This is a genomic window from Brevibacterium sanguinis (assembly GCF_003315415.1).
Lineage (GTDB): Bacteria > Actinomycetota > Actinomycetes > Actinomycetales > Brevibacteriaceae > Brevibacterium > Brevibacterium celere_A.
The window spans coordinates 114142-156279 of the sequence record NZ_QNSB01000008.1 but is presented as its reverse complement, the minus strand read 5'-3'; the positions used below and the strand labels follow the sequence as shown (position 1 = coordinate 156279).

Here is a 42138-nt window from a genome sequence, read left to right as displayed (position 1 = left end):
GGGTGGCGGGGGCGGCGACGGGCGGGTTGCGGTCAATCCTAGGGACGGACGGCAGAGGCCGGGTGAGGCCAGGGTGGCGAACGGGTGAATCCTCGGTTCTGGCAGAATGAGGCGAAGTCCCCGGCACCGTCTTCCGCATTGGAGCAATGAGAATGAACTCCCTCGACGGCCTCATCGCCGCAGTCAACACCTGGCTCGGGTGGGTGCTCCTCGTCATCCTCATCGGCGTGGCGATCTACCTGAGCATCCGCACCGGGCTCGTCCAGCTGCGCCTGCTGCCGGAGATGTTCCGCGTCATCGGCGAGTCGGCGGGCAGGGACGAGGACGGCAACAAGTCGATCTCCTCGTTCCAGGCCTTCTGCATCTCCGCCGCGTCCCGGGTCGGCACCGGCAACATCGCCGGCATCGCCCTGGCGATCTCCATCGGCGGCCCCGGCGCTGTGTTCTGGATGTGGGTGATGGCGATCCTCGGCTCCGCGACCGCCTTCGTCGAGTCGACGCTCGGTCAGCTCTACAAGGTCAAGGACAAGGGCTCCTTCCGCGGCGGCCCCGCCTACTACATGAGCATCGGCCTGCGGAAGCCGTGGATGGGCACCCTCTTCGCGGTCATCATCGCCGTCACCTACGGCCTCGTCTTCAACTCGCTCCAGGCCAACTCGATCGTCGACGCCACGGCCACGAGCCTCGGCGTCGACACCAGCACGGACACGTGGCTGCCGATCGGGCTCGGCATCGGCCTCGCGCTCATCACCGGGCTGATCTTCCTCGGCGGCGTCCACCGGATCTCGAACATCTCCGCCGTCATCGTGCCGGTGATGGCGATCGCGTACCTCATCCTCGGCGGCGTCGTCGTCGTCCTCAACATCACCGAGGTGCCCGCGATGTTCGCGCTCATCGTCACCAATGCCCTCGGCTTCGACTCCGTCGTCGGCGGCGGGATCGGCATCGTCATCATGCAGGGGGTGCGCCGTGGCCTGTTCTCCAACGAAGCGGGCATGGGGTCGGTGCCGAATGCGGCCGCCACCTCCTCGGTCTCGCACCCGGCGAAGCAGGGCCTCGTACAGAGCCTCGGCGTCTACTTCGACACGCTCCTCGTGTGCTCGATCACCGCGTTCATCGTGCTCCTGTCCGATCCCGTCTACGACGAGGCCCAGGGCGCCTCGCTGACGCAGACCGCCCTGTCGTCGCAGCTGGGCGGTTGGGCCGTGCACTTCCTCACGATCGCGATCTTCCTCTTCGCATTCTCCTCGATCCTCGGCAATTATTACTACGGCGAGGCGAACATCGCCTACCTGTTCAAGACCAGGGCCCGCGGGGCCGTCATGGGCTACCGCGTCATCGTCATGATCGCGGTGTTCACCGGATCGGTCATCGCCCTGCCGCTCGCGTGGTCGGCCGCGGACATCTTCATGTCGATCATGGCCCTGACCAACCTCGTCGCCGTCTTCTTCCTCGCCCCCACCGCGATGCGGCTGCTGAAGAACTACACGAGCCAGCGGAAGATGGGACTCGAGCCGGTCTTCCACCGCAGCGACATGCCCGACATCGACGGGCTCGAGGCCTGGGACGGCACCGACGAGGTGACCCGGCGCGAGTTCTGGGAGGCGAAGAGGGGCGCCTGAGGAGCTGGAATGCGACTGTGGAGCCTCCACCCCGGCCTCCTCGACCGGCAGGGGCTGACCGCGGTGTGGCGCGAGGCGCTGCTCGCCCAAGCCGTGCTCGCCGAACGGACGAAGGGCTACCGCCGACACCCTCAGCTCGAGCGGTTCCGCGCCCAGCCCGACCCCCTCGCCGCCGTCGGCGCGTACCTGCGGGCCGTCGCGGAGGAAGCGAGTAACCGCGGCTACTCGTTCGATCGCTCCCGCATCGATGTGCCGGCCGGGATCAGCAGCGCCGAGGCTGGGGGTCGTGACGGTGCAGGTGCCGAGGTGAGGGATGGGCGAGGTTCAAGCGCCGAGGCCGAGGACGACCGAGGTGCGGACGTCACGGTCGGGAGTGGCCGGAACGCGGGCGCCGAGGCGAGGGACGGCCGAGGTGCGGGTGCCATGGTTCCGGATGGCCGAGGCTCGGACCTCGAGGTTCCGCTGATCCCGGTGACCGACGGGCAGGTCGCGTACGAATGGCGGCACCTGCTCGCCAAACTCCGCCGACGCAGCCCCGAGCGCCTCGCCGACCTCGACGCCGACTCGGCGCCGCCGACCCACCCGCTGTTCACCGTGGTGCCCGGGCCGATCGCATCCTGGGAGCGACCGGACTGAGCGTGCGGGTCAGAGGGAGTCGGCGACGCCTCGGGCCTCAGGTGCCGCGGGCGACGCCGATGAGCAGCAGGGTGAGCAGGAAGCCCGTGACCAGGTTGAGCCAGAGGAAGCGCCGCCACCCTCGGTTGGCCTCCTCACAGCGCTCGTCGGACAGTGACCAGAAGGGCAGAATGCTGAGGATGTAGGGAATCGCGAACAGCCCGGCAAGGGCTCCCGGCCAGTCTGCCGCCACGATGACGAGCCCGGCCAGGACGTAGAGCGCGACTGCCGTGCGCACCGTCCTCGCCGCGCCGAGCTCCGTCGCGATGGACGCGATGCCCGCCTCACGGTCCGCGACGATGTCCTGGACGGCGCCGAACGCCTGCGAGGCCATCCCCCAGAGGAAGAAACCGCCGAGGGAGGCGACGACGGTCGGCGTCGCCGAGGCGCCGGCCAGCGCGCATCCGAATGCGGCGGGTCCGACGAAGTGCGCCGCGGACGTCATCGAGTCGATGACCGGACGCTCCTTGAGCCGGATCCCGGGCGCCGAGTAGGCGACGACGGTGAACATCGTGACGATGAGGACCACCGCCGAGACCAGTGTGCCCGCGGCGAGCAGCACGAGGAGGAACGGTGCGGCCAGCAGCGCCGCGGCCCGCAGGGTGAGCCGGTGCCACCGGGAGGACAGGACGATGCCCTCGATCCCGCCCTTGCGCGGATTGCGCAGATCCGACTCGTAGTCGAACACGTCATTGATGCCGTACATGAGAAGGTTGTAGGGGAACAGGAAGAACATGGTTCCCACGCCGAGGTGAACGACCGACTCACCGCCCGACATCAGGTACGCGGCGGCGAACGGGTACGCGGTGTTGACCCAGCTGAGGGGCCGCGAGGATCCGACGAGCTGGCGGAGCGCCTCGGGGGCGAGCACCCCGCTCACCGTTCGCTCTCCCTGCGGGCCAGAGCGGCGACAGCAGGAAGCAGCAGTCCTGCCGCGACCGGCCACGCCAGATCCTCGATCGGGGCGAGTCCGATGCGCCAACCGCTGAGGCGAGCGGCGTCGTATCTGAACAGATCGGCGGCGATCATGAGGTTGTCGAACACCAGGGTGAGCGCCACGAGAATCCCGATCGTCATCGTCGTGGCCTTCCACCAAGAACGTCCGAGACGACGCTTCCAGGTGGCGAGGACGGCGAGGGCCACCGACGGTGCGAGAAAGAGACCGGCAAGTGCGAGATAGCTCATCGTCGCACCTGCCGGAGCGATCGTCGCGCCTTCCGAGGCGATCGTGGCGCCTCACGGGGCGATCGAGCCGCGATTCGGTGCACGAGGAGGGCGAGGTAGGAGAGGAAGGTGATGAAGACGATCTCCTCGAGCGGCAGCTCCGGGGCCAGCATGATCCCCGTCATCAGCGCACTCGAGCCGACGGCGTAGTGGCCGGCGGCGATCGCGGCCAGGTCCCAGGCGAGGAAGAAGACGACGCCGGTGACGAGGACGAGCACGGCGCGCCACCTCAGTCGAGGCAGCACGAGCCGGTACCGGAGATCGAGCACCACGAGGCAGGCGGAGGAGACGAGGAGTGCGACGAGGTAGAGCATGTGCGTCATCGGCGCTCCCCGACTGGAGTGCGGACATCGTCCGTGGCAGCGTCATCGTCGTCAGGAGGGACCGGGGATCCGACCCTCCCGGAACGCGGCGGCGACGACTGCGGTTCGGACGGCGGCGACGACTGCGGCTCCGGCAGCGGTGACATCCCAGTGTCACCGCGGAGTCGTTTGACGAGGATCTCGGCGCTGATCAGGCACATCGGCAGACCGATCCCGGGAATCGTGCTCGACCCGGCGTAGTGGAGACCCTCGACGCGCTTCGAGGTGTTGCCGGCTCGGAAGACGGCGCTCTGGGACAGCGTGTGCTCGGGCCCGAGGATCCCGCCGCGCCACGACCGCAGATCCTCGGCGAAGTCCGTGGGCCCGACGGTCCGGCGGGTCACGATCCTCTCGGCGAGGTCGGGAATCTCCGCCCACCGTGCGATCTGCTCGATCGCCCTGTCGGCGATGGCCTCGACCGCCGGCGCGCCCGTGCCGCCGACCCCACCACGACCCAGGGCCGGGTCGGCGGGCATCGGGATGAGAACGAAGAGGTTCTCCATGCCCTCCGGCGCCGCACCCGGGTCCGTCGCCGAGGTCCGGCAGACGTACACCGAGGCGGGATCGGGCACTGTCCCCGACCGGATGGCCGAGAAGTTGGCCGACCAGTCGCGGGTGAAGAGCAGGCTGTGGTGGGCCAGCTGGGGAAGGCCGCCGCGAACGCCGAGCATGACGAGCACTCCCCCAGGTCCGCTCGTCCTCCGGGCCCACCAGCTCTCCGGGTACGTCTGCAGCGCGGGTGGGAGCAGGCAGGTCTCGACATGGTGCAGGTCGGCTGCGGCGACGACGACATCAGCGGGCATGTCGTCCTCAGTCCCGTCGGCGCGGCGAACCCGCACGCCCGTCGCTCGGGCCTGCGGTCTGCGGCCCATCCTGTCCCGTCCGCGCCGAGGTGCCCGTCGTGCGCCCGGCTCCCTGTCCGCCGAGGCGGCTGCTCCCTCGAGGGGGTCGGTGAGCACCGCGGTCGCGGCGGTGTCGGTGTGGAAGCGGACTCCCGACTCGCGGGCGAGCCGGACGATGGCGTCGATGAGAGCACCGAATCCGCCCTGCGGGTAGAGGACTCCTCCCGTGAGATCGAGTGCGCTCATCAGGTGGTACATGCTCGGTGTGCGGTCGGGCGAGGACCCGAGGAAGACCGCCGGGTAGCCGAGGATCTGCCGGATCCGCCGGTCGGCGAAGCGTCGGGACACGAATCGTTCGAGCGACTGGAGCAGCAGGGGTCCGAGTCGATGGATCCGGCCGAGCAGCGGACGGGAGAGGAACGGTCGAAGCGAGGAGAACGAGGTGTAGAGGAAGTGCTCGATGGCCATGTCGAACGTGTGCGCGGCCGACTCGAGGTACCTCTCGAGAGCGCGTCCCGCTCCGGGCTCGAGCTCCTCGAACAGGGCGACGTTGGCCGCCCTGTCTGCCCTGATGTCGACCGCGTCGGCCGGCCGGGCTCCGCTCTCGCCCTCGAAGAACACCCGGTACGCGGGGTCGAGGCGCTGCAGGGACAGCTCTGCCTCGGCGGAGGTCCCGAGCAGTCGGAAGAAATGGTCGAAGACCTCGGGCATGAGATACCAGGACGGTCCGGTGTCGAAGCGGAACCCCTCCTGCTCGATGACTCCGGCCCGCCCGCCGAGCTCGCCCCTGGCTTCAACGAGGTCGACCGAGCAGCCCTCGCGCGCGAGGAGGGCGGCCGACGCCAGACCGGCGATCCCACCACCGATGACGACGACCGTCCTGCGGCTCGGCCGCGCCGTGTCCCGCACTTCGTCTGTCCAGTCCCCGTGAGCCTCGCCGCTCATGCCGTGCGTCCTTCCCGGGTCGACCGTGCCGCTCATGCCGTGCACCCTGCCATCGCCCGCAGCACGATGAGCGCCTTGCGCCCATCGGAGACCCGGATGCGCCTGCGCCGGATCTCCGCGGCCGGAGTCCGGCGCAGGCGCTGGGAGAGCGCGGCGAAGAGATCGTGGGCGACGGCGACGGCCCGTCGGCTGGTCGAGGGAAGGTCGGGGATCGCCTCGGCGGCGAAGGCGAGGTCGTGGTCGATGTCGTCGAGCAGCGCGTCGCGGTCCTCGTCGGTGAAGGTCGTGGGGTCGAGCCCGGGGAAATAGGTCCGGCCCAGGATGTCGACGTCGTCGCCGAGGTCTCGGAGGAAGTTGACCTTCTGGAGTCCGGCGCCGAGGCTGCGGGCGTTCGGCGCCAACCGATCGTAGGCGGCCGGTTCGTCGACCGTGAAGGCGCGCAGGCACATGAGCGCGACGACCTCTGCGGAGCCGAAGACATACTCCGACAGGCTCTCGGGATCGTGGGTGCTACGCGTGAGGTCGGCGCGCATGGAGGCGAAGAACGGAGTCACGAGCGAGTCGTCGATGCCGCAGCGCCGGGCGACGGCGGAGAAGGCGTGGACGACGAGGTTGGCGCTGCGGGAGCAGCGCAGGGCGCGCAGCGTCTCCGCCTCGAGGTCGTCGAGCTGAGCGGCGCGCAGCTCGGGGGTGAGGATCGGATCGGGGTCGTCGACGATCTCGTCGGCGATGCGGACCAGGGCGTAGATGCTGCGGACGTCCGTGCGCACCGGTTCGCCCAGGAGTCGGGTGGCCCATCCGAACGAGGTCGAGTACCCGCTGATCACTCTCGAGGCGCTTGCCGCCGCGACGCTGTCGTAGCGGCCGGCCGTGGTCATCGGAGCACCTTCTCGGAGCTCGCCCGAGCGGCAGCTGGGGCGCGCATGCCGAGGGCGGCGTTGTCGCGCAGCTCGTCGATGAGATCGCTGATGACCTCGAGGACGGGGTCCGGCAGCGCCGAGCGTTCCGCACCGGTGAGCGCGGCGTCGAGGTGGCGGTCGGCCAGAGTCTGCACGACGGCGCGCGCCCCGCACTCCTCGAGCAGGTCCCGCGCCCGTGCGGCCTCGTGGTCGCTGAGGTCCGAGAGTCCGATGAGGGCCTGCACCTCGGGCCAGACGGACGTCGGCCGAGCCGCTGCGATGAGACAGGTGATCTTGCCCTCCCTGAGGTCGCTCGTCGCGCTCTTACCCGTGCGGGTCTCGTCGCCGAAGACTCCGAGGAGGTCGTCGAGCAGCTGGAATCCGATGCCGACGAACCGGCCGACGTGCCCGAGTGCCGCGGTCACCTCGGCGGGCGCCTCGGCGAGGATCGCCCCGGCCTGCAGGGGCAGCTGGAACGAATAGGCGCCGGTCTTGAGTTCAGCCACGCGCAGGGCCTCGTCGATCGACGCGCTCTCCGCGGACAGCCCCGTCCGGACATCGGTGAGCTCGCCCGTGACGGTCGCGTGGACCGCCTCCTCGACGAGCTCGATGAGCTGGTCGACCACCTCGGCGCCGGCGCCGCATCGCGCGACGAGGGTCATCGCGGACAGCAGCGCGAGGTCACCCGCGAGGATTCCCGCCGCCGTCCCCTGATGCCGGGCCGCTGCCTCCTCCGCGCCTCGGGACCGGGCGTGCGCGGCGAAGGATCCGGAGACGTTGAGACGGCCTCGACGGGTGTCCTCACCGTCGATGACGTCGTCATGGATGACGAACGCGGTGTGCAGCAGCTCGAGCGCAGCTCCCGCGCGGAAGGCGCTCGGTCGCGCGTGTCCGTCGAGAGCGTCGTGCGCGGCGACGACCAGGCGCGGTCGGAATCTCTTGCCGCCGGCCGTCGCCGAGCACAGCGCCGTCCACAACCGGTCGTGATCGTCGCCGAGGCGGATGGAGCGTTCGAACCCGGAGCAGAACACGCGCTCAAGCTCCTCGTCGGCGCTCCGGGGCGTCGAGGTCACGACAGCGCCCCGATGGCGGTGCGCTCCCCGGTCGAGGCGGGCCCGTCCGTGGACTCCTCCGAGCATTCGTCGGTCCCGAGGGACGTCCGGATCCGGGCGAGCACTGCGGCGAGGTCGGGGACCTGGGCCGCCATCCACGGGCTGACCGTCCACGGGGCGAGGCGCACCACCTCGGCGATCTCACCGAACGGCACCCATCTCCAGTCGATCACCTCGGCGGCACGGGGACGGACGGTGCCGCGCAGGTTCGCCGAGTAGACCGGGCAGATCTCGTTCTCGACGACTCCGGAGGCATCGACGGCTCGGTAGCGGAACTCGGGCAGGACACATCGGATCTCGCTGACCGCGACACCGAGTTCGTGCTCCGCGTACCGGTCGATGGCCTCCTCGAAGGTCTCCCCGATCCGAGGATGGCCGCAGAACGAGTTGGTCCAGACGCCTGGCCAGGCGGTCTTGGCCAGGGACCGGCGGGTGACGAGCAGGTTCCCCGTGTCGTCGAGGACGTAGCAGGAGAAGGCCAGATGCAGCGGGGTCCGCGTCGTGTGGACGGTCGCCCGGGGCGCGGTGCCCACGGTCTCGCCGTCGTCGTCGACGAGGATCACGTGGTCCTCGGCAGTCATCCTCATCGCGATGTCCCATCTCCGGCTCGTCAATGTAATTAGCTAGGCTAACTATCTTTCAACCTAGTACCATTGATCCTCATGGTCAACCCTCCGCATCCCGACCCTCCGCCCGGCGGCTACTGGTACGAGGGCACGGAGGACGCGGTCGGCCTACTCGCCGCGGTCCGCCGATTCCGGCGCGCCGATCAGAGGATGCGGCGGAGGATGGAATCCGACATGGACGTCAATGCGACGGACGTCGAGGCGCTGCGGCACATCATCGCGAGCACCAGAGCGGGGATCCCCCTGACGGCGCGGGAGCTCGCGGCTCATCTCGGCATCTCGACGGCGTCGACGACGAAGCTGCTCGACCGACTGAGCGGATCGGGACACGTTGAGCGCACTCCCCACCCGTCCGATCGCCGCTCGGTGATCGTCACCGTCACCGAGCACACGCATCGCGAGGTCGCCGCGGAGCTGGGCGGAATGCACGAATCCATGCTCGAGATCGCACGGACAGTGCCGGTCGAATCGCGTCAGGCCGTCATCGACTTCCTCGACGCACTCGCAGACTGCGTCGACCCGCCCGACCCGGACGACGGGGACGCGGCAGGCTGAGCACGGAGCGGGTGGAGTCCGGGGACGGAGCCTCGGCAAGCCGAACCCGCCCGCGAAGACGAAGGGAGCCCGAGACGCCGTTGTCTCGGGCTCCCGGCTCACGCCGACGGGCTCTACTTCTTGACGGTCTTCGACTTCGCGCCCGTCGCCCAGCTCACCTGATCGAAGACGATCCGGTACGACTTCTTGCCCTTCGACTTGACCTTGTACGTCGCCTTGCCCTTCTTCGCCTTGATCGTCTTGACGGTCTTCCACTTCCCGTTCTTCTTGACCTGGAACTTCACCTTCGGGTTGTAGTTGACCCAGCCGTAGGACTCGGGGTCGTAGCGCTTCGTCTTGGCGCTGAGGGTGACCGACTTCCCGCTGCGCTTGGCCGAGAGTGAGGCCGTGGCCTTTCCGCGGACGTAGAAGTGGCCCTTCGTGTAGTCGGTGCGATCGACCATGTCCCACGACGACTCGCTGTAGGCGAAGACCTCGGACGGCCCGAGCCCGTACTTGCCGAGTCCGTCCAGCGACGGACAGATGAAGGCCCGAGTCTTCTTCGTGTCGCCACTGCTGGAGAAGTCGGCCGAGCCGACCCAGCCGCCTCTGCGAGTGACATCGGCATAGACGTCCCAGTTGTCGACGCCCGACTTCTTGTGTGACATGTGGACATCGACGTTGCGGCAGTTCGCGTCCGAGACGACGATGCTCTTCGCCGACAGCTTGGTGACATCGAACGAGGTCGCCGCGGCGTTCGCGGCGACCGCCGGACCGACGACGAGGGACAGGGAGGCGACGGCCGCGATGAGGGCGCGCTTGAGGAACGTCATGGATACTCCAGGAACTGAGAGGGATGGGGATGCCAGGCGTCGAAGTCCCAGGTGAGTAGTGTCGGCAGACAGAAGCTACGAAAAGGTAAGGTGTCGTTGACGTCACAGTACCACATCCGCAGTGAGTTTCCTCAGCTGCTCGACTGTTCTCCGACCAGGTGAGAGGGCTTCCGCGAAGATCGCTGCCATCGAAAGGGCTGCCGGCGGCAGGCGGGGAAGCCGGAGGATTGCAGCCAGAAGGTTTAGAGGCCGGAGGATTGCAGGCGAGAGGCCTGGGACTCCGTTGTCCCAGGCCTCTCGGTTCTTCAGCGCGCGGCGTCACCCCGCGACGCGCGGCGTCAGTTCCGCACGGCGTCCGCGGCGTCGTCCTCGACGACGAGCGGGTAGACCCCGTTCTCGTCGTGGACTTCGCGTCCGGTCACCGGCGGGTTGAACACGCACGCCATGCGCAGCTCGGTGTCGGCCACGACGGTGTGCTTCTCATGCCCGTCGAGCAGGTACATCGTCCCATCGGACAGGGGATGCGTCTCACCGGTCTCCTCGTTGATGAGAGTGCCCTGGCCCTGCACGCAGTACACGGCTTCGATGTGGTTCTGGTAGTGGAAGGTCGAGCGGGTTCCCGCGTAGATCACGGTGTCGTGGAAGGAGAACCCCACCCGCTCCCGGCCGAGCACCATGCGCCTGCTGCGCCAGGTCTCGGACTTCACGTCGCGGTCGGTGTCGTTGAGGTCGTCGCGGTTGACAACGTACATCCGTCGTCCTTTCGTCGAGGTCGGTTGGTCAGATCGTGCTCGGATCGCGCTCAGCAGGTCAATCGGTCAGACTGCGGCCAGGGCCGGCGCCGGGGCGAACGTGAGCACGGCGTCCTCGAGCACGTCCAGCCCCGCCTCGAGCACCTCGGCGGAGATCGTCAGGGGAGGCATGATCTTGACGACCTCGTCGCGCGGTCCGGAGGTCTCGACGAGCAGGCCGCGGGCGAACGCCTCGGCGGCGATCCTCCCGGCGACCTCCGGGTCGTCGAACTTGAGGCCCGCGAGGAGGCCCCGGCCGCGCACGCTCGCACCCTCGGCCTTCCCGGCGATGATGTGGAGGCGCTGGTGCAGGTGGGCGATCGTGTCGGCGAGGGCGTTCTGGAACGAGTTGTCGGCCCAGTAGGTCCTCATCGCGGCGGTCGCGGTGACGAACGCGGGGTTGTTGCCGCGGAATGTTCCGTTGTGCTCGCCCGGGGACCACACGTCGAGTTCGGGGCGGAACAGCGTGAGCGCCATCGGCAGTCCCGAGCCCGAGATCGACTTCGACAGGCACACGATGTCGGGAACGATCCCGGCGTCCTCGAAGCTGAAGAACGTCCCGGTGCGACCGCAGCCGGCCTGCACATCGTCGACGATGAGGAGGATCTCGTGGCGCGCGCAGAGCTCGGACAGCGAGCGCAGCCACTCGGCGCGGGCGGCCCGCACCCCGCCCTCGCCCTGCACGGTCTCGACGATGATCGCGGCCGGCTTGTCGACGCCGGATCCGGAGTCCTCGAGCACCTTCTCCAGCCACAGGAAGTCCGGGGTCTCCCCGTCGAAGTAGTCGTCGTAGGGGATCTTCGAGCTGTTGGTCAGCGGGATCCCCGCGCCCTGACGCTTCATCGAATTGCCCGTCACGGACAGCGACCCGAGGGTCATCCCGTGGAACGCGTTGGTGAACGACAGGATGTGCTGGCGGCCGGTGACCTTGCGTGCGAGCTTGAGCGCCGCCTCGACGGTGTTCGTCCCCGTCGGCCCGGGGAACATCACCGTGTAGTCGAGCCCGCGCGGCTCGAGGATGAGCTCCTCGAAGGTCTCGAGGAATTCGCGCTTCGCCGGGGTCTTCATGTCGAGGGAGTGGAGGACCGCGCCCGACCTGAGGTAGTCGATGAGCGGTTCCATGACCACCGGGTTGTTGTGGCCGTAGTTGAGTGCACCGGCGCCGGAGAAGAAGTCGATGAACTCCCTGCCGGTCTCGTCCCACTGCTTCGCTCCCTCGGCCCTCGAGAAGGTCGTCGGCCATGAGCGGGAGTAGCCGCGCACTGCGGATTCGCGGGTCTCGAAGATGTCGGGGGTGCCTGTCGTAGGGGTGTCTGTCGTGGGGGTATCGAGGTGGTCGGTCATCGCTGGAGTCCTTTCGACTGCTGAGACTGCGGGGCTGGGACGCTCTCCGACGCCGAGGCGGTCGTGCTGGTCACGGTGCCCGGTCGGGAGCATGGGGCCGCGGTTCAGAGCGGCCCGATCTCGTAGAGGTACTCGGTGTCGTGGCCGTCCGGGTAGAGGTCGGGGGTGAACAGGGGCCGGCGTTCGAGCCTCGCGCCGCGGTCGCGGGCGAAGGACTGGAAGAGCCGGTTGGAGGCGTCGTTGTCGGCGGTGATCGTCGTCTCGAGGCGGATGGCCCTGGTCCGGTCGGCGAGTTCGCCGAGCATCGTCGAGGCGAGCCCGCGGCCGCGGAAGTCCGCGGACACGGCGACCTGCCAGATCATCAGAGTGTCCGGGGATTCCGGACGGGTGTATCCCGTGACGAAGCCGGCGGGCCGGCGGTCGATCCAGGCGATCGCCGAGGTGTCCGCGAAGTCACGGCACCACAGGAGGTAGGAGTAGGAGGAGTTGAGATCGAGAACGGCGGAGTCCTTCGCCAGCCGCCACAGATGCTGTCCGTCCTCCAGCTCGGGAGTGCGAACGTCGATTTCCGTCTTCGGTTCAGCGAGTGCGTTTCTCACGGCATCCAACCTAACGAGCTGAGAACGGGTCGCAACCCGAGACCCGGCTTCTCAACCCTCGATCGCCCGTCGAACGGCCCCGCCGACCGTCCTCGGGCAGTCGGGGCTTCCCCGCATGAACTCTGGGAAGCCGAGGGGTTGCCCGGACCACACTCTGCGGCCGTGATCTTCGTTATCGTTTCGTTACATTTCGGCAGTCGTGGAATAAGAGTTCCAGACTGCGGAAGTATGCGAGAAGCTGTCTTTGCAACGCCTAGATCTGATGGATGGGCCCGTCCGTCGTCCGCAGTGGGAGGCCCGAGCCGCCCCACAGGCATTGGACCACCTCGGCGATGATCGACACTGCAGTCGCCTCGGGGGTGCGTGCTCCGATGTCGAGTCCGATCGGAGCGTGGAGGCGGGAGAGCTCGGCCTCGCCGATCCCCGCCTCTCGCAGCAGCTGCTCCCGCTGCTCGTTCGTCCGCCGGCTGCCCATCGCACCGATGAAGCCGACCTCGCACCTCAATGCCACCTCGAGCAGGGGCACATCGAACTTGAGGTCGTGGGTGAGCATCGCAATGACCGTCGTGGCAGTGATCCGTCCCGCAACGATCTCCGCCTCGAGGTATCGGTGCGGCCATTGGGTGACGACCTCGTCGGCGCTGGGGAAGCGTCGAGGGGTCGCGAAGATCGGACGCGCGTCGCACACGGTCACGCGGTAGCCGACGAACGAGGCGAGCTCGGCCAGGGCCCGCGCGTAGTCGATCGCGCCGAACACGATCATCCGCGGCCGAGGCGTCAGCGACACGACGAGGACTTCCTGATCGTCATGGAGGCGCTGCCCGTCGGTCCCGATCGTGAGGATGCCGGTGCGGCCGGCGGCCAGCCAGCCGCGGGCGTCGGCGGCGATCGCCTCGTCGAGCCGGGCCGAGCTCAGGGCTCCCTTGGCGGTCGCATCCGTGATCAGGAGGAGCCGGCCCAGCGGCTCTCCCGGTTGGACTGTCGCCGTTCCGGTCGCCACCGGCATCGCGAGTGCGAAGGGCTCGTCGGCGTCGAGCCGGGTCACCGCCTCGGTGAGCAGCCGGACCTCCTCGCTGCGGGGGAGGAAGCGGCGCAGCACGACGTCGAGGTGACCGCCGCAGGTGAGTCCGACCGCGAAGGCGTCGTCGTCGCTGACTCCGTAGTGTGCCGCGCGGGGCAGCCCGTCGTCGAGCACCTCCTGCGCCAACTCGTACACGGCCCCTTCGACGCAGCCGCCGGAGAGGCTGCCGAGCACCTCGCCACCGGAGCTGACCGCCATCATTGTGCCCGCCGGTCGCGGCGCCGACGACCAGGTCCTCGCGATGACGGCGAGGACGAACGGCTCGTCCCCCGTCAGCCACCGCCTCAGCCCCGCGGCGATGTCACGCATGGGGATAGTTCTCCTGACGACCGTGGTCTTCCTTGGGCGGACAGTCTGCAATTACGGTTACCGCGACTCGTCGTGATGACCGTCTCCTGTGCCCATGGAGATCGAGACCGGCCCGGATCGTGGTCGGCGAGTTGAACAGCCGCCTCATGAGTCCGTCCGTCTGACCATGGGGAGTGAGGTGATGTCCTCCGGGTAGTCGACGTCGGCTCCGCTGCCGAGGTCCCCGCATTCGACAGTCTCGACTCCCGGCCCGGACAGGAGTTCGCGAGCGCCCTGGTCACCTACGGCACATTCAGCGGCAGCGCGCCAGTGTCGACGACCAATCAGCACAGGGTGCCCGGGTTGCCCGTTCCATGTCGCACGAACCAGGGCGTCGTCGAACTCGTGGAAATGCTCTCGGGCATGGGTGATGACGCGCCGAACCGCGAATTCATTGACGCCGGGAAGGTCGACGAGCATCACGAGTGCGGCTTCGGGCTGGGGAGGAACAGTGCTCCTGCCTGGCGTACGGGACTCAGCAGCCGCCTCGATGCCGGTCAGAGAATTCAATCCTGCGCGCAGCGAACCGCCCATTCCCTCGCTCCAGTCCTCGGCTCGGACGGGCCGCACCGAGGCCGGCAGCAGTGCGGCAACTTCCTCGGCGGCGGCACCGACCACAACGACGATCGGGGCACAGCCAGCGGTGTGCAGCTGGTCGCTCACGCGCGCCGCGCGGGGTGTGCCGTCGGGGTCGCGCATCAGACCCTTGGGCGCTCCGAGCCGTCGTCCCCCACCGGCTGCCAGCAGAAGACCGGCGACAGGTGCCGTCCGACCGCTCATCGAGATCCCCCTCAGCGACTTCGACCAGGACGGCCAGTCTATTCCCGCCCGCCGGGCTCAGCCCCTCAGCACTCCACGACGTTGACGGCGAGGCCGCCGAGCGCGGTCTCCTTGTACTTCGAGCTCATGTCGGCCCCGGTCTGGCGCATCGTCTCGATCACCTCGTCGAGGCTGACGCGGTGCTGGCCGTCGCCCCACAGTGCCATCCTCGCCGCGTTGATCGCCTTGCCCGCGGCGATCGCATTGCGCTCGATGCACGGCACCTGGACGAGGCCGGCGATGGGATCGCAGGTCAGGCCCAGGTTGTGCTCCATCGCGATCTCGGCGGCGTTCTCGATCTGCTCCGGGGTGCCGCCCATCACCGCGGCCAGGCCTCCGGCGGCCATCGACGAGGCCGATCCGACCTCGCCCTGGCAGCCCACCTCGGCGCCGGAGATCGAGGCCCGCTCCTTGTAGAGGACGCCCACCGCCGCCGAGGTGAGCAGGAAGTCGATGATCGCCTCGTGCTTCGCCTGCTCTCCGCCGTCGACGACGGAGTCGACGTAGTTGAGCGCGTAGTGGAGGACGGCGGGGATGATGCCGGCCGCTCCGTTCGTCGGCGCGGTGACGACCCGTCCGCCCGAGGCGTTCTCCTCGTTGACGGCCATGGCGATGAGGTTGACCCACTCGAGGTAGTACTTCGGGTTGCGGTCGGGGTCCTCGGCCTTGAGGCGCAGGTACCAGTCGTGGGCGCGACGTCGCACCTTGAGGCCGCCCGGCAGGTAGCCCGAGCGGTCGAGTGAGCTCGAGGCGCACTCCTCCATGACGGAGTAGATGTGGAGGAGCCCGTCGCGGATCTCCTCCTCGTCGCGCATCGTCTTCTCGTTGGCGAGCATGAGCTCGGCGATCGACAGGTCGTTGTCCCGGCAGCGCTGCAGGAGCTCGGCGGCGGAGTGGAACGGGTAGGGCAGCTCCTCGGCGTGGGCCTGCAGCTGCGCCTCGACGACGGCGTCGGAGACCGCGAACGACACGTCCTCCCCCACGGTCGTCTCGGCGCCGGTCGACTCGTCACCCGCGGTCGACTCGGCGTCGGTCGACTCGTCACCTGCGGGCCCCGTCGCCTGCGCGGTCGCAGGGCCGCCCGCGGTCGCCTCGGCGGCCCTCTCCTTCTCCTGGAACTCGGTCTCCGAGGTGACGAAGCCGCCGCCCACGGAGTAGTAGGTCTCTTCGGCCAGGACCTCACCATCAGCGCCGAAGGCGGTCAGGGTCATGGCGTTGGTGTGCCGGGGCAGGACGGTCAGGGGGCGTTTGACCATGTCGTCCTCGGTGAAGGCGATCTCGACGCCGCGCGAGCCGCCGTCGGCCGGCGAGGAGCCGGCGGCGGGACCGTCACCCGGCCCGCCTGCGGTCGCGGGCGAGGAGTCGCCGAGGAGGATCGTGCCGGTCTCGGCCATCCGCGTGCGTCGGGCGCTGAGTTCGTTGGCCTCGACGGTCTCGGGACTGCAGCCCTCGAGTCCGAGGAGGATCGCATCGAAGGTGCCGTGGCCGGCGCCGGTGGCGGCAAGGGACCCGAAGACATCGACCCTGATGTCCTGCACGGAGCCGAGCCGGTCGCCGAGCAGGGTGAGGAATCTCGACGCCGCTCGCATGGGCCCGACGGTATGGGAACTCGACGGACCGATGCCCACGGTGAAGAGATCGAAAACGCTCAGTGGCATAGGGAGAACACCGTTTCTGATAAAGGAACAGTGTGGCCGGCCGGTCCGCTGGACCTTCGCCGACCACACTGTCCGCGAACGTGGGCTTAGAGGGAGTTCGCCTCGGCGTAGCCTGCCGCATCCATCACGTCGCCGAGTTCGGTGACGCTGACCTCGAACAGCCAGCCGTCGCCGTACGGGTCGGAGTTGAGCAGCCCGGGCGAGTCGACGGCCGCATCGTTGACGGCCACGATCTCACCGGTGACCGGCGAGTAGAGATCGGAGACGGATTTCGTCGATTCGACCTCTCCACAGGTCTGACCTGCGGTGACGGTGTCACCGACGCTGGGCAGGTCGACATAGACGACCTCGCCGAGGGCATCGGCGGCGACGGCGGTGATGCCGACCTTGACGGTCTTGCCGACGATGTCGTCCGCCGAGGCGTTGATCCATTCATGCTCGGCGGAGTAGGTGAAGTTCTCCGGGAGCGGAGGCAGTTCGGCCATGGGGGTTCCTTTCACGTGGGGTTGCGGTCGTCCAAGTGTATGAGCACTGCGACGACCGCGGATTGAGTTGTGGGTCAGGCGCGCGGGACGGTGCCCGCGCGCCTCGCGGCGCGCTCCTCAGCGGGTCTCAGGAGCGCGTGTGGAACGGGAGCTCGGCGACGGTGAAGTCGTGGGCCTTGCCGCGGATGTCCACGCTCACGGCAGTGCCGGGCGCACTGAGCTCGCGATCGACATAGGCCAGGGCGATCGGGTGGCCGAGCGTGGGCGAGGGCTGTCCCGAGGTGACGACACCCACCTCGACGCCGCCGGAGTGGATCGTCGATCCAGCGCGGGCGGCGCGACGGCCCTCGGAGGTGAGGCCGACGAGGACCCGCGCGGGCTCCGTCTCCCCGAGTCTCGCGAGCGCGTCGCGGGCGACGAAGTCACCCTTCGACGCGAACCCGATCATCCGGCCGAGGCCGGCGTCGAAGGGCGTCGTCTCGAGGGTGAGCTCGTTGCCGTAGAGCGGCATGCCGGCTTCGAGGCGCAGCGAGTCGCGCGCGGCGAGCCCGCAGGGCACGAGTCCGTGGTCGGCGCCGGCGGTCATCAGCACGGCCCACAGCCGCTCGGCGGCGATGTCGGGCACATAGAGCTCGAAGCCGTCCTCACCGGTGTAGCCGGTGCGGGCGAGCATGAGATCGATCCCGGCGATCGTCAGCGGCATCCATGCGTAGTACTTCAGTCCGCGCACGGCCTCGCCGACGCTCGTCGCGTCCGTCGCGGAGGTCGATCCCGCCGAGGCGGCACCCACGGAGGAGGCACCCGCCGAGGTGCCGGCCTGCGGGGCCGCATCCGTCGCCGAGGTACGGGGCCCGAACTCCCCCGCGGCGCCGGCGTCGAGGGCCTTGAGGACGATCGCCTCCGAGGCGGGTCCCTGGACCGCGATGAGCGCGGTGTGGGCCGATTCGTCGGTCAGCGTCACCTCGGCGGCAGGCTCGACCTCGGTGACGAAGTGCTGCAGCCGGGCTTCGAGTGCCTCGACCACGACCGGGGTGTTCGAGGCGTTGGGGACGACGAGGAACTCCTCGTCGCCGATCCGGTAGGTGATGAGGTCGTCGAGGAGGTAACCGGCCTCGGTGACGATGACGCCGTACTTGGCGCGGCCGTTCTTCATCGTCGAGTACTTCGCGACGAGCGCGTAGTCGAGGAACGCGGCCGCGGCGGGACCGGTGATCCGCACCTCGCCCATGTGGGAGAGGTCGAAGATCCCGGCGGCCTCGCGCACGGCGCGGTGCTCGGCGAGTTCCGAGCCGTACTTCAGAGGCATGTCCCAGCCGCCGAAGTCGGTGAAGGTCGCGCCGAGCTCGGCGTGGATGTCATGCAGCGGGATCTCGGTGCTCATCAGTCGTCCTCGTTCTCATCGGCCGCGGAGTTCTCCTCGAAGGCCTCGGGCGGCGGGCAGGAGCACACCAGGTTGCGGTCGCCGTAGGCGCCGTCGATGCGGCTCACCGGCGGGAAGTACTTGGTCTGGCGCAGACCGCTGACCGGGAACACCGCCTGCTCCCTGGTGTACTTGGCGTCCCAGTCGTCCATGACGACGGTCGCCGGGTGCGGAGCGGCCGCGAGCGGGGACTCCTCGTACGAGTAGTCGGTGCCGATCGCCTCGATCTCGGCGTGGATGGAGCGCATCGCCTCGATGAACCGGTCGAGCTCCGACTTGTCCTCGGACTCCGTGGGTTCGACCATGAGTGTCCCGGGCACGGGGAAAGACAGGGTGGGTGCGTGGAAGCCGTAGTCGATGAGCCGCTTGGCGACGTCCTCGGCGGTCACGCCCGTCTTCGCGGTCATGTCGCGCAGGTCGAGGATGGTCTCGTGGGCGACGAGGCCGTTCTGACCCGAGTAGAGCGGCGGGAAGATGTCGCCGAGCTTGCTCGCGATGTAATTCGCTCCGAGCAGGGCCACCCGGGAGGCCTCGCGCAGACCCTCGGCGCCCATCAGCTCGAGGTAGGCGAAGCTGATCGGCAGCACTCCGGCCGAACCGAACATCGATCCGGAGATCGGGAGGTTGTTCGCGTCCTCGGCGTTGGCGACGAGCTCCGCCGAGGTGGCATCGCCGGGGAGGTAGGGGGCGAGGTGCGCACGCACCGCGACCGGTCCGACGCCGGGACCGCCACCGCCGTGGGGGATGCAGAAGGTCTTGTGGAGGTTGAGGTGAGAAACGTCGCCGCCGAACTCGCCGGGCTTGGCGAGGCCGACCATGGCGTTGAGGTTCGCCCCGTCGACGTAGACCTGACCGCCGGCGGCGTGAACCCTGTCGCAAACCTCGCGGACCTGGGGTTCGAACACGCCGTGGGTCGACGGGTAGGTGATCATGATCGCGGCGAGGCGATCGCCGTTCTTCTCGATCTTGGCCTCGAGGTCGGCCATGTCGACCGAGCCGTCCTCGGCGGTGCCGACGACCTGGACCTGGAGTCCGGCGAGCACCGCGGAGGCGGCATTGGTGCCGTGCGCGGACTGCGGGATCAGGCACACGGTGCGCTCGGGCTCGCCGTTGGCGACGTGGTAGCTGCGGATGGCGAGCAGACCGGCCAGCTCACCCTGGGAGCCGGCGTTGGGCTGCAGGGAGACCCGGTCGTAGCCCGTGATCTCGGCGAGGGCGGATTCGAGGCGGAAGATGAGCTCGCGCCAGCCCAGAGTCTGCTCCGTGGGGGCGAAGGGGTGGATGTTCGCGAACTCCGGCCAGGTGATGGCCTCCATCTCCGCGGCGGCGTTGAGCTTCATCGTGCACGAGCCCAGCGGGATCATCGTCCGGTCGAGTGCGAGGTCGCGGTCGGCGAGCGTCCGCAGGTAGCGCATCATCGAGGTCTCGGAGCCGTGGGAGTTGAACACCGGGTGGGTGAGGAACTCGGTCGTGCGGTGGAGCGCGGAGTCGAACTGCGGCTCGGGCACGGTGTTGGGTCCGAAGGTCCCCGCGGCCGCGGCCTTGAAGTCGTCCGTCTCGATCCGGGCGGTGACGCCGAGGGCCGCGAGGAGGGCGTTGGCATCGGTGACCGTGTGGGATTCGCCGAAGGACACGCCGATCGTCGTCGGGTCGATGACGCGGATGTTGAATCCGGCGGCGTCGGCGACGAGGCGGGCGGTCTCGGAGTTGACGACGCGGATGGCGACGGTGTCGAAGAACTCCCGGGTGACCACCTCGGCGCCGGGGGCGGTGTCGATCGCCGCGGCGAAGGCCTGGGCCAGGCGGTGGACGCGGGAGGCGATGCGGGTCAGGCCCACGGGGCCGTGGTAGACGGCGTACATCGAGGCGACATTGGCGAGCAGGGCCTGCGCGGTGCAGATGTTGCTCGTCGCCTTCTGCCGGCGGATGTGCTGTTCGCGGGTCTGGAGCGCGAGGCGGTAGGCGGGCTTGCCCTGCGCGTCCTTGGACACGCCGACGATCCGGCCGGGCAGCTGCCGCTGGAGCCCGGACTTCACCGCCATGAAGCCGGCGTGCGGTCCGCCGAAGAACAGGGGGACGCCGAAGCGCTGAGCCGAGCCCACGGCGATGTCGGCGCCCTGCGAGGCGGGGTCCTTGAGCAGGGTCAGGGCGAGGAGGTCGGCGGCGAAGGTGACGAGGGCTCCGCGGTCATGGGCGCCGTCGACCGCCTCGGCGAAGGTGCGGATGGCACCGGTGGTGCCGGGCTGGGCGCAGACGATGCCGAAGATGTCCTCGCCGATGAGACCGGCGGAGAGATCGGCGACCGCGACGCGGAAGTCCATCGCCCGGGCGCGGGCGCGGACCACGGCGATGGTCTGCGGGTGGAGCTCGGAGTCGAGGACGACCGTCGTGCCCTTCTTCACCGCGCGGCGCATGAGGAGGACGGCCTCGGCGACGGCGGTGGCCTCGTCGAGGAGGGAGGCGTTGGCGATGTCGAGCCCGGTGAGGTCCTGGATGACCTGCTGGAAGTTGAGGAGGGCCTCGAGGCGGCCCTGGGAGATCTCCGGCTGGTAGGGGGTGTAGGCCGTGTACCAGGCGGGATTCTCGACGAGGTTGCGGCGGATGACCGCGGGCGTGATCGTGTCGTAGTAGCCCTGGCCGATCATCTGCTTGCGGGTGGTGTTCTTCGCGGCGATGTCGCGCAGTTCGGACAGCACCGCGACCTCGGAGTGGCCGGAGTGGAAGTCGAGGCCGTCGATCTGGATCGACTCGGGCACCGCGGCGTTCGAGAGGGCTTCGAGGGAGTCGTAGCCGAGCTCCTCGAGCATCTCCTCGATGTCGGTGGCGCGGGGACCGATGTGACGGTCGGAGAACGGGCGCTTGGTGTCCCCGGTCGGCCGAGTGGTGTGGGCGAGTGAACTTGTCATTGCCGTCCTTGTGTCCTAGGCGGCGTCCACCTGTGGGAGGACGCACTGTGCAGTGAGCAGTCCTCCCCGATCTGTCGGGCGCGGCACTCGACGTCGGGCACCGGCGAGCTGGTCGCGCGGGCGTGGTCGAGGAGTGGAGACGTCCTTCAGATGTGCCTGCAATCGGTGGTACTGGGCCTGAGAGTTTCCCGGGGAGGGAATTGCACCTACGGCGCTGCGGATCGCAGCTCTCCCACCTCATGTCGTAGCGGCAGCTATGTGTTTATGCACCTCATCCTAGTGGTGTGAACGCGCGCGGACAACATCGGCGGGTGACAAGGGGATTCGCGCGGGCGGCACGGGGTCGGGCCGTCGGAACGGGCGCGGGTGACACGGGGCCGGGCCGCCCGAACGGGCGCGGGTGGCATGGGGATTCGCGCGCGTGGCACGGGGGCGACACCGCAGTTCGCGCGGGCCGGGCCGCTCTATACTGAGCTGATTCGGTGCGAGGAAGGGTCGAGGATGAGACGATCGCGGGCTGTGTCGGCGGCTCTGATCACGGTGGTCGTCGGGCTGCTCGCCGGGTGCACGACCACGCTCACACCCCTTCCGCCGGTCGATCGCGATGTTCCCCCTCCTGCGGCCGACCGCGATGCCGCCGAGGTGCGCACCCGGCTGGCCGCCCTCGACCCGTGCGCGCTGCTCGACTCCGAAACCAGCGCGGATCTGGGCATCGACGACGGCGACAAGTGGCGGGAGCTGTTCAGCTGCGTGCTCCACGAGCGCGTCCGCGTCGAGGTGTACTCCGAGCTCGGTCAGCACCAGCGCTTCTGGGAGGACGAGATCGCGCTGGCGGGAACGAAGGCCTACCGCAACAGCGAGAAGCTCGGCCGCTGTGCGATCTCGATCCCCGTCGACCACGAGCACGCGATCGTCTTCTCCCAGGACACCGACTACGGCTACGACTGCGCCGAGCCCGAGGCCTTCGCCTCCCGGGCGGTGCAGTCACTGAGCGCGGATTCCTCCACCTATCAGCGCAGGGACGACGACGGGATCGTCGCGTGCGACGTCTTCGCCCCGCTCGTCGGCACCCCGCCGACGGGCATGGTCATCGAACCGCGGGAGGGGCTCGGCGCGTCCCTGGACCGATGCGGTCTGTGGCGGGAGGACGATTCCGGTTTCGTCGCCGTCCACCCCGAGAAGGGCCTGCTCTTCCGCTACTCCGAACCTCTGCAGACCCTGCGCGCCGATGGCCGGTTCGACGACTACCCCCTGCTCACGATCGACGGCACTGACGTCCTCCTCTTCAGCTCCGACCCCGATGACGAAGCCGACGACGACGGTTCGTGCCGGCTGCTGTGGGATGCGAAGACCGCATCGGCCCGCTCCGACGGGGACGTCATCCGCGCCGAGGTGGAGGCCGCCACCTGCACCGACGCGATCGCCCTCGCCGAGGAGGCGGTCCCGGCGGTGAAGGCGGCCAAGCCCGCCCAGGCGTCCGGACCGGTCCCGCTCTACTCCGCCGACGAGAACGATGGGCCCGCGGTGGGAGCCTGCGCCGATGCCCTCTCCCCGGCCGAGCGCCTGTGCGCCCCCGTCCCGGATTCCGTGGAGATCCCGGACGCCCCCGCCGAGGTGATGATGGAGTCCGAGGCCGACCCCACTGTCCTCTGCGCTGCCGCCCGATCGACCGTGCAGGACGAGTTCGCGAACCCGGGGCTGACCGGGGTGACCGCCCTGCGGGAGGCGACGCTGCGCGAGGACGACGAGGCGGTGTGCGAATTCGTCGAGTCCCGGCACTCCCTCGTCGTCCGACTCCAGGCGTCCACCGGGACCCTCGACTCCGTCGCTCCGGCGGGTGCCTCATTCACCGAGGTCAATGGGCATGCGGCGATCATCGGGGAGGCCGAGACCGAGGGGTGGAACTCGAACCGGAGGGCGCAGATCGCTCTCGGCGAAGCGACCGAGCCCGGGTACCTCGACATCGAGATCGTCGCGCGGCCCGACCGGAAGCAGGGGACGTGGGAGGGCGCGACCGTCGACACCTCCCCTCTGGACCTGATCGAGGAGCTGTCGGCGGCACTCACCGACAAGCTGCTGGAGTGAGGTCGGGTTGATTCGGGCGGCGGGAGCCAGCCGGGACGCATCGGGCGGGGAGCCGGGTCAGGTGCCCGGGTCAGCCGCGGTTCGACTCGGGCGGGTTTCGTTCAGCCGCAGTCTGGCCCAGCCGCGGTTCGGTTCTGGCAGGTTTCGTTCAGCCGCGGTTCCACCCAGGCCGCCCGGCTCAGGCGGTTCCGCCGGCGGCGATGAGTCCGCCATCGGCCGTGAGCACCTGCCCGGTGATCCAGTCGGCGTCGCTCGAGGCCAGGTAGGCGACGGCGGCCCCGATGTCCTCCGGCGTACCCAGACGCTTGAGGGGGTACGCCTCGGCGACTGTGTCCTCGCGGCCTTCGTAGAGGGCGCGGGCGAAGCTCGTCTTCACCACCGCCGGCGCCACGGCATTGACGCGGATGTCGGGACCGAGCTCGACCGCCAATGTCGTCGTCAGGTGCGAGATCGCGGCTTTCGAGACGCCGTAGAAGCCGATGCCCGGACTGGGTGTGGAGCCGGCGACCGACGAGACGCTGACGATCCGACCCCTGTTGCGTCGGAATCCCAGGCGCTCGTGGTGCACCGCCCCCTGCACCCAGGCGAGCGTTCCGAGGACATTGACGTCGAGGATCTTCCGGGCGGCGTCGAGGTCGATGTCGACGGTGGGTCCGTAGACGGGGTTGATGCCGACGTTGGTGACGAGCATGTCGAGGCGACCGAACTTCTCGGCGACGGTGTCGAACACCTCGGCCCGATGGGCGGGGTCATCGGCCTTGCCGGCGATGCCGAGCGCAGTGCCCGTGGGGAACTCCGCGACCGCCTCGGCGAGGGCGTCCGGCTTCCGCGCGGTGAGGACAACGGTCGCCCCTTCGGCATTGAGTCGTTTCGCGATGCCGAGTCCGATGCCACGGCTGGCCCCGGTGATGAGGGCGACCTGGCCTTCGAACCGGCGAGGGCCCAGGCGAGTAGGACTCGGCCGAGACTCGGAACTCCAACCAGCGGTCATGCTTCTCCTCGGGTCGCGGCGACGAGCCGGTCGAGCATCGAAGGATCGCATTCCCGGTCCGTGAGTTCAGGTGCTCGCATGCTCGCTTGTGTACCGAACGGTCGCTCGGTGCGATGCTTGTATCCTAAGCAGGATGTGCCGACGATCACAAAGAGCAGGCAAGGCGACGGACGTGACGTGTCCGAACTCCTTGCGGCAGGGTTCCGAGGGCAACCACCTCTCCTGCACGCTCGACCTGGGCGCGGCCGACCTGTTCCCCGCGGCCCGCGAGGCCGTGCTCACATGGGAGCTGCACGAAGCCGCCGGGGTGCTCATCCGCCCCCGGCGGCGGGTCGACGTCGGTCGTCGCGTCGAGCTCCGGCTCGATGCACTCTGGCCGCTCCCACCTCGGCGCCGGCGGGTGCTCACGGTCCCGGTCGGCGGTTGCGAGATCACCGAGGTGGTCGACACCGCGACCTGCGCGGGTTTCACCTACCGCACGCTGCCTGGTCATCTCGTCAGCGGGGAGGAGACGTTCCTCGTCTCGATCGGCACGGACGGTCGCCTCGGCGTCACCATCACGTCGACCTCCGTCCCCGAGCCTGCGCCGTTGCGCACGGTCGCACCCCTGGTGGTGGCCGGTCAGCAGCACATGGCGAGGCGGTATGCGCAGGGACTGCGGCGGATCCTCAAGCGGGTTCGGAGCGTGCCAGCGCGACCAGCGGAACCAGACCGGTCCTTGCCGAGCGTCGCCTCCGGGGAGTAAGCTACTGGCTCGTCATTCATCGTCGAGCCTCCCACGGTATTCGGGAGAAGGGATCGGTGGCCCTCGTGGCCAGTTTCTAGTCTGATGTCCCCTCACTCATTCGAGGCGAGCGCCCGTTCGCGATTGTCGCCGGCGCGTCCCGAATGAGCCGTGAGTCGTGCCTGTGCGCGACTTGCCCGATCAGAAACCCCCACCGCTTACGATGTCATCCAACTGACGACCAGTCCTTCACATCGCCGACCGATGACGGCTCACTTCGCGGGCCGATCATGGTTCACACCACGGACCGTTCGTGATCAGCGGAAGCACGCCTGGCCTTGTCCTCGCACGCTCACGGGCGACTCGTGCCCTCGAGGCGGCTCGTTCCCCCAGCGAGCAGCTCGTGCCCTCGCGCGGGTCCGAGACGTCGCGTCCGAACCGCTGGTGCACTGACCGCATCGTCCGGCCGGGCAGGACGAGTCTCGTCAGTGAACGATGCCGTCATCGGAGCCCGTACAGAAAGTCTGACAATGGAACAGCTCACCGAGAACCAGATCAGGAAGTCCTTCGTCAACGCCTCCCGTCGTGAGGCCGAGAAGATCCGGGTCCCCGACCACCTCGTCGAGGTCGATTGGACCGACCGCGAGTACATCGGCTGGACGGATCCCAAGGTCCCCCAGCGCGCCTATGTCATCGTGCCCGTCGACGGTGTCCCGCGCGGACTCGTGCTGCGCTCGGCCCCGTCGACGAAGAGCCAGGCGATGTGCAACTGGTGTGAGGACATCCACGAACTCGGCAATGTCACGATGTTCGTCGCCAAGAAGGCCGGCTCGTCCGGTCGCAACGGAAACACCCTGGGCACGCTCATCCACGGTGACTTCACCTGCTCGGAGCTCGTGCGAACACCCCCTCGTGCGATCGAGGGGCAGAACGACCCGGACGCGTTCATCGCGCGGCGCATCGCCACCCTCAGCGGCCACGCCGAGGCGTTCGTCCGTCGTATCATCGGCTCGAAGTAGGCGATTCAGGCGGAGTACCTCACCTCTCCGCCGACCACCGTCATCGCCACCGTGGTGTCCCTGATCGCCGAGGCGTGGGCGAAGAGCGCCTCCTCGCTCGCGTAGCCGAGCAGTCCGTCGCGACTCGCAGCCACCTCGGCGCGAGGTGCCCGGGTGCGACCGGCCGCCTCGGCTGGGGTTGCCGGGGTGCGTCCGGCCGTCTTGGCGCGGGTTGCCGGGGTGCGTCCGGCCGTCTCGGCGCGGGTTGCCGGGGTACCGCCGGCCGCCTCGGCGCGATTCACCGTTCTGTCTCCGCCCCACCCTGCGCCGCGGAGGCCGTCCGCGGTGCAGGGGTCGGTGTTGACGATGATGAAGTCGGCATCCATCCCCGGAGCCAGGAAGCCCCGCCTGCCCTCGAGGCCGGCGGCGAAGGCCGGTCCCTGCGTGTGCCGGCGGATCGCCTCGGCGGCGGTGAGCCTCCTTGGCGGTTGGAAGCTCGTGGCCGGGTCTCCGGAAATGTCCGCCCTGGTCATCGCGGCATAGATCGCGGCGAACGGGTTCGCCGGCTCGACCGGCCCGTCGGAGCCGAAGGCCACGTGGGCGCCGGCCTCGATCAGGTCGGGCCAGGCATAGGCGGCGAGCCGCGCGGAGGCGTCGATGAGATGGAGCAGGTGCAGGTCGGAGATGCAGTGGCGCGGCTGCATCGAGGCGATGACGTCAAGGGCGCGGAAGCGCGCGACGTCGGCCGGCTGGATGAACTGGGCGTGCTCGACCCGGTGGCGCAGCGGCCGCCGGTGCTTCTCCTCGGCGGCCCTGGTGACCGGTCGCAGACGCTCGAAGACGTTGAGCACGTGGTGGTTCGCCTGATCGCCGATCGCATGGATCGCCACGGAGATGCCCGCCTCCGTCGCCATCCGCGCCTGCTCGAAGAGCTCGTCCTCCGTCATCTGGGCGATGCCGTAGTTCGCCTCGACGTCGTGGCCGCCGGTCGCTCCGAACGATTCCGGTGCCTTCGCCGGGGCGGTTCCCGTAGGCGAGCCCGCTCCCGACGATGACCCGGCTGCCGCGACTCCCGCCGGAACCGGGGTCGGGAACGGCACCGACATGTGGCAGGTGTGCGAGCCGAGGGCACCGTCGGAGAAGAGCTTGAGTCCGCCTCGGCGCAGCCAGTCGTCCCCGTCGCCGGTGCGCCACCCGGTCTCGATCGCCCAGGGAACCTCGTTGCCGCGCAGGTACTTCATCACACGCAGGTGCTGCCGATCCGCCTCCCGCAGGTCGGTCCAGGCGAGCGTCGAGGCCATGCCGTCGAAATCGTGGAGGCCGGTCAGCCCTTGGGAGAGGAACAGCTGCTGGGTGGTCGCGAGCCTCTCGACCTGCTCCTCGCGGGTGGGTTCGGGGACGAACCGTGCAACGAGCCCGGTCGCCTCCTCCCTGATCAGGCCGGTGAGCTGGCCGTCTGGGTCGCGGACGAACTCGCCGCCCGAGGGGTCCGGGGTGAGCGCGTCGATACCTGCGATCTCCAGCGCCCGGGCGTTGACCCACAGGGTGTGGAGGTCGACCGACCACATCGCGACCGGGTGGTCGGGCACCGCCCGGTCGAGCAGCTCCCGGTCGGGCGGACGCGGATCGTCCCACTTGTTGAGGTCCCAACCTGCGCCGAGCACCCAGGATCCGACCGGCATGGCCTGGGCACGTTCACGGATGGCGGCGACCGCCTCGGCGAGGGACCCCAGCGTCGACAGGTCGAGATTGGTCAGGGAGTCCGCGTACGCGATCGAGTGCATGTGCGCGTCGACGAAGCCGGGGAGGATGATCTGCCCGCCGCAGTCGATCTCCTCGAGGCCCGCGCCCGGAGTCACCGAGGTGGCCCCGATACCGCCCGCCGAGGCGAGCGCGGCGGTCCTCGCCGAGGACGACTCCGCGATGTCGAGCAGCTGAGCGCGGGTCCCGACGGCGACGATCTTCTCTCCTTCGACGAGGATCGAGTCGGGGACAGGGGCCGTGTCGTCCGGGGTACTGCGTGCGTACGGGTGGGCGCTGTGCGGTTGCGGATGGGTGCCGGTCGCACTGTGCGGTTGCGGATGGGTGCCGAGTGAAGGGGAGAAGGTGCGCACGACGGCGTTGGAGAACAGACGCATGGACCCCAGTCTAGGGCGGCGCCCGCGTCACCCTGCTTCCGCGCTCTGCGCCTCGGCGGGCCGCTGCGCCGGGGTCGCACTTGCGGTGCCGGCCGGGGTCCAACCGGTCCTCGGCCGGGTCGCACATGCGATGTCCACCAGGGTCCAACCGGTCCTCGGCCGGAAGTCCGAGCCCGGCTACCATGGTGCCGCGACCGACGATTCGGCCGGAGTCCGAGCCCGGGTACCATGGTGCCGCGACCGACGATTCGGCCGGAGCCCGAACCCAGCTCGACGGTGGCGCGGACCGCGCTCCGAGCCGCGCTCCACCTCGATTCTACGAGGAGTAGAATCCGAAACATGACAACGTTCTTCAGCTCTCGGGACTCCCAATTGGCCGCAGGACTGCGCATCGTCCTGCCGGCGGTCTGGCTCGGACTCATCATCGGTATCTCGCTCATCGAGGCGCCGTTGAAGTTCCAGGCGCCGGGAATCACGATCCCCCTCGGACTCGGGATCGGGCGGCTGGTCTTCACGGCGATGAACTGGGTCGAGATCGCCATTGCGGTGGCGCTGCTGTGGGCGGTGCTCAAGGAGTCCGTCGGCGCCCTCTTCCGCGGGGTGAGCCTCGGCCTCATGGGTGTGCTCGCCATCAAGGTCGCGCTCATCCGCCCTCTGCTCAACTCGCGCACGGACGCCGTGCTCGCCGGAGTCGACGACGGCGGCTCGAGCTGGCACTTCCTCTACATCGCGGCCGACGGCCTGCTCATCATCGGGCTGGTCACCGTCATCGTCCTCGGACTGCGCCGCTGGGTCGTCGTGCGACCGAGGACGTAGACGCCGGTCAGTGCACTGGAACCACGCTTCATCGAGACGTCGTTCTGTGCGCCGTGCCACCGTCGGCACCAATCCTGCGCGTTCACGCGCAGCGACTCACCGTCGGACGAACCGTTTGAGCCTCGGTGCCTGGGAGAACAGCTTGGCGGCGAAATCGCTGGGGTTGAGCAGATCCCGGAAACGGAAGCGGACAACTGTGTACCCAAGTGCGAGCAGGCGATTGTGCTGGTAGCTTTCCCTGCTCATCTTGTCCCGCCCGACCTTCACATACTTCCCCACCCCGTCGACCTCGAGGATCGTCATCGACTCTCGATGGAGGAAGTCGACTCGAGCGATCGTGCCACGGCCATCGGCGATCTTCACCTGCTGCTCGAAGCCGCCCAGTTTCACTGCATGAAGGCAGAATGAGCAGTAACTCTCCGCAATGCTCTCGGACAGCGGACTGATGTTGTCGACCAACCGTCGGGCTGTGACCCGACCTTGTCGCAACCGGCCGATCACCGGATAGAAGTTGTCCACAACCCTCTCGCGCCCGAGTGCGGTGAACTCGTCAGGATAGCCGAACCGCAGCCAGTCAGGTTCTGTCTTCCCCAGGAGCGACCGTCGCAACGTCGCCTCCGCCGCTGCGAACGCTGCTTGTTGTCCCAGGATTCGAATGAGGTCGAGCGACGTCCGGTACGGACTGGTCGCTGTGAGTGATTCGACGCAGCAGAGGTCCGCATCATCGACGGCGCGAGCGGTGCGCGCGATCTGGCTGCTCCGGGACGCGCTGGTGGGATGGAGAACCGAAATGGGGCCGGTCGCGACTCCGAAGAGAGGAATCTCGTGGAGATGAGCGGCCGAGATTCCCCAGATCACGTCGCCGCCCCTGTAGCACGGGTAGTGGCAGATCCGCAGCCTCTGGAGGACCTCCTGGTACTTGTAGTCGTCCTCGAGTTCCGCGGCTGTGCGCTGCTCGTGGAACGACGTCCACTTTCTGTCGTCGATGAACGCAGCTATCCGACGATGTTCCGGACGATGGCAGTCGACGACGACGGAATACACCCCACAGGACAGCTTGAGCAGGCAGCATGCGAGAGCCTGTCTGATCGTCCGGGTGGAGACGCCTGCGGAGATGAAGGTCTGGTAGCGAACGATGTTGTGCATGACGACACGGTGGCGTCTGCCCGGACCAGATGTCGATCGCGATCCAACTGGTTGTGGAAGACGCGAATGTCTCCACAGACCGATCAGGCATGAGTCGTCCTCGATCTGCACAGCCTTCCGAGCACAAGTGGCGGGCCCGCAACGCCGCCTGAGGGGGCGTCTCGTGGCAGTTTCAGCGGCGGCGGAGCTGCTCCGTTCAGATTTGGTGCAGTCGTTCAGGTTTAAATCTGAACGCCTGCACCAAAAGTGAACGGAGTCGGTAGCACCCTGCATCAAATGTGAACAGAATCGGCGGTACCCCGCGCCGAATAACGAGGTAGCTGGTGTGCAAGGTGCTCAGTGTCCACGTGGTGCTCACTCAGCACCGTCGGAGCGTGCGGCAACCGGAACGTGCACCGCCGGAGCGTGCGCGGTCGCCACGGGCGCCGCCGGAACGTGCGCGGCCGCGCACGCAATCCGCGCTCAGTAGTACACGGCCAGCCGGCCGCGGGGGCCGTCGATGACCTCGACGGGGGTGTCGAAGACGCGGGAGAGCACCTCGGCGTCCATGATCTCGTCCGGGGTGCCGAACTCGACGACCTTCCCCTGCTTCACGGCGCAGATGTGATCGGAGTAGTGACCGGCGAAGTTGATGTCGTGGAGGACGATGACGACGGTGCGCCCCATCTCGGCGGCGGCCCGGCGCAGGTGCTGCATCATCTGCACCGAGTGCTTCATGTCGAGGTTGTTGAGCGGCTCGTCGAGGAGGATGTAGTCGGTGTCCTGGGCCAGCACCATCGCCACGTACGCCCGCTGACGCTGCCCGCCGGAGAGCTCGTCGATGAATCTGTTCTCCAGCTCGCCGAGCTCGAGGAAGTCGATGGCCCGCGAGATGATCTCCTCGTCGGCGGTGGTCAGGCGTCCCTTGGAGTAGGGGAAGCGGCCGAACCCGACGAGCTGGCGGATCGTCAGCCGGGTGATGAAGTGGTTCTCCTGCCGCAGGATCGAGACGATCTTGGCGAGGTCCTTCGACTTGGTCGAGGCCACGTCGTAGCCGGCGATCTCGATGGCGCCCTCGTCGATGCCGAGCAGCCGGCCGACCATCGTCAGCAGGGTCGACTTCCCGGCCCCGTTGGGTCCGACCAGCGCCGTCACACCCCCGGCGGGGATCTGCAGGTCGACCGGTCCGATCTCGACCGTGTCGCTGTAGCTCTTGCGGACTTCGCTCAGTGTGATCACAGGCGACCCTTTCTCAGGATGACGAAGAGGAATGCCCCGCCGCCGACGACTTCGATGATGATCGACACGACGCCCTCTGCGTAGAAGAGGTTCTTCATGACGAAGTACGCGCCGCCGAGGACGACGAATGCGATGAGCCCGGACATCGGCAGCACGTACCGGTGGTCATAGGTGTCGGCGAACTGGTAGGCGAGCATCGCGACGAGGAAGCCGAGGAAGATCATCGGCCCGATCATCGACACGGACACGGCCATGAGGATGGAGACGAGGAACAGGACCTTCATCGTCTCGATCTTGTGCCTCAGCCCCAGGTTCCCGGTCATCCCCTTCCCGAGGGCGAGCACGTTGAGCCGCGAGGAGCTGAGGTAGAGCAGGGTGCACGCGATGAGGCAGAGGGGGATCGCCAGCGGCAGATAGCTCGAGTCCGCGTTCGCGATCGACCCGAAGAGCCGCGCGGAGAGCACGTCGAACTCGCTCGGCGTCAGGGTCCGCTGCATGAAGGTCGCCACCGACCCGAGTCCACCGCCGATGACCACGCCGATGAGCAGCATGATCTCGATGTTCGCGTACTTGCCCGACAGCAGCCACCCGTAGAGCATGAGCGAGAGCCCCACCATGAGCAGCAGCTGCAGGGCGAAGGGGGTGAGCCCCTTGAGGTCGACGAGCGCGGTGACGCCGAAGAAGTACATCGTGCCGGTCTGGATCGCGACGTAAAGGGATTCGAATCCCATGATCGAGGGGGTGATGATCCGGTTGTTCGTCACCGTCTGGAACGAGACCGTGGCGAACGCCTGGCACAGCGCGACCATCGCGATGACGATGAGGTTCTGCGCCCGCATCTCGGCGATGAGCCAGAATCCCTCGTCGGTGATCGGCAGCGGGTTGTCCCAGGCCAGGAGGCCGAAGGCGATCGCCACGGCGAGGACGCCGAGGATGGCCATGGTCACCCAGTAGCGCCGCTTGGCTCGGGAGGTCGCCAATGACCCCGAGTGGCGGTGTCCGCCCGCCGCTTTGATGGAGGTCGCGGAGTCCCGGGCAGAGGTTTCAGCGTTCCGAACGGAGATCGCGGCGGAGTTCCCAACGGAGGTCGCGGTCGCCTCCGGGGTCGACACGGACTCGGCCGTTGGGGGCTCGGCCGCCTCCCGACTCGCCATGGGCTCCGTCGCCACGGGCTCGCTCGTCGCGGGCTCGGTCGTCACGGGCTTGGTCGTCACTGTGTTCTCCTCCATCTCAGCCTCGGCTCCGTTGCCGAAGCAGCAGGATGACGAACACGGCCGCGCCGACGATGCCGAGGATCAGCGACACCGGGACCTCGAACGGCATGATGATGATCCGGCCGACGATGTCGCAGATGGTGACGATCGCGATGCCGAGCAGGCACACCCAGGGCAGGTTGCTGCGGAGGTCGTCGCCGCGCAGCATCGAAACGACATTGGGCACGATGAGGCCGAGGAACGGAAGGTTGCCGACGACCACCGTGACCACCCCGGTGGCAATCGCGACGAGGATCGTGCCGATGAGGATGATCTGGTTGTAGTTGAGCCCGATGTTCGTCGAGATCTCCTTGCCCAGGCCCGCCGCGGTGAACCGATCGGCGGTGATGAAGACGGCGACGACGACGAGTGCGACGACCCAGAGGATCTCGTACTGTCCGCGGAGGATCGACGTGAAGCTGCCGGCGAACCAGATCCCGAGGTTCTGGAGCATGTCCGTCTGGACGGCGACGAATGTGGAGATCGCACCGACGACGGCACCGAGCATGATGCCGACGATCGGCACGATGAGCGAGGACTTCAGCGAGACCCGGCGGAGGAACAGGAAGAAGACGAGGGTGCCGATGAACGCGGCGATGATCGCGCCGAGCATCCGCGCGAGGATCGAGGCGTCCGGGTAGAGGATGACCGTGAGCATGAGCCCGAGGCCCGCCCATTCGGTGGTTCCCGTCGTCGTCGGCTCGACGAATCGGTTCTGCGTCAGCAGCTGCATGACCAGACCGCACATCGCCATCGCGGCCCCCGCGAGCACCAGCGCGATCGTGCGCGGCACCCGGGTGATCTGGAACATCTCGCCGCCGTCCTCGGCACCGACGATGTCGTAGACACCGGTGAAGAGCGAGAGCCCGAGGAGCACGAGCACGCCGAGCGTGGCGAGCAGCAGCTTCCAGCTCAGCAGGCCGCCCTTGTCCGCGGCTGCTCCCGATCGGTCCGCGGAACTCCGCGGATCCGAGTGCGGCCCGTCCACCTCGGCGAGGCGGGGGCCCGGGGTCGGGCCGGCGTTGTCTGATCTGGTCATGCGGGATCTCAATCGTGATTTGGCGGTGGACGGGCCGCGCGGGCCGCGTCCACCGCCGTGAAGGCGAAGCCGCCGCGCGGAGGCGGCGGCTTCCTCAGTTCCGGTCTACTTCTCGGCCTCGAGCTTGTCGGCGAAGCTGTTGAAGAACTCCGTGTAGGTCTGGATGCCTTCGTTGAGGTAGGTGTCCTCGGGGAAGTAGACGATCTTGTCGTTCTTCACCGCGGGCACGTCCTTGAGGGCCTCGGACTTCTCGAGGACCTCGGCCGCGGGGGCCGATCCCTCTTCGCGCTCCTCGGCGGAGAAGGAGGCGTCGCGGTCCATGACGATCATGAGGTCGGGCTGGGACTTCGCGATCGCCTCGACGGAGATGTCATCGCCCTGGTGATCCTCGCTGCCCTCGGGAACCTCGAGCGCGGGCTTGAGCTCGAGGATGTCGAAGACGGGACCGACCGTGCGGCCGACGGACGGAGCGACGTATCCGATGTCGCCCGCCGAGGTGATGAGGCCCATGGACTTGTCACTGCCGTTGTACGCGGCCTTCGCCCGCTCGATCGAGGCATCGAAGTCGTCGACGAGCTTCTTCGCCTCGTCCTGCTTGCCGAACACCTCGCCGAGCACCGTGGTCTGGCGCTTGAGCTCCTCGTCGAACGGCTCGCCGTCACGGGGGTCGAGCTCGAGCACGGTGGCCTCGGGAGCCAGCTTCTGCAGGTCATCGTGGTAGTCGGCGAAGCGCTGACCGTTGACGATGAGGTCGGGCTTGACGGCCGCGACCTGCTCCAGATCAGGTTCGCGGTGCGAGCCGAGGTCCTTGATCGACTCGTCCGTCGTGTACGACAGGCCCTCGGGCATGAGGCCGACAGCGGCGGCGCTGAGCTTGATGCCCCAGGTGTCGAGGGTCTCGAAGGTGCGGTTGTCAGTGGCGACAACGGACTTCGGCGGGCTGGGAACGGTCTGCTCACCGTTGTTGTCCGTGACGGTGACGGTGCTGGCGGTGCTCTCGGCGGCAGCCTGGTCCTCGGAGCCCGAGGAGCCGCAGCCGGCCAGGGTCAGAGCCAGAGCACCGACCACCGCACCCAGACGGAGACGTGACGAAACCATGTTGTACTACTTCCTTCAGCAAAAGATTCGGTCCAGATGTGCGCCATCTGGCGATTAGCTTAGCCTAAGCTTCGAGATATACGCTACATGAAGTTTTCGTTAAGCGACTCACACCCCGGTCGGGGCATTCGGTCACTCGTGGAACCCCGGGATTCCGGGGCACAGCGACCGATCAGGTCGCTCCGTAGTGATGCAGATCACCATTGTCGAGCAGTCCGGACAACACCTGTCGGCGCGTCTCACGACATCTGTCACCGGCATGGGTGGGTCGATCGGGAGCAAGCGTCGTCGCTCAGTTCCGCATCGCAAGCCCCGCTCAGCGCTGCATGGAAGGCCCGCGCTCAGCGCGTTCGGTCGCAGGCCGCGTCCGCCGGGGATCGGACCGAAGTGGAACCCGGCCAAAGACATCCGGTCCGCTCAGACCGCGCCCTCCTGGCAGACCAGCTCCTCCCGGCAATCGGCGTCGGCTCAGACCAGGTCCTCCTGGCAACGGGTGCCGGTTCAGAGCGTCCGTCCCCGGGCCGCCGGCTCAGATCGTCGCGATGAGCCGCTCCAACTCCTCCGCGGAGTCCGCGGCAGCCGTGGCCCCACCGGTTCCGCCGCGGCGCACGTACGCTCCGGACTCCTCGGCGATGAGCGCGCCTGCGGCGTAGTCATAGATGCCCAGGCCCCGTTCGGCATAGCAGTTGATCTTCCCCTCGGCGACCATGCAGAGGTCGATCGCGGCCGATCCGCAGCGCCTGATGTCGTCGTAGTCGCTCATCAGATCGAAGAGCTTGGCAAGCTGAGGGGCACGAGTGTCGCCCTTGTACGCGAATCCGGTGGCGAGGATCCGCCCCGACAGTCCCTCGGGGGTGCCGTGCAGTCTCCGGGCGGCGACTGCCTCGGTGCTCCGCTGGGCGCCGAGGCGGCCGTCGACCTTGAACGCGCCGGCACCGGCGATCGCCAACCAGGTCGAATCGAGTCCCGGCGAGGCGACGAGCCCGAACAGCCACTGCCCGGCTCCGACATTCCTCACCGACCCGGCACCCGGCCTGCTCACCGCGTCAAGGTCGGTCACGGGAGCCTCATCCCTCCCGGTCGACCCGCCGCCCGATCCATCGACGGCGATGTCGGTCACGCCCTCCGCCAGATTGGAGCGGCAGACTCCGACCGAGAAGGCGAAGTGCTCGATTCCCCGCACATAGTTGACCGTGCCGTCGATCGGGTCGACATGCCACTCCAGCCCGACTTCCGGCACCCGATCCTCGACCGGGACGGGCACCAGAGATCCCGTCGAGGCGTCGTAGCAGTCGAGCGTGCGCAGGAATTCCTCGTCGAAGAACGCCACCGGATCGAGCGCCGCCGCTCCCTCTTCTCCGACCATGAGGTCGTCGGGGCGGACCTGATCGAGAAAGCCGCGCACGAGCGATTCGATCTGCGCGTCCGCCTGGGTGACGAGGTCGTTGGCCGACGTCTTCGTGTCAACGACGCCAGCGTCGAATCGCGCCCCCAGCGATTGACCCCATTCCTCCATCTGCCGCCAGGCGATCGCGGAGAGGTCACCGGCGATCCGAAGCAGCGGGTGCGCGAGCACCGTCGAGGGCAGGACGGACGAGGACAGGACGTGAGAACTCATGATTCAACTGTAGGTGCGCGGTGGCGGCGAAGTCCTCCCCGGCGCTCATGGGAATCCCCTGACCGCCACCCGCCGCCCCCCTCCTCACCCCGGGCGGGGGCACGCTCCCCTCGGGCGAAGGCACACCTTCGCGACCCGCTCACACCTCGCGGTCGACACACTATGTAACAACTTTGCAATACTAGGAGTGACCGTGCGATTCTCGTCCTTAATACAGTTCAGCCGGCCCGCAAACCCCCTTGTCACCCTCGCAGGGCTGCGAAATAATCGTTACTGAGCCGCGTCCTCTATTACGTAAAGAAAACTTGTCAATTTACCTTGTCGGAATTTTCGAATGCTTCGGAAACCCATTCGATAAACGCCCGGACGCGACGGAGGGATGGCGATTCTCTCGCCATCCCTCCGTCGATCGTTGCAGGTTTCCGTCCCGGTCACTCGGCAGCAGGAGCGACCGAAGCCTTGGTGAGCGAGGGATCCGGGGCGCTCTCAGCGGACTCCGATTCACGCAGCAGGGGCCCGTGACGACGGACGATCTCCTGCACTGCCTGGGACGATGTTCCCGCAGCCGCCGCGATGGCTCCGAACGTCGCACCCTCCTCCCGGGCACGAAGGATCGACATCACGTAATTCGTATTGATCCGAGCTCTCTGACGAGCAATTCGACGAACAGCGCTCACCAGTGCGGATTGGTCTGCGGTCAGTTCTCGAGCGCGACGCGACATGGTTACTTCCCTTGCTTGCACTTGCGGCAGGTAGCCACAACAAAGTGTGTACGAACTGGATACCACAGATATTAAGTCGAGACAATGTTTTTCCCGTATTTCAGAAATCACACATCACTCACCGCGAGGTCGATCACGGTTCGATAACGGCAGGCGCGCAGGTCCTTCTCCCCGCGGCAGAACTCCCTTCCGTCAGGCTGCAGGGCTCCTCCCTTCCAGGTGGCAGAATTCCTCACATGGAGACCACCGCACCTCACGATGCCCAGACCGAGCACCCGCGCGACAGCCCGGTGGCGGGTCCGGGCGGAGAGGCACTGTGCCACGCGCTCGAGGCAGAGGGGGTCCGCCATTGGAGCATCGACGGCGCCGATCGCGCGGCGTACTCCTCGGACGCGTCTCTGTTCCGGCTGGTTCCCGCGGTCATCGTCTTCCCCTTCGACGAGGAGGACGTCGCCCGCGCCCTGCGTGTCGCCCGGCGCCTCGGGCTGCCCGTCACGAGTCGCGGAGCCGGGACGTCGATCGCGGGCAATGCGATCGGCACGGGCATCGTCCTCGACTTCTCCCGCCACATGAACACCGTCCTCTCCCTCGATGCCGAGGAGCGCTCGGCTTGGGTCGAGGCGGGGTGCGTCCACGCGACTCTGCAGGCCCGCGCCAAGCTCCACGGTCTGCGCTTCGGGCCGGACCCCTCGACGCACACCCGCTGCACCATCGGTGGGATGATCGGCAACAACGCCTGCGGCCCCCGCGCGATGGGCTACGGCCGCACGGGCGACAACGTCCTCGCCCTGCGGGTCATGCTCGTCGACGGGACGATCGTCGACATCGACGAGTCCAACGCCGCAGAGCACTTCCCCCGCCTCCACCAGCTCGTCGCCGACAACCTCGCCACGATCCGCACGCACCTCGGGACCTTCTCCCGGCAGGTCTCCGGCTACGGCCTCGAGTCTCTGCTGCCGGAGCACGGTTTCGACCTGCGGAGGGCCTTCGCCGGGTCCGAGGGCACCTGGGGGATCGTCCTCGCCGCGAAGATGAACCTCGTCCGCGACCCGGCGCACACCTCGGCGGTGGTGCTGGGCTATGCGGACATGGTCGCGGCGGCTCACGATGCTCCCCTCCTGCGGAACTTCCCCGTCGCCGCGTGCGAGGGCCTTGATTCGCGGATGCTCGACCGGGTGATCGAGACCAAGGGCGCCCGGGCGGTCCCTCCGCTGCCCACCGGCGCCGGGTGGCTCGTCGTCGAGCTCACCGGCGACGACGAGGCCGAGCTCCGGACCCAGACCGCCCGGCTCATCGCCGAGTCCCGCTCTCTCGACGCCGCGGTCCTCGATGCCCGCGCGGCTGCCGAGGTGTGGGCGATCCGCGCCGACGGCGCGGGTCTCGTCTCCCGGACCCCGGATGGCCGGGACGCGCATGCCGGATGGGAGGACTCGGCGGTGCCGGTCGAGCACCTCGGCGACTATCTGCGGGAACTCATGGACCTCCTCACCGAGCACGGGCTGTGGGGGATCCCGTACGGGCACTTCGGGGACGGGTGCCTGCACATGCGCGTCGACTTCCCGCTCGAGGAGCCGCACGGGCGCGAGGCGCTGCGGAGCTTCATGGTCGCGGCGACGAAGCTCGTCGCCCGCTACGGCGGGTCGGTCTCCGGTGAGCACGGCGACGGGCGAGCCCGCTCGGAGCTGCTGCAGCTCGCCTACCCGCCGGCAGTGCTCGATCTGTTCAAGCAGGTCAAAGAGCTGTTCGACCCCCGGTACCTGCTCAATCCCGGGGTCATCGTCGATCCCGACGCCCTCGACGAATCCCTCCGGTTGACGCAGCTGCCCCTGCGGCGGGAGCTGCCGGGGCCGTTGGGGATGCGCTACGACGAGGAGGCGGCCGGTTTCGCCTCGGCCGTGCACCGCTGCACGGGCGTGGGCAAGTGCCGCGCGGACTCGGCGGCCTCGGGTGGCATCATGTGCCCCTCCTACCAGGCGACTCGCGACGAGAAGCACTCGACCCGGGGGCGAGCCCGGGTGCTCCAGGAGATGGTGTCCGGGGAGCTGAGCGAGACCGGGTGGGACTCGCCGGAGGTCGCCGAGGCCCTCGACCTGTGCCTGTCGTGCAAGGCGTGCGGGAGCGAGTGCCCGACGGGGACCGACATGGCGACCTACAAGGCGGAGGTCCTCTACCAGTCCCACCGCGGGAAGCTGCGCCCGATGAAGCACTACGCGCTCGGATTCCTCCCGCAGCTGGCACGGGCGATCACACCGCTCGCCCCGGTCGTCAACCGGGTGTCGGGGCTGCCGGGGATCTCGACGCTCGCGAAGAGGCTCGCCGGAATCGACGTCCGCCGCACCATCCCCGTCTTCGCCCCGACGACGTTCCGGCGTTGGTGGACGTCCTCCGCCGAGGCGGGGGCCGGGGCAGCGGGAGGTGAGCCCGCGGCAATCAGCGCGCGGGCACTGGCCGGTTCCGTGAAGGTGCGGTCTGGGACCGATTCCGCCGAGGCGGGGGCCGGCGGGCGGCTGCCCGAGGTCGCCGAGGTGGTCCTCTTCGCCGATTCCTGGTCGAACCACTTCGCCCCGCGGATCCTTGCCGCCGCCGTCGCGGTGCTGCGGCGAGCGGGGGTCAGGGTCAGGGTCGTCGAGCAGTCGGTATGCTGCGGTCTGCCCCTCATCTCGACGGGGCAGCTGGATGCGGCGAAGCGGAGTCTCTCGGCGACGATCGGGGCCCTCGACGCCACCGGTGACGTCCCGATCGTCGGGGTCGAGCCGTCCTGCCTGGCCACTCTCAAGGACGATTCGCTCAAGCTCCTCGGTGACGAGGCCTCGGCGCGGGTGGCCGCGCGGGTGCAGACCCTGGCCCAGTTCCTGCTGGGGATCGGTGCCGAGCTGCCGGACTTCACCGGCATCGACGCGCTCGTCCAGCCGCACTGCCATCAGTCCGCGGTGCTCGGCCTCGCCGCGGACCGTGAGCTGCTGGCGCGCACCGGGGCCCGGGCACGCTTCCTCGGAGGCTGCTGCGGCCTGGCCGGGAACTTCGGCGTCGAGGCGGGACACTTCGAGACCTCGGTCGCGGTCGCCGAGGTGGCGCTGCTGCCGGCGTTGCGCGAGAGGCGAACGGCGCTGCGGGAACGGCCAACGGCGTTGCGCGACCGGCGAACGGCACGCGAGGCAGACCCCTTCGAGGTCGTCCTCGCCGACGGCTACTCATGTCGGACGCAGATCGCGGATCTCAGCGACCACCAGGGGGTGTCCCTGGCGGAGCTCCTCGCGTGGGGATGGGACTCGGGTCTCAGGCCTTCGCGGTGAGCACCGGCACTTCGGCCTCGAGGAGGATCCTCTGCGCCTGGGAGCCGAGGATGAACTTGCCGATCGCCGAGCGCTTCCTCAGTCCGATGACGATGAGCTGCGCATCGTGTTCGGCGGCCAGCTCGTTGAGGGCACCGGGCAGGTCGTCCTCGTGGTCGGGCTGCAGCACCTCGACCTCGACTCCGGATTCCCGGCCGAGTCCGACGATGCGCTCGATGTCGTCCTGACCGATCTCCGTCGGCGTCCCACTGGCTCCGCGGCGTTGGGCGTTGACCACGACCGCCCGGGTCGACCGGAGTTCGGCCTCTGCGAAACCTGCGCGCAGGGCCGCCTCGCCTTCAGGTGCGGGAAGGTAGCCAATGAGAATCGTCATGTCCTCATTGTATTGCCGTCGGCGATCTCCGCTCGGCGGCAACGCCACGTGGACAGGCTGCCGTCATCGGCCCACTGCCGGATCGGTGCGACCGTCGGGCCGACCGAACCGGATCCCCGCCGCGCTGCTCGCCGTCATCGGCCCACTGCCCGGTCGACGCGATCGCGCAGCCGCCTCAGTGCCGCGACCATCTCCGGCGGCTCGACGACGCGGAAGGGCGCGGGGATGTGCGCGGCGACCGCGGCGGCCCAGTCGAGGTTCTCGACGCCGAACTCGACGAGGCACCCCTCCGGCACGGCGCTGATCGTCACGGACCGGGTGGGGAACCAGGACTGCGCCTCGGCGACAGGGGCGTCGACCTCCAGGACGACCCGGTGCGGGTACGCGGCGGAGGTGACCGCGGCGCGCACTGCCGCCTCGGCGTCGGGATGGTCCCGGGGAGGGCAGCCGAACGTCGTGGCGTGGACGTCGCGCATCCGGTCGAGGCGGAACACCCGCCAGTCCGCGCGGTCCCGGTCCCAGGCATAGAGGTACCAGTGCGCGCCGAGGACGACCAGCTGCACCGGCTCGACCCTCCGCTCGCTCGGAGCTTCCTCGCCCGGGTCCTCGCGTCGCCGCGATTTCGCGTAGGTGAAGGTCAGCAGAACCGCGGAGGCGATCGCCGAGGCGACGGCGACGACTGCCGCGTGATCGACCTCGGGTTCGTGACCGGGAAGGACGGAGACGGCGGTGCCGATCGCGGTGACCGTCTCGCGCATGTGCGGCGGGAGCATCCCGCGGATCTTCGCCGCCGCCGACGCCGCGTCCGCCGTGCTCAGCCCCGCCCCGCGCAGGAGCGCGAGACCAATGGCCGTCGACAGGGCCTCCCCTGCCTCGAACTGCAGCGGCGGCAGCAGCGTCCGCGATTCCGCACGGTATCCGCCGGCCGCTCCGGGCACCGACGCGATGATGTAGCCGAGCTCCCTGAGGACGGTGATGTCTCGGCGGATGGTCCGGACGGTGACCCCGAAGTGCGCGGCCAGAGCGGATGCCGTGTACAGGCGCCCGGAGGCGAAGAGGCCGAGCAGGGACAGCAGCCTCGACTCCGCCGTCATCGCCTGCCCCCTCACCCACTCACGTACCACTCGAGAATAACTGCGAACGCGGACAGTATATGTCCGCATCGCCGCCGATGATGGAGTCAGCTCCGGTCAGGAGCGTCCATCCCCGCACATCAGGAGTGACCATGCCGTTCTTCGCACCGAGCGTGACCACCGAGTCCGACGCCCTCTTCACCTTCATCGAGCAGCAGGCCGGTCAGCTGCGGCTCACCGCCCTCGACCTCTCCGACGAACAGGCCCGCAGCACCCCGACGACCAGCCGCCTGTCCATCGCCGGTCTCATCGCCCACAGCGCCCAGGTGATCTACGGGTGGCTGCAGCAGGTCAAGGACCCGGACCGGGTCTTCTCCCTCGACGACTACGTCTCGTTCGGGCGGGCCATCGGCATCGAGGAGATGTGC

Annotated in this window: 37 protein-coding genes and 1 riboswitch (1 of these 38 only partly in view); of the genes, 9 read left to right on the top strand and 28 right to left on the bottom strand. The window is 68.5% G+C overall.

Annotated features, from left to right (window positions below; all coding sequences use genetic code 11):
• Positions 1-152 precede the first annotated feature (152 nt).
• The gene (locus tag DFO65_RS12655; protein ID WP_113904799.1) at positions 153-1622 is read left to right on the top strand and encodes an alanine/glycine:cation symporter family protein; all 1470 of its coding nucleotides are present in this window, start codon (positions 153-155) and stop codon (positions 1620-1622) included.
• Between the two features lie 9 nt (positions 1623-1631).
• Positions 1632-2258, top strand: coding sequence for a pyrimidine dimer DNA glycosylase/endonuclease V (locus DFO65_RS17410; RefSeq protein WP_113904798.1), 627 nt, complete (start codon positions 1632-1634; stop codon positions 2256-2258).
• A gap of 37 nt (positions 2259-2295) precedes the next feature.
• On the opposite strand, the gene DFO65_RS12645 is transcribed toward DFO65_RS17410, so the two are convergent.
• The 7 genes from DFO65_RS12645 to idi are packed head-to-tail and all read right to left on the bottom strand — an operon-like array spanning position 2296 to position 8262.
• Positions 2296-3168 carry a prenyltransferase gene (locus tag DFO65_RS12645; RefSeq protein WP_181778720.1) on the bottom strand — a complete coding sequence of 291 codons (873 nt, stop codon included), beginning with the start codon at positions 3166-3168 and terminating at the stop codon, positions 2296-2298.
• 5 nt (positions 3169-3173) lie between these two features.
• The gene (locus DFO65_RS12640; RefSeq protein WP_113904796.1) at positions 3174-3482 is read right to left on the bottom strand and encodes a lycopene cyclase domain-containing protein; all 309 of its coding nucleotides are present in this window, start codon (positions 3480-3482) and stop codon (positions 3174-3176) included.
• Positions 3479-3844, bottom strand: a complete 366-nt coding sequence (locus DFO65_RS12635; protein WP_113904795.1) for a lycopene cyclase domain-containing protein — start codon at positions 3842-3844, stop codon at positions 3479-3481. The genes DFO65_RS12640 and DFO65_RS12635 overlap by 4 nt, the downstream gene beginning before the upstream one ends.
• Positions 3841-5670, bottom strand: coding sequence for a phytoene desaturase family protein (gene crtI / locus DFO65_RS12630; RefSeq protein WP_181778719.1), 1830 nt, complete (start codon positions 5668-5670; stop codon positions 3841-3843). Before crtI ends, DFO65_RS12635 begins: the two co-directional genes overlap by 4 nt.
• A gap of 32 nt (positions 5671-5702) precedes the next feature.
• Entirely contained in the window at positions 5703-6548 is an 846-nt protein-coding gene (locus tag DFO65_RS17110; protein WP_181778718.1) for a phytoene/squalene synthase family protein, read from the bottom strand.
• Positions 6545-7642 (bottom strand): polyprenyl synthetase family protein, encoded by a 1098-nt coding sequence (locus tag DFO65_RS12625; protein WP_245940726.1) that lies wholly within the window; start codon positions 7640-7642, stop codon positions 6545-6547. Before DFO65_RS12625 ends, DFO65_RS17110 begins: the two co-directional genes overlap by 4 nt.
• Positions 7639-8262 (bottom strand): isopentenyl-diphosphate Delta-isomerase, encoded by a 624-nt coding sequence (gene idi, locus DFO65_RS12620; protein WP_220151313.1) that lies wholly within the window; start codon positions 8260-8262, stop codon positions 7639-7641. The genes DFO65_RS12625 and idi overlap by 4 nt, the downstream gene beginning before the upstream one ends.
• 81 nt (positions 8263-8343) lie before the next feature.
• Here idi and DFO65_RS12615 point away from each other — a divergent pair, with 81 nt between their 5' ends.
• Positions 8344-8862, top strand: a complete 519-nt coding sequence (locus DFO65_RS12615; RefSeq protein ID WP_113904792.1) for a MarR family winged helix-turn-helix transcriptional regulator — start codon at positions 8344-8346, stop codon at positions 8860-8862.
• A 113-nt stretch (positions 8863-8975) separates the two neighbouring features.
• On the opposite strand, the gene DFO65_RS12610 is transcribed toward DFO65_RS12615, so the two are convergent.
• From DFO65_RS12610 to gcvP, 10 genes are all read right to left on the bottom strand, one after another.
• On the bottom strand, positions 8976-9674 hold the full coding sequence (locus DFO65_RS12610) for a hypothetical protein (RefSeq protein WP_113904791.1): 699 nt from the start codon (positions 9672-9674) through the stop codon (positions 8976-8978).
• Positions 9675-10012: 338 nt separating this feature from the next.
• Positions 10013-10426, bottom strand: coding sequence for an ectoine synthase (locus DFO65_RS12605; RefSeq protein ID WP_113904790.1), 414 nt, complete (start codon positions 10424-10426; stop codon positions 10013-10015).
• Between the two features lie 66 nt (positions 10427-10492).
• A complete protein-coding gene (ectB, locus tag DFO65_RS12600) occupies positions 10493-11809 on the bottom strand; it encodes a diaminobutyrate--2-oxoglutarate transaminase (RefSeq protein WP_113904789.1) in 1317 nt (438 codons plus the stop codon).
• A 104-nt stretch (positions 11810-11913) separates the two neighbouring features.
• A complete protein-coding gene (gene ectA / locus DFO65_RS12595) occupies positions 11914-12408 on the bottom strand; it encodes a diaminobutyrate acetyltransferase (RefSeq protein ID WP_181778717.1) in 495 nt (164 codons plus the stop codon).
• A gap of 253 nt (positions 12409-12661) precedes the next feature.
• A complete protein-coding gene (locus tag DFO65_RS12590) occupies positions 12662-13798 on the bottom strand; it encodes an XdhC family protein (protein WP_113904787.1) in 1137 nt (378 codons plus the stop codon).
• A 144-nt stretch (positions 13799-13942) separates the two neighbouring features.
• A complete protein-coding gene (locus DFO65_RS12585) occupies positions 13943-14617 on the bottom strand; it encodes a nucleotidyltransferase family protein (RefSeq protein ID WP_113904786.1) in 675 nt (224 codons plus the stop codon).
• Between the two features lie 65 nt (positions 14618-14682).
• A complete protein-coding gene (locus tag DFO65_RS12580) occupies positions 14683-16314 on the bottom strand; it encodes an L-serine ammonia-lyase (protein WP_113904785.1) in 1632 nt (543 codons plus the stop codon).
• 86 nt (positions 16315-16400) lie between these two features.
• The gene (gcvH, locus tag DFO65_RS12575) at positions 16401-16799 is read right to left on the bottom strand and encodes a glycine cleavage system protein GcvH (RefSeq protein ID WP_113904784.1); all 399 of its coding nucleotides are present in this window, start codon (positions 16797-16799) and stop codon (positions 16401-16403) included.
• Between the two features lie 127 nt (positions 16800-16926).
• Positions 16927-18180, bottom strand: coding sequence for an aminomethyl transferase family protein (locus DFO65_RS12570; protein WP_113904783.1), 1254 nt, complete (start codon positions 18178-18180; stop codon positions 16927-16929).
• Positions 18180-21125: an aminomethyl-transferring glycine dehydrogenase gene (gene gcvP / locus DFO65_RS12565; RefSeq protein WP_113904782.1), complete on the bottom strand. Its 2946-nt coding sequence runs from the start codon at positions 21123-21125 to the stop codon at positions 18180-18182. The genes DFO65_RS12570 and gcvP overlap by 1 nt, the downstream gene beginning before the upstream one ends.
• Before the next feature lie 156 nt (positions 21126-21281).
• Positions 21282-21370: riboswitch (glycine riboswitch) on the bottom strand.
• A gap of 256 nt (positions 21371-21626) precedes the next feature.
• Between gcvP and DFO65_RS12560 the strand changes: the two genes are divergently transcribed.
• Entirely contained in the window at positions 21627-23210 is a 1584-nt protein-coding gene (locus tag DFO65_RS12560) for a hypothetical protein (RefSeq protein ID WP_147233354.1), read from the top strand.
• Positions 23211-23388: 178 nt separating this feature from the next.
• Here the strand turns inward: DFO65_RS12560 and DFO65_RS12555 are convergent, their stop codons facing one another.
• A complete protein-coding gene (locus DFO65_RS12555; RefSeq protein WP_113904780.1) occupies positions 23389-24201 on the bottom strand; it encodes an SDR family oxidoreductase in 813 nt (270 codons plus the stop codon).
• Between the two features lie 172 nt (positions 24202-24373).
• On the opposite strand from DFO65_RS12555, the gene DFO65_RS12550 reads away from it, so the two are divergent.
• Positions 24374-24946 (top strand): DUF1990 family protein, encoded by a 573-nt coding sequence (locus tag DFO65_RS12550; protein ID WP_181778716.1) that lies wholly within the window; start codon positions 24374-24376, stop codon positions 24944-24946.
• A 509-nt stretch (positions 24947-25455) separates the two neighbouring features.
• Complete coding sequence (locus tag DFO65_RS12545) at positions 25456-25944, top strand: FBP domain-containing protein (protein WP_113904778.1); 489 nt, start codon at positions 25456-25458, stop codon at positions 25942-25944.
• 5 nt (positions 25945-25949) lie between these two features.
• Here DFO65_RS12545 and DFO65_RS12540 read toward each other — a convergent pair whose 3' ends face one another.
• Positions 25950-28061: an amidohydrolase gene (locus tag DFO65_RS12540; protein WP_220151311.1), complete on the bottom strand. Its 2112-nt coding sequence runs from the start codon at positions 28059-28061 to the stop codon at positions 25950-25952.
• A 339-nt stretch (positions 28062-28400) separates the two neighbouring features.
• Here DFO65_RS12540 and DFO65_RS12535 point away from each other — a divergent pair, with 339 nt between their 5' ends.
• Positions 28401-28877 (top strand): hypothetical protein, encoded by a 477-nt coding sequence (locus DFO65_RS12535; protein WP_113904777.1) that lies wholly within the window; start codon positions 28401-28403, stop codon positions 28875-28877.
• Positions 28878-28973: 96 nt separating this feature from the next.
• On the opposite strand, the gene DFO65_RS12530 is transcribed toward DFO65_RS12535, so the two are convergent.
• From DFO65_RS12530 to DFO65_RS12500, 7 genes are all read right to left on the bottom strand, one after another.
• Positions 28974-30023 (bottom strand): hypothetical protein, encoded by a 1050-nt coding sequence (locus DFO65_RS12530; protein ID WP_113904776.1) that lies wholly within the window; start codon positions 30021-30023, stop codon positions 28974-28976.
• A gap of 462 nt (positions 30024-30485) precedes the next feature.
• Positions 30486-31241, bottom strand: coding sequence for an iron ABC transporter ATP-binding protein (locus DFO65_RS12525; RefSeq protein ID WP_113904775.1), 756 nt, complete (start codon positions 31239-31241; stop codon positions 30486-30488).
• A complete protein-coding gene (locus DFO65_RS12520; protein WP_245940724.1) occupies positions 31238-32455 on the bottom strand; it encodes an iron chelate uptake ABC transporter family permease subunit in 1218 nt (405 codons plus the stop codon). The genes DFO65_RS12525 and DFO65_RS12520 overlap by 4 nt, the downstream gene beginning before the upstream one ends.
• A gap of 16 nt (positions 32456-32471) precedes the next feature.
• A complete protein-coding gene (locus DFO65_RS12515; RefSeq protein ID WP_113904774.1) occupies positions 32472-33533 on the bottom strand; it encodes an ABC transporter permease in 1062 nt (353 codons plus the stop codon).
• Between the two features lie 105 nt (positions 33534-33638).
• A complete protein-coding gene (locus DFO65_RS12510) occupies positions 33639-34631 on the bottom strand; it encodes a siderophore ABC transporter substrate-binding protein (RefSeq protein WP_113904773.1) in 993 nt (330 codons plus the stop codon).
• Positions 34632-35160: 529 nt separating this feature from the next.
• Complete coding sequence (locus DFO65_RS12505) at positions 35161-36249, bottom strand: inositol monophosphatase family protein (RefSeq protein WP_113904772.1); 1089 nt, start codon at positions 36247-36249, stop codon at positions 35161-35163.
• Positions 36250-36680: 431 nt separating this feature from the next.
• Positions 36681-36869 (bottom strand): hypothetical protein, encoded by a 189-nt coding sequence (locus tag DFO65_RS12500; protein WP_113904771.1) that lies wholly within the window; start codon positions 36867-36869, stop codon positions 36681-36683.
• 338 nt (positions 36870-37207) lie between these two features.
• Between DFO65_RS12500 and DFO65_RS12495 the strand changes: the two genes are divergently transcribed.
• Complete coding sequence (locus DFO65_RS12495; protein WP_113904770.1) at positions 37208-40264, top strand: FAD-binding and (Fe-S)-binding domain-containing protein; 3057 nt, start codon at positions 37208-37210, stop codon at positions 40262-40264.
• Here the strand turns inward: DFO65_RS12495 and DFO65_RS12490 are convergent.
• Together DFO65_RS12490 and DFO65_RS12485 are read right to left on the bottom strand one after the other, a co-directional pair.
• On the bottom strand, positions 40248-40637 hold the full coding sequence (locus DFO65_RS12490) for a universal stress protein (RefSeq protein WP_113904769.1): 390 nt from the start codon (positions 40635-40637) through the stop codon (positions 40248-40250). The two genes, DFO65_RS12495 and DFO65_RS12490, sit on opposite strands and share 17 nt — an antisense overlap.
• A gap of 134 nt (positions 40638-40771) precedes the next feature.
• A complete protein-coding gene (locus DFO65_RS12485) occupies positions 40772-41731 on the bottom strand; it encodes a helix-turn-helix transcriptional regulator (RefSeq protein WP_113904768.1) in 960 nt (319 codons plus the stop codon).
• Positions 41732-41862: 131 nt separating this feature from the next.
• On the opposite strand from DFO65_RS12485, the gene DFO65_RS12480 reads away from it, so the two are divergent.
• Positions 41863-42138, top strand: the 5' portion of a protein-coding gene (locus tag DFO65_RS12480) for a DinB family protein (RefSeq protein WP_113904767.1). 345 nt of this gene lie beyond the right edge of the window; 276 of the gene's 621 nt are visible here — the first part of the coding sequence; it begins with the start codon at positions 41863-41865; its stop codon lies beyond the right edge, outside the window.

Coding starts and splice junctions, on each gene's coding strand:
- DFO65_RS12500 (WP_113904771.1), bottom strand. CDS start 36,869: ATGTCGATCCTTCGTGCCCGGGAGGAGGGTGCGACGTTCGGAGCCATC.
- DFO65_RS12580 (WP_113904785.1), bottom strand. CDS start 16,314: ATGCCACTGAGCGTTTTCGATCTCTTCACCGTGGGCATCGGTCCGTCG.
- ectB (WP_113904789.1), bottom strand. CDS start 11,809: ATGACCGACCACCTCGATACCCCCACGACAGACACCCCTACGACAGGC.
- DFO65_RS12640 (WP_113904796.1), bottom strand. CDS start 3,482: ATGAGCTATCTCGCACTTGCCGGTCTCTTTCTCGCACCGTCGGTGGCC.
- DFO65_RS17410 (WP_113904798.1), top strand. CDS start 1,632: ATGCGACTGTGGAGCCTCCACCCCGGCCTCCTCGACCGGCAGGGGCTG.
- DFO65_RS17110 (WP_181778718.1), bottom strand. CDS start 6,548: ATGACCACGGCCGGCCGCTACGACAGCGTCGCGGCGGCAAGCGCCTCG.
- DFO65_RS12590 (WP_113904787.1), bottom strand. CDS start 13,798: ATGCGTGACATCGCCGCGGGGCTGAGGCGGTGGCTGACGGGGGACGAG.
- DFO65_RS12570 (WP_113904783.1), bottom strand. CDS start 18,180: ATGAGCACCGAGATCCCGCTGCATGACATCCACGCCGAGCTCGGCGCG.
- DFO65_RS12540 (WP_220151311.1), bottom strand. CDS start 28,061: ATGCGTCTGTTCTCCAACGCCGTCGTGCGCACCTTCTCCCCTTCACTC.
- DFO65_RS12515 (WP_113904774.1), bottom strand. CDS start 33,533: ATGACCAGATCAGACAACGCCGGCCCGACCCCGGGCCCCCGCCTCGCC.
- idi (WP_220151313.1), bottom strand. CDS start 8,262: ATGACTGCCGAGGACCACGTGATCCTCGTCGACGACGACGGCGAGACC.
- crtI (WP_181778719.1), bottom strand. CDS start 5,670: ATGAGCGGCGAGGCTCACGGGGACTGGACAGACGAAGTGCGGGACACG.
- DFO65_RS12560 (WP_147233354.1), top strand. CDS start 21,627: ATGAGACGATCGCGGGCTGTGTCGGCGGCTCTGATCACGGTGGTCGTC.
- DFO65_RS12615 (WP_113904792.1), top strand. CDS start 8,344: ATGGTCAACCCTCCGCATCCCGACCCTCCGCCCGGCGGCTACTGGTAC.
- DFO65_RS12585 (WP_113904786.1), bottom strand. CDS start 14,617: ATGAGCGGTCGGACGGCACCTGTCGCCGGTCTTCTGCTGGCAGCCGGT.
- DFO65_RS12655 (WP_113904799.1), top strand. CDS start 153: ATGAACTCCCTCGACGGCCTCATCGCCGCAGTCAACACCTGGCTCGGG.
- DFO65_RS12490 (WP_113904769.1), bottom strand. CDS start 40,637: ATGACGATTCTCATTGGCTACCTTCCCGCACCTGAAGGCGAGGCGGCC.
- DFO65_RS12535 (WP_113904777.1), top strand. CDS start 28,401: ATGACAACGTTCTTCAGCTCTCGGGACTCCCAATTGGCCGCAGGACTG.
- DFO65_RS12605 (WP_113904790.1), bottom strand. CDS start 10,426: ATGTACGTTGTCAACCGCGACGACCTCAACGACACCGACCGCGACGTG.
- DFO65_RS12530 (WP_113904776.1), bottom strand. CDS start 30,023: ATGCACAACATCGTTCGCTACCAGACCTTCATCTCCGCAGGCGTCTCC.
- DFO65_RS12635 (WP_113904795.1), bottom strand. CDS start 3,844: ATGACGCACATGCTCTACCTCGTCGCACTCCTCGTCTCCTCCGCCTGC.
- DFO65_RS12610 (WP_113904791.1), bottom strand. CDS start 9,674: ATGACGTTCCTCAAGCGCGCCCTCATCGCGGCCGTCGCCTCCCTGTCC.
- gcvH (WP_113904784.1), bottom strand. CDS start 16,799: ATGGCCGAACTGCCTCCGCTCCCGGAGAACTTCACCTACTCCGCCGAG.
- gcvP (WP_113904782.1), bottom strand. CDS start 21,125: ATGACAAGTTCACTCGCCCACACCACTCGGCCGACCGGGGACACCAAG.
- DFO65_RS12485 (WP_113904768.1), bottom strand. CDS start 41,731: ATGACGGCGGAGTCGAGGCTGCTGTCCCTGCTCGGCCTCTTCGCCTCC.
- DFO65_RS12545 (WP_113904778.1), top strand. CDS start 25,456: ATGGAACAGCTCACCGAGAACCAGATCAGGAAGTCCTTCGTCAACGCC.
- DFO65_RS12505 (WP_113904772.1), bottom strand. CDS start 36,249: ATGAGTTCTCACGTCCTGTCCTCGTCCGTCCTGCCCTCGACGGTGCTC.
- DFO65_RS12510 (WP_113904773.1), bottom strand. CDS start 34,631: ATGGTTTCGTCACGTCTCCGTCTGGGTGCGGTGGTCGGTGCTCTGGCT.
- DFO65_RS12495 (WP_113904770.1), top strand. CDS start 37,208: ATGGAGACCACCGCACCTCACGATGCCCAGACCGAGCACCCGCGCGAC.
- DFO65_RS12555 (WP_113904780.1), bottom strand. CDS start 24,201: ATGACCGCTGGTTGGAGTTCCGAGTCTCGGCCGAGTCCTACTCGCCTG.